Origin of the sequence: Pedobacter miscanthi (assembly GCF_003315595.1) — a bacterium.
In the GTDB taxonomy this organism is placed as follows: Bacteria; Bacteroidota; Bacteroidia; order Sphingobacteriales; family Sphingobacteriaceae; genus Pedobacter; species Pedobacter miscanthi.
Genome location: NZ_QNQU01000013.1, coordinates 115,343 through 173,013, shown reverse-complemented (window position 1 = coordinate 173,013; position 57,671 = coordinate 115,343). Strand labels below are relative to the sequence as shown.

Below are 57,671 nucleotides of genomic sequence, written 5' to 3'. Positions count from 1 at the left end.
ATACTGCTGCACTTTTGGTTTCGCGGATTGTTTCTTTACCAGGAAATAGCCTGATCTGTTGCGATTTAGGCCATAAAGCTGTAGCGGCCGAAAAACCGCTCGATAAAAGAGTGGTATTTTTAAATGCACCTGAACTTATTCCAGTTAGCCAGAGTGAAGAACATCTGGTTTTAGATGCCGGAGAAAATCATTCCTATCAAATTGGTGATATTTTGTACGGATTGCCCTATCATATCTGTCCAACGGTTGCACTTTACGAAAATGCGCTTGCCGTTTCTGAAAATAATCCCAGTCAAACCTGGAGCATCGCTTCCAGAAAAAGAAAAATAACGATATAAAAACCTGCTATGTTTACGATTGATGCGCATCTGGATTTGAGTATGAATGCTTTGGAGTGGAACCGCGATCTAACCCGCCCACTTTCCGAAATCAATAATCGTGAGCAAGGATTAACGGATAAACCCGATCGTGCAAAAGCAACTGTATCGCTGCCCGAACTCCGTAAAGGTAACATTGGTTTGGTGGTGGCCACGCAGATTGCAAGGTTTGTTGCACCCGATAACCCATTGCCGGGCTGGCATTCTCCGGAGCAGGCATGGGCACAAACCCAGGGGCAGCTGGCATGGTACAAAGCCATGGAAGACCATGGTGAAATGATCCAGGTGAATGATCTCGCAAGTTTGGAAAAACACCTCGAATTATGGGCATCAGATACCCCGAATGAGAAAAAGCGGATCGGATATATTTTAAGTTTAGAAGGTGCTGATTCTATCGTACATGTTGATTACCTGCAACAGGCTTATGATAAGGGATTAAGGGCCATTGGACCAGCGCATTATGGCCCTGGAAGGTATGCTCAGGGTACTGATGCTACAGGTAAATTACACCCTGGTGCCTACGAACTGCTTGCTGAAATGGAAAGGCTCAACATTATCCTCGATGCCACGCATTTATGCGATGATAGTTTTTGGGATGCGCTCGACCATTTTAACGGTCATGTTTGGGCATCGCACAATAACTGCCGGACTTTGGTTAACCACAACAGACAGTTTAGCGACGATCAGATTAAAACATTAATTGCCCGTGGAGCTGTAATTGGTGCAGCTTTAGATGCCTGGATGATGGTGCCCAACTGGCAAAGAGGCATTTCGACCCCAAAAGCAATGAACTGTAACCTCGAAGTGATGATTGATCATATCGACCACATCTGCCAGCTGGCAGGTAACACCAGGCATGTAGGGATTGGCTCCGACCTTGATGGCGCTTTCGGCAGGGAGCAATGCCCCTACGATTTGGAAAGCATTGCCGATCTCGATAAAATCCCTAATCTTTTCGAAAAACGTGGTTATAGCAAAACCGATGTAGAAAATTTAATGCACGGCAATTGGATCAGGTTTCTGCGTAAGGCGTGGGCATAAAAACTGTTCATATCGCCGCATTGGGCAATGTAGAATTTTTAACCACAGATGTACACAGATCAACACGGATTACATCTTTGAACATTTGGACTGGTTTTTATTCCTGTTGACTTATTTTGCTCATGCCAATCATCCTAGCAGGACGGTTCGCGGATAGTCTTAATGATCTTATTTATGATAATTATTATCATGTGTTTTATTACACCCCGTCCTGCGGGCACCCCTCTGGAAGAGGGGAATAGCGTTCCCGCGGCCGTTCCGTAGGAACGAATTATGGGTAGCCAATTGTAAAATTGGCGTTTACGTTCCGTAGAAATGTTTGGTGTTGCTGCGTTAATAGTTGCTGTTATTTTGCCATATAAACCCGACACCTCTCTGGAAGGGGGGAATAGCGTTCCCGCGGCCGTTCCGTAGGAACGAATCATAGGTAGCCAATTGTAAAATTGGCGTTTACGTTCCGTTGGAACGTTTGGTATTGCTCCATTAATAGTAGCTGCTATTTTGCTATATAAACCCGATAGAGCGGAATAGCCCACAGCGTAGCGAGGACTATAAGCGATAGCGGGTACTACCGCTAAACTGCAATGCAGGTATTGCTTTTCGAAAAAATAATATATATCAAACATCTTGTAAAGCTGTGTATGAGAGGGGAATGAATAACGACCAGGAATTGCTCAACTCTTAAATTCCCGGTCGTTAGCTTTAATTTTTATTGCAATAACCTCCACTCGCTGAACTGCAGATCTACACTTCCATTGTTCGAAGTGATAAACAGTTTATAGTATTTGTAGGCGGTATTGTTGCTGATCAGTATTTTTTTAGTTTGTCTTCTTAAACCAAAAGTCTGATTACTCTGGATATCAAGTTGCGTAAAATTTACATTATCGTTTGATCCCATCAATTTCCAGCCTTTCGGATCGCGGTCTGGCGCATCGTTACCGGCAGTAATCGTATAACCTTTTACTACCTGACTAGATGCAAAAGTTTGCTGCGCCCAGAAAGTAGTAGGATAGCCACCCAAAAAGAATTTGGTATTGTAATAACTGTCGGTCAGTTTTGATGAACCTTCGGCCGCTGAAGCCCCAGCTGAATTTTCATTACTTACGCTCAGGGTTGCGGAGCTTGAAATATCTTTGAGGTAACTTACATTCGGGAAAGCTGTTCTGGCCGTGGTCAATTGTGTTGTCCAGTTATTGCCCTGCTCATCCAGTGTACCAAAAGCACTTAATGCAAGTGGTTTAAGATCGATACCTGTTGCACCGCTCCAGAAATGGACAAACTCGCCATAATTCATTGATCTTGAAAAACGGGTAATGTTTCCCTGTCCGTTATTTACCGTTTCTTTAGGGAAATATTGCGCCAGTAAACTGAAATATTTATTTAAAGCGGTAGCATTGCCCTGCTGACTATAAATCGGGAAAAACCAGTCCCTGAACCAATATGTTTGTGCTTTTGGATAATTTTCGGCTCCATTGGCCACCAGATTGTACCAGCGCTGTACATCGGCTGTGCGGTTTAGGCCAACATAAACATCATAAATGTAGATTTCCATCCATTTACTATCGTGCCAGATGCCGAATGCAGGAGAGTTTAACACATTCCGCGATGCGCCTTCTACAATGTGCCCAACCTCATGGGTAGTAATATCAAGATCGTTTCCGGTGCCCGAAAGCCATGCACTGGTGCTCGATGAGCCTACATCAATTACGTTGCGGTAATCGTGGCTGGCATCCATATAAGTGCTCGGGTGGCCGCCACTGTATTTACCTGTGTGGAAAATGGCCCATAAACGCGAATCGGGACCAAATGAACCATATTTACTTTTAGTATAGTTCCAAACCTGCGCCAGGTAGGTATTGGGCCAGGTAACCGTGTTGCTTACATCATTGTCGTGATAAACTACGATGCTGGTATCGTGGTAAAAGCGCTGTAGTACCTGCACGTGATCAAACCAGTGTTCCTGCCAGGTTAGTGGTGGTTCGGCCAGTAAATTGGTGTTGGCTAATGTAGCAGGTTTTTTCAAAAGCTGATCCTGCTGTTGATCCAGTTCTTTTTTCTTGCAGGAGAGGCTCAGAAAGATTAAGATGCCCGGGATGAGGATTAATTTGTGTTTCATAATAGGTTTTTATATTTAGGTTTGAGTTGATTCCACACTAATACCGGCCATCCTACTTTATTTGACATCTTTTTCGGCCATAACCGTTTATAAAACCTGTTTTGAATTGATTAAAACGTTTTAGTAATCCGGTTAAAAATTAATCCACCTGTATAGGCGGATCAATAATTTAAATTACTGATTTAAAATAGAAAGACTCATTTGTAATTTAAATATTACAAACGAGTAGTTGTGGGGTTGGTGAAATCAACAATACAGTATTGATAAATAGGGTATAAATACGGGTGTAAATAACCGTTTTTAGCTGAACAAATGCCTGAAAGGAAAGGTTGTTTAAGTGAGGGTAATCTCATCCTCCTTCAACTTATTATAACATGGAAAATTTAAATTTTGAGAACAATGAAAATGAATTGGATCAAAACCAGGTAAATGCTGATCAAACCAACCCGAATGATGGATCTTATGCTTCTGATGGTCCGGTAAGCGAAAGTGCTGCTGAAGGAGAGGATGAACTATCCGACCTTGACGAGCAAACTGATGGTAGTGATGCCGATCAGGATGAAACCATTGAAGATGATGAAGACGACCAGATAGCCGGCAGTGATGCTGATTATGATAACAATCCAGTAACAACTGAAGATCTTGGTGCACTGAATGATGATAATTCGGAAACAGCAGCTGATGATGAAGAAATCGGTTTCGAAAGTGAAAGTGACGACGAATCGGAAGAAAAGGATAACAATTACTAATTAAACTGTAAATACCGAATTATGAAAGCAGCTGTTTTTCACAAACCCGGCGATATCAGGGTAGATAATGTGCCGGATCCGGAAATTCTTGATCCACGGGATATCATTTTAAAAGTAACTTCTACTGCAATATGCGGTTCCGATCTGCATATTTTAAGCGGAGCTGTACCACAAAAAGAAAATATGATTTTAGGTCATGAATTTATGGGCATTGTTGAAGAAGTGGGGTCGGCAATTACCAACTTAAAAAAGGGCGACCGCGTGGTGGTACCTTTCCCGATTTCGTGTGGTACCTGCTTTTTCTGTACCCATGAGGCTTCGCCGGCCTGCGAAAATTCTAATTATGAGCATTATGGGCCGAACGGCGATTTGATGGATCAGAAAGGTGGTGCGCTTTTCGGTTATACCGATCTTTATGGCGGTTATTCAGGTGGTCAGGCAGAGTATGTTCGTGTCCCTTATGCCGATGTAAGTCCGAGGATTGTGCCCGAGCATTTAACAGATGAACAGGCACTTTTTTTAACGGATATTTTTCCGACGGGTTGGTCGGCCATTGATTGGGCCCAGCTGAAAGGCGGTGAGGTGGTGGCTATTTTTGGCTCAGGCCCCGTAGGTTTAATGGCCCAGAAAGCTGCCTGGATTAATGGTGCAAGCCGTGTAATTGCCATTGATCCGCTCGATTACCGTTTGGAGAAAGCTAAAGCTGTTAATAACGTTGATACTTTAAATCCGCATAAAGTTGATGTAGTGGAAGCCATCCGTGCAATGACGGGTGGACGTGGGGCTGATGTTTGTGTAGATGCAGTGGGTTTTGAACCCGAGCGTAGCTTTATGGATAAGGTAAAGGCAACAGTGAATTTCGAAAAGGGATCGATGAAAGTACTCGATATGTGTTTCGAAGCCGTACGCCGAATGGGAACGGTTTCTATTATGGGCGTTTACGGATCAACTTACGATAATTTTCCGATGCACCGTATGTTCGATAAAGGCATCACCATTAAACAGGGGCAGGCACCTGTTCTAAATTATATCGATAAACTGATCGGTTTGGTTAATGATGGTAAAGTAGTACTCGATGATATTATTACACACAGTTTACCGCTTGAAGAAGCCGCACACGGATACAAAATCTTTGATGAAAAAGAAGAAGATTGTGTAAAAGTGGTATTGAAACCTTAATATCAATAAGGGCAGGGCCATTGGCTGCTGCCCTTTGTTTTTGATATGCCCTTTATAACCTGGGTTGTCAAACCGGTATTCCTGCAATTACCAATATAAATATAAATATTTCGAAAATAATGTTTGTGCGAAGAAAACTGCGCAGTACCGTATATAGGATACTGAAGAGACCGGACTTGGTCTTTACCTGGTAAAGAGATTATTGATTATGCAGAAGGAAAAATCGCTATAGAAAGCGAATTCGGAAAAGGAATGTCGTTTAATGTAAGCCTGAAATTGGAGACTGGTTCTTAGGGGATTACTGTTTTTTTCTTTAAGTTTAAGCTAAACTTATTGTAAATTCAATTGGTTTTTTTGAATAAAGATCAGAATGTCAGTAAAAATAAATCGACGCACCAGGCAAAAATTTCAGCAGTTGTTGATTATTGTCCTTGCGTGGATATTAATCGGTGCCGTAATTGCCCTTTTTGAAGATTTAATACTGCATACCCACAATTCTTTAGGACCTGCGCCAGGTTACTCCTTAAAAGCTTCCATTTTGTTAAATATGTTTATTGGTTTGTTCGGCGCTTTAATTGGCGGAAGCTTTTTGGTTTTTTTTGTCAACGTAAAATATAACGATAAACCTTATGGTTATACACTTTTAATTATAGCCGGCATTTTTACCGTTATTGTATTATCTATAAATGAAATCCTCAGTCTTTTATCTTTGGGCGATTCGCACAGGTTTTTAAAAAATGGATTGGTTTGGGCCATGGTGGTTTCCATAACACAGTTGCTATTGCAGGTTAACAGTAAATTTGGACAGGGGGTTTTCTGGGATATCATCAGAGGAAAATACAATACACCTAAGGAAGAATCGCGGATTTTTATGTTCCTTGATTTAAATTCATCTACCACCATCGCCGAAAAGCTCGGCGATAAAAAATATCATGAACTGTTGAAAGATATCTTTATCGATATTACCAATCCAATCCTCGAAAACAGGGGCGAAATTTATCAATACGTGGGCGATGAGGTGGTGATTGTCTGGCGATATGGAGAGGGACTGAAAAATAATAAATGCATCAACTGTTTTTTTGATATCAAGAGCCATTTATTTTCCCTAAAAGAAAAATACAACTTAAAATATGCTTTGTTGCCTTCTTTTAAAGCCGGTATTCATTGTGGACGGGTAATTGCCGGGGAAGTTGGCATCATAAAACGGGATATCACTTATTCGGGCGATGTACTGAATACCACTTCGAGGATCCAGAATATGTGTAAAACCTTTAACCAGGAAATGATTGTTTCCAAAACCCTGGTCGAAGAACTGCAGCTGGTTGGAAATTACACCACCGAAATGTTAGGTGCCATTAAGTTAAGGGGTAAAGAAAAGGAAATGCAGCTTGTAGCCGTGAAACCCAATATCGAATTATCCATCAACTGATGGCTTATCAGATAATTTATACAATTAACCCTATTAAGCAATAGTAGTTTGGTGTTGGATCAGTTAACCGATTTAAACAATTAACCAGTTAACCCATTTTTCCATCAGCTTCTAATACGTGTGTAGTACAATCTTTAGCTTTAAACAGATCGTATCCTTCCTGCCACCAGGTGCTCATTTCTGCTTTGTTGAATACAAAAGAATGTGTGGTAAGTTCGCGGTTAATGAAGTAAAAATTGATTTTTACGTTTTTGCTGGCCGTTTGTAGCTTTGAGATAATCAGGTCGTCGTTTGCAATCTGGTTAAGCATAAAATCGCTTGTACGTGCAAAAACTTCGATTGCATTTTGCAGTGGCGGATTATTATAAACCGCTTTTTCCTGGCGCAAAACGATGGTGTCGATTTCAGTTGCACCTTTTATAATTGCTTCCTGTACAGGGATGAGGTTCCCGAAACCGCCGTCGGCGTAATCGTTGCCATTTTTCTGGTAAAGACTCATTAAAGGAGCCAAATTGCACGATGCCCACATCCAGTCGCAAAAATCTTCATAACTGTAATCATTGCTCGATTTGTACTCGATTACCTGAGTGGTTAAATTGGCCACGGTAACCACAATTTCTTTGCCGAGCGATTTAATGGTTTCGAAATCTTTTAACGTAAAATTATTCCTGATCAGGTTTCTTAAACCCGTACTGTCGCCAAGGGTTTTCTGTCTTTTAAAAAACTGCTTAATGATCCCAAAATGGTTCATGCGGAGTTTTACTTTTCCATTTTTATATCTCACAATAAACGGACAAACCGTAAAAATATCTGATTGCGAAATGGTAGTGTAGAGCTTTTTAATACGCGCCACATCGCCAATGGCCAAAAAGGGGATGAGCAAACTACCGGTTGAAGAACCTACAAAAAGATCGTAATCGGTTTGCTTGTATTTGATCAGATATTCTGCTACACCACCGGCAAAAGCCCCCTTACTGCCACCGCCCGAAATAACCAAAGTCTTCATGTTCTGCTCCTTAGAATTACAGATCAAATATAGTTTTTTAGTCGGAAGTCTTGATGATGGTACCTAATCTGAAGTCCTGAGTCTAATTAACCGTCATTTCGAGCGGAGGGCAACGCAGTCGAGAAATCTATCTCGAGGCAGATCTCTCCGTTCCGCTTTGCTTCAGTCGAGATGACGTCGTTTTTTCCATCCATACGTCACCCTGAATTTATATCAGGGTATTAATGCAGGATAGATCCTGAAATAAATCCAATAACTATCGGATCAGGGTGACGATCGCCAGGTACAATTAACCAATTTAAACAATTAAACCAGTTAACCAAATACACAATAAACCCATATTGTAATCCTACTGCTACAGCTTTTAATTAAATTACCATTAAGTTTTATTTAAATTTTTTATAAAAATATTATTGCTATTGTCGATAATTGCACGATATTTATTTAATCTTAAACGTTTTAGCCAGCTCTCAGCTAAAATTAGACTAAAAAGGCAAACTTCAGGCGTTGAAAAAAGGAAAAGATCTAAAGACGGAGTGGGAAAAATTTATCTTGGAGGGAAATAATACGTCCTTTTACGATATCTATGCCCATTACCACGATTATTTTACCTATATCGGCATTAAAAAAGGGGCAAATGCCGAAAAAACCAAAGATTGTATCAATGATCTGTTTTTATATATATATGAAAACAGGGAGAACCTAAGTCACATTACCAATCACCATAATTACCTGGTAACCTCCTTCCTCCGTAAACTTTTCCGCAGGGAACATTTTAGTGCCGAAGAAAGCCTCGATCTTTACGATTTGGAAGAAATGCCGGTTTATCCTTCCGTAGAAACCTTGCACATTAAACAGCACACCAGCAACCAGGTTACCCTTACTTTAAAAAATTATATAGATAAATTATCCGAAAGTCAGTCCCGGTTGATCTATCAGAAGTTTTATCTCGGCCTTTCTTACGATGATATTGCCGCTAGTAACAATATTACGGTTAAAACTGCCTATAATACCATTTATAATGCGGTAGAAAAGCTCAAAAAGATGATTGGTGAAGGCGATTTAGGTACTTTATCGATCGCAATTTCACTGCTTTCGCTATTAATTTTATTTTTTTTAAAAATCTATGGGTAAAATTTAAATTTCCTGCTCTATTCTCCAAAGTTTAATCAATTTAAATGGGAGATCAAGAAAATCTGCAGCTGATACAACAGGAAAGTTTTCTGAATTATTGTTTCAAAAGGAACGATCAGGATGTCAAAGACTGGGAAGAATGGCTGGCACAAAATCCAGACCGCAGGCAGGAAGTTGATCAGCTGAGGCAAATGTTATTGCTAATGGGCGACGGATCGAGAACCCGCACCATCAGTGCTGATTTTGCCGATCTCCAAAACCGCATTAACCATTCTGCCAGGGGCTTAAAGGTAATCAGGTCTTCTGCCTGGTTAAAATGGAGCATTGCTGCTTCAATTTTGGTCTTGTTCAGCGTAGGTATCCTTTTTTATATTGCTCAAAATGCCAAAACCGCTAATCCAAAACTGGCCGATGTTGCTCCGGGTGGAAACAAAGCCACCTTGATTTTGGCAAACGGTAAAAAAATAGACCTTAGTGGGGCTGGTAACGGAGCCATTGCCAATGAAACAGGCATCAAGGTAATTAAAACTGCAGAAGGAAAAATCATTTACGATTTATCGAATACAACAGCCGCTGCAAACGGACAATACAATACCATCGAAACTCCAATGGGTGGTCAGTATCAGGTAAACCTTGCCGATGGAACCAAAGTATGGCTAAATGCCGCTTCATCTTTGCGCTATCCGACCCACTTTAGCGGAAATGAACGTAAGGTAGAATTAACCGGCGAAGGTTACTTCGAAGTTGCCCATCAAAAAAATATGCCGTTTAAAGTGGCCAGTGCAGGACAAACGGTAGAAGTACTGGGCACACATTTCAATATTATGGCCTATCATAACGAGCCTGTTGTAAAAACCACTTTACTCCAGGGATCGGTTCGGATCAGTATAGGCAAACAGCATACTTTATTAAAACCGGGTCAGCAGGCTGCCCGAATCGGAAGTAAAATTTCCGTTTCGGATGATGTGGATATGGAAGATGTGGTGGCCTGGAAAAACGGCTACTTTAAATTTAACGAAAGCCTGGAAGGCATTATGACGAAAATTTCCAGATGGTATGGTGTAGAGGTTGTTTACGAAACTAAAACAGATCCGAACTTAACCTATTCGGGGAAAATATCACGCGGACGGAACATTTCAGCAATACTTAAAATCATCGAGTTTAACGGTGATGTCCATTTCAGGATTGATGGGCACAAAGTATATGTCACCAAATAAAACAAACAACTAATCACTCAATAAAACTAAACCAGACAAACGATGAAGAAATATTTACGACAGCAACATTAAGGTCAGCAATAGACCAGGAATACCTGTAGGTACTCCTGGCTAAGTTTGGCATTTCTCCAATAATTATCAACTACTGCTGCAGGTACCCCCAGTTTCGAAGCCAGGGCATCTGCACAAAACCAAACCAAACAAATGTATAGAATTTATCCCAAGAAAAGGGGTATGCCGCTCGGGTATGTCCGCAAATTATTGCTTATTATGCGATTAACTACCGTTATTTTAATTGCATCTTTCCTCCAGGTTTCTGCTGTAGGATTTGCACAGAAAATTACAATCAGCAAGAAAAATGTCCCGTTAAGCCAGATTATCAACGATATCCGCGAACAAAGCGGTTATGACTTTTTCTATAGCAACGAACTTTTAAAAAAAACCACGCCCGTATCCATTAACGTTAAAGATGCCTCATTAGAAGATGTGCTTCTGCTTTGTTTCAAAAACCAGCCTATTGCGTATAAAGTTGATGATAAGGCAGTAATGCTCCGCGAAAAGACAATAAATGGAGCTGATAAGATTACTTTCACCTACATTTCTACCGGCGTTCAGGTTACGGTAACCAACGAAGAAGGTAAAGCATTACCCGGCGCTACCGTAACCATAAAAGAAACCAATAAAAAAATGGTTACCGGTGTAGGTGGAACAGTTTTTATCGCCAATGTGGATGAAAAAGCTACGCTGGTAGTGACCTATTTAGGTTTTAAAACGCAGGAAATTAAACTTAAAAAAGGGCAAACTACCCTTGTTGTTAAAATGGAAATTGGCGACAACAAGTTTGATGATGTTGTGGTAACCGGGATTTTTAATAAACCCAAAGAAAGTTATACTGGCGCGGTGCGTACCATCACAGCAGTTGAGCTGCAACAATTTCAGGGCAGAAACCTGTTTACCACATTGGGCAATATCGATCCGTCATTTTATGTGGTGCCCAATAATGCTTCAGGTGCCGATCCGAATAAAATACCCGATATCCAGATGAGGGGAGCCCGGAGCCTGCCGAATATCGATAAACTCCAGGACCAGACTTCGGCTGCTTTGAATACGCCACTTATTATCCTCGATGGGTTTGAAACTACCTTACAGCGCATGCTCGATCTGGATAACACCGAAATCCAATCGGTAACCCTGCTAAAAGATGGTTCGGCAACGGCACTTTATGGTTCGCGTGGAGCCAATGGGGTAGTGGTAATTAAAACTAAAGAACCCATTGCCGGAAAATTAAGGCTAAGCTACAGGGCAGGGGTAAATTTAAGTATCCCCGATCTGAGCAGTTATAACCTGCTAAATGCTGCCGATAAACTGGAACTTGAGAGGCTTTCGGGTTATTTCCAGAGTGCTACACAAGATCCCGCAACCAATATCGAATTACAGAAATACTACAACCAGGTGCTTGGTCAGGTGGCCAAGGGTGTAAATACCGATTGGTTATCGGTGCCCTTGCGTACACAGGTAGATCAGATCCATAACTTAAAAGTAGAAGGAGGCGATCAGACTTTCCGTTACGATCTGGCCCTGCAGTACAACAATACCAACGGCGCGATGAAAGGATCAGGCCGGCAGACTTTTAACGGTACCATTAACCTGATGTACAAATACCGTACGCTTACTTTTCGTAATAACCTGGTAGTTGGACAAACCAAAGCCAGCCAGTCGCCTTATGGTTCTTTTGCTGATTACGCCAAATTAAATCCCTACTGGGAGCCTTATGATGCATCAGGGAATGTGGTGAAATTTTTTACGCCGTATTACAGGCCTTTTATAACCCAAACTTCAAAATATAGTGGTCCATATCCAAATCCTTTATACGATGCCACTTTAAATACTTACGATATTGGCCATACCACCAATATTACGGATAATTTCCAGTTGGAATGGACACCGGTAAACGGCCTGTTTTTACGTGCTGGAGTAGGAGTTACCAGCAATCAAAACCACGAAGATAATTTTAAACCTGCCGAACATTCGTCGTTTGCCAATTATGGAGAAGCCGATATTTTCAGGAAAGGAAGTTATGCTTATTCTTCCGGTCAGGATTTTAGTTATACCGGTAATGTATCGGCAAGTTATTCGAAGTTATTCAACAATATCCACCGAATATATGCCGGGGTGAATATCGATATGACCGAGAATAATGCTAAAAATTACACCTTTACGGCAGAAGGTTTTCCTGACGAATCTATCGACTTTTTGGGTATGGCACTACAATACCAGCAGGGTGGCGCGCCAACCGGGTTCGAATCAACCAGAAGGAGGATCGGAGCGGTGGCCAACTTTAACTATGCCCTTAAAGACCGTTACCTGGTTGATTTGGCTTACCGTGTAGATGGTGCTTCGCAATTTGGTGTAAACCGCCGTTTTGCGCCATTCTGGTCGGCAGGTTTAGGCTGGAATATGCAATACGAATCTTTTATCAAAGATAATTTAAGGTTTATCGATAGGTTAAAACTTAGGGGCTCTTATGGTTCAACCGGATCAACACAGTTTGATGCCTACCAGGCATTGGGTACTTATAGTTATTATACAAATGATAGGTACAAAACCTGGCTGGGTGCGCACCAGAATACTTTGGGCAATCCCGATCTGGCCTGGCAGCAAACCAATAAATATAATGTAGGTTTCGAAACCGCCATGTTTAACAGCAGGTTTACTTTAGAGGCCGATGTGTTTTTAGAAAAAACCTCCAACCTGCTTTCTTCGCTTGAGCTACCTTACGCCAATGGTTTTACCAGCTATAACGAAAATATTGGCGCACTGCAAACCAAAGGTATCGAGTTAATGGCCAGTGTTTGGCTCATCCGCAATAACCAGCGCAGGTTCTCCTGGTCGGTAACCGGAAATCTGGTACATAATGTAGACCGCATTGTTAAACTATCAGAGGCCATGAAAGCCGCTAACGAAAAGCTGGCACTTCAGGGCGGTGCAAGCCCTACCCGTATCATCAGGGAAGGCGATTCGCAGAATACCATTTATGTGGTACGCTCATTAGGGATCGATCCGAGTACTGGTAAAGAACTTTTTCTGAATAAAGATGGGGAGGTAACCTATACCTGGAACGCGAAAGACCGTGTGGCAGTAGGTTTAAGTCAGCCAAAGTTCAGGGGAAATTTTAGCACCCTGTTCCGTTACAGCAGCTTTACTTTAAATGCATCGTTCAGTTTCCTTTTTGGCGGACAGTTATATAACCAAACGTTAATTGATAAGGTAGAAAATGCAAATAAAATTCTCAATGTTGATGCCCGTGTGTATTACGACCGCTGGAAACAGCCGGGAGATGTGGCGCTTTACCGTGGCATAAACGAATCAACACCGGTATATGCTTCTTCGAGGTTTGTACAAAATGAAAGCACATTTACCTGTCAGAATATTAATCTGGCCTACGAAGTAAATAATAAAAGGCTGTTAAAACGTTTGGGCATGCAAACTTTAACCCTTGCAGGCAACACCGGCGAACTCTTTTACATCTCTACGGTAAAACAGGAGCGAGGTACCGATTATCCTTTTACCCATCAGTTTTCGCTTTCATTATTTGCGGCATTTTAAAAAACAGGATTATGAAAAAAATACTTACAACCGTTATTATACTCTGTAGCCTGTTTGGAACCGGCTGCAAAAAATGGCTTGATGTGAAACCTCAGGGCGAAACCACCCAGGATGAGTTGTTTAAAACACAAAAAGGCTTCCGCGATGCCTTAACCGGTGCCTACATCCGCATGAAAAGCGGTAACATTTATGGTGGAGCCCTAACCTGGGGCAATATCGAATTTATGGCCATTAACTGGGAAAACCCCTCGCCGAGTAATACGGCATTAACCAAACTCATCAATGGCGATTATACCGATGCAACCGTGAGGGGCTGGCTGGATAATACTTATGCCGATCTGTTTAAGGTAGTTGCTGATGTAAACAGCATACTAAGTGTTATAGATGATAAAAAATCGGTTTTTACTGAAGGGAACTATTCCATCGTAAAAGGTGAAGCCTTAAGCCTGCGCGCTTTCTGCCATTTCGATGCCATGCGCACGTATGGTCCGCTGCCTTCTGCTCCCGGTACTGCAAGGATTCTTCCTTATGTAACCACGGTAAGCAAAGATATCCACGAACCGCTGCTTTACCAGGATTTTATGAAATCTGTACTCAACGATCTCGACCAGGCCGAAGCTTTGTTAAAAGATGTAGATCCCATTCGTAAATATTCAATCGCACAGTTAAACCCCGGACAAAACGATCAGCCGGTGTTGAGCGATAATTACCTGCTGTACCGCCAGGTGAGGATGAACTATTATTCGGTATTGGCTTTAAAGGCAAGGGTATACCTTTGGCTAAGCACATCCGATGCCTCATACAAAGTAAATGCGGCCAAATACGCGCAAATGGTAATCGATGCGGCCGATCCAAGCGGTGCGCCATTATTCAGGCTGGGCGAAGAACGCGACCGTGCGAATGAAGATTACACGATGTCGTCTGAACACATCAGTGCTTTAAGCGTATACAACCTGGCCACCACGGCAACCGGGCTTTTTGGCGAAACCGGAAGTTTAATGCGTTACGATTTTAACATTACCGATGGTTTTTACTACCTCAACAACCTTTTTCCGGTGAGCGAAAGAACATCAGATATCAGGTGGAAACAAATGTGGACTTACAAAACCACCGCAGGGGCCACCAACTACGTGATGTATAAAAAGTATATCCAGAAAGCAGGTTTATTCCCTGTTTTGCAGATTCCGTTATTGCGTTTGAGCGAAATGTACCTGATTTTAACCGAATGTGCCGACACTAAAGCAGGCGCGGAGGCATCCTACAGTTTTCTTTGCAGTAAAAAAGGGATTCCATTTACATCTTTTAATTCAACCGATTGGCTTACCGACCGTAGAAATAAGCTGATCAGGGAATATGTGCGCGAGTTTTACGCCGAAGGACAGAGTTTCTTCACTTACAAGCGTTTCAACTTAACCACATTGCCAGCCAGCTGGACTTATACCTATTATAACGCCAAGCCAACCAAATACCTGGTACCTAAGCCAGACCGTGAAATTAACTATAACAATAACTAAACAAGGCGATGAAAAGATTAATATATTTTTTAGCGATGGTACTTGTTGCGGTAACTGTCATAAGCTGCAGTAAAACCCAGGGACTGCTATACAGTGATATTGCGCGTGTACAACTTAACGATACCACTACGGTGAGCAGTACTTTTGTGTACAAGGCACCAACCATTACCCGGGATACGGTTTATATCCAGGTAAATACTATTGGCGAAATGTCCAATGTAGATCGTGCGGTAAAATTTGTTCAGGTAAGTAATAAGGCAGATTTATTCCCCGCAGTTTCCGGTCAGCATTTTGTGCCTTTTGATGATCCTTCACTCAAAAACCTGATGGTAATCAAAGCCAATACCGTTAAGGCGAAAATACCGGTGGTACTGCTGCGTGATGCAAGCCTGAAAACCAATACCTACCGTTTGCGCTTTCAACTGGCAGCCAATGATCAGTTTGCTTTGGGTGAGGTACAGAGCCGTGGTACATCAATCCTGTTTTCCGATCGTTTGGAGCGCTTTTATTCGTGGAGGTTTGATAATGGTACAGCGCCTGCTTTCTACACGCTTGGAAAATACAGTACCCGTAAGCACCAGTTTATGATTGATGTTTTACACGAGCAGATTGACGAAGCCTGGTACCAAACAGCAGTAACAATTGGTGCATTGCAAAACTATAACAATGTTTTAAAAACAGCTTTAGCCAACTTCAATAACGATCCTGTAAATATTGCCAGTGGTAAGACGCCCTTACGCGAAACCGACGAATTGGGCAGTTTGCCCATTACTTTCCCTTAATAATTAGGCCTGATTTAAACTAAATACAATGAAAAAATTAAATGTATTACTCATGGGGATAATGGTATTATTTACGTGTTCCTGTGTAAAAGAAAGCGAAAACGCATACATTCCCGATTTACCGTCTGCAACAGTAACCGGCTACGAAAAGGCATATACCGTTTACACCCATCAGGATCAGTTGAATATTACCCCTGCGGTATCAGATGAGCGTAGTTACAATTATTACTGGACGGTGTTTTCCAATAATTATACCGTAGGCTCGGGTATTATCCCGAAGGGCGATACGATATCCAGATCAAAAGACCTGCATTACGAAGTTTTGCTTAACCCTGGAGCTTATACGCTTGTTCTTAACTTAAAAAACCGTATTACAGGTGTAACACAAATGATTACCAGTGCGCTTTCGGTATCAACCTTAACCATGACGGGCTGGTATATTTTAAAAGATGACGGCAACAAAACCGATTTCGATTTTATTTACCCAACCGGGCGGATTGATAACTGGATGGCTAATTTTAATGATGGTAAAGGATTAACGGGGAAAAGTGTAAAAGCGGTGTTTTCAGGCTCCTTTAAAAATAATTTAAAATCTACCGATCTCTACAGCGTGATGATTGCCATAACCGATCAGGATGCCGCCATATTCAGGCTCGACAACGGAAAAAAGGTAATGGGCTTTGATGATATGTTTTTTACCCGTCCTGATGTAAAAAAGCCACAGAATGTGCTGCAGCCAATGGCTGATAACAATGTGTTCCTGATTAATGATAATAAGCTGTTTACCCTTACTAAAGGAACTTTATTTGCAAGTCCTCCGCCTTCTACCTATAAAATTACACCTGTAGCAGCTATAGCGGCGAGGGGAATCTTTTTTGATGATAATTCGAAATCGATGGTTTTCTCTGATAACGGAACTTATGCTTTGCCTGGCGCAAATGGTGCACTGGTTAAAAACATGAATGCCGATATGATTTGGGCTGGTGGTTATGCAGGTTTACGGAGTGCGGCACTTACGCTTTTTAAAAAGCCAACCGGAGAAGGACTTTTAATCAGGATGAATGCCAGTTATGGTCCCCTGGCGGGTTCGGGCGATATGATTCTGGGTACTAAAACCGTTCCGGCCACACACGGATTAATGTCGGCCGATGCCATCGGAGGAAATTACGATTCGGATTATATTTATTACGCTAAGGGTAATAATATTTACATGACGGATTTTACTTCCATATCCGAAAACCTGCAGGTTACCCTTCCACAGGGCGAGGTGGTTACCTGTATCCAGCACATCAAATATCCACAGCCTGCTGCCGGTGTGGCCACTACAGTCGATTTTCTGGCCATTGCTTCATACCAGAATGGAAAGTATAAAGTATGGTTGCATAAAATTAGCTCAACCGGGACCATTCAGCAGTTAAGTAAACCCGATTTTGAAGGGCAGGGCAAAGTAAGCTGCCTAAATTACGTAGAAAAGGGCTTAGGAAGCCGGGTATTTTAACATCAAACAATAAACACCAACAATATGAAACTTAAATTAAGTACATTCCTGTTAACGTTTGCATTAACAGGAAGTGTTTTCGCACAGCAAAGCGATCCGGATGTAGAATCGCCGGCCATTAAAAAGCAAAAAGAAGAATTAGAAGCAACGCTTGCTTCGGTGAACCAGAAACTGGCATTGAGCGAAAAAACATACCGCGATGCCCAAACCAAAAAAGTAAAGTACGATACCCTTGGCCTTGGTGCCTGGCGTGCCGAAATGGCCAGGTTTAAAGAGGAAAAAAACGGACTTACCCTGGCCTTTATCAAACAGCACCCTGATTATTTTACCAGTTTACTGGCGTTAAAAGATGTAATTGGTGCACTGCCTAAAGATGTTCAGTCGCTCGAAAAAACATTCGCTAAACTCGATAAAAACATTCAGCAAACGGCTACTGGTGTTAAAACCAAAGCTGTACTGGATAAATTCGACGCCGTAAGCATTGGCCGTATTGCGCCTGGATTTTCTGCACCCGATACCGCTGGCAAAAGCATTAACCTGTCTGATTTTAGAGGAAAATATGTACTGCTCGATTTCTGGGCAAGCTGGTGCGGACCATGCCGCGAAGAAAACCCGATTGTGGTAAAAGCCTATAATACTTACAAAGACCGTAATTTCGAAATCCTTTCCGTTTCACTCGATCAGCCTGGCAAACAGGAGGCCTGGTTAAAGGCTATCCATGATGATCAGCTGAACTGGAAACATGTTTCAGATTTAAAATTCTGGAAAAACGATGTGGCACAATTATATTCCGTAATGTCGATTCCCCAAAATTTTCTGATCGATCCCAATGGGAAAATCATTGCCGCAAACCTTAGGGGGGCAGAACTGGCCAAAAAACTCGCCACACTTTTACCACAAACCAACCAGGGAAAATAAAACCAAATCTTATATCCGGTCGGCCAAAAACCGACCAACAACAAACGATAAATGTTTAAATCTATTTTATGTACACTGGCAATAGGAAGTTTTGCCATGTTCTCTTACGGACAAAAAAAGCCACGTGTTACTACACCAGCAACCATTGCTGTTCCGGTTAAAAAGGCCGATAGTGTGCCGGGAGCAGTTAAACCATATAAAGAAATCATTACTGCTAAGGCTAAAACGGCGCTGGGTATGATCAATGTGCACCAGATCGGCCTAAAGTATTATTTCGAAATCCCCGACACCCTTTTGGGCAGGGAAATGCTGGTGGTAAACCGGATTTCTAAGGCAGCTTCCAATCCACGTCCGCAGATGATGGGCTATGCCGGTGATGAGATTGCCGAAAATGTAATCAGTTTTGAAAGAATTGCAAACGACCGCATTTTATTGCGCCTCAACTCTTATAATGAGCACTCGGCCGATACCACTGCCAATGGTTTATATAAATCGGTACGTAATTCGAATATTCAGCCCATTGTAGCTTCATTTCCGGTAAAAGCCTATGGTGGCGATTCTACCAAACTGAAAAGCAGCGTAATTGATATTACCGATTTTATCAATACCGAAAATGAGATCTTTTTCTTTAGCGCCGCTGTAAAAGGCCTGTTGGGTATCGGCGGTATCCAAACCGATAGGTCTTATATCAACTCCATAAGTGCCTATCCTAAAAATGTAGAAATCCGCACCGTGCGTACCTATAGCCGCGGCCCGATTGGCGGCCAGCCCACTACATCAACCATTCCGTATACTTATGAGCTGAACAGTTCGATTGTGCTTTTACCAAAAGTACCGATGAAAACCCGTTTTGCTGATGCTCGCGTTGGTTTCTTTGCGCAGGGTTATACCGATTTTGATAAAGATCCGCAAGGGGTAAAACAATCGGCGGTAATTGTGCGCTGGCGTTTAGAACCTAAAGATGCCGATATCGAAAAGTATAAACGCGGCGAACTGGTTGAACCCAAAAAGCCAATTGTTTATTATATAGATCCGGCTACCCCGGCCAAATGGGTACCTTATTTAATTGCAGGGGTAAACGACTGGCAAAAAGCCTTTGAACAAGCCGGTTTTAAAAATGCCATTAAAGCTTTGCCTGCACCAACCAACGATCCGAACTGGAGCATTGATGATGCCACCCACAACGTTATTGTTTACAAACCATCAGCTGTTGCCAATGCAAGTGGTCCGAATGTGCACGATCCACGCAGTGGCGAGATCATCGAAAGCCATATTAATTGGTACCATAACATTATGCAGCTGGTACACAACTGGTACATGATACAGGCTGGCCCACTTGATGCCCGTGCGCAAAAACCAAAGTTCGATGACGAACTGATGGGGCAGCTTATCCGTTTTGTATCTTCACACGAAGTTGGCCATACGCTTGGCCTGTTGCATAACTTTGGGTCAAGCTCAACTGTACCAGTGGCTAAGCTAAGAGATAAAGCCTGGGTAGAGGCCCATGGTCATACACCATCCATTATGGATTACGCCCGCTTTAATTATGTGGCACAGCCCGAAGATCATATTTCAGAAAAAGGTATTTTCCCACGTATAGGCGACTATGATAAATGGGCAATAGAATTTGGTTACCGCTGGCGGCCCGAATTTAAAACAGCAGAAGAAGAAACACCATATCTGAATAAACTGATTATTGATAGCTTGAAAACCAATAAACGTTTGTTTTTCGGGGCAGAGAACCTGTTTACTGATCCACGTTCGCAGAGTGAAGATATGGGTGATAATGCAATGCTTGCGGGTACTTACGGGATTAAAAACCTTAAAAGGGTAGTGCCAAATATTATGGCCTGGACGCGTGAGCCAAACGAAGGGTATGAAAAAACCGGCGAAATATATAAAGAGGTAATTAAGCAGTATACACAATACCTTGGCCACGTGATCCGTAATTTTGCGGGTACCTATACTACTTTTAAAAGTGTAGAGCAGCCCGGCGGATTGTTGGCGCCCGTTTCTTATGCCACCCAGAAACAAGCCATGAAGTTTATGAACAACGAGTTTTTTGTAACGCCAAAATGGTTGCTCAATAAACAGATTTCTGATGTAACGGGTGCAAATCCGGTTTATACCATTGGAAATTTGCAATACGCAGTATTGATGCGCATGATGGGTTCTGATATCATCGTAAAAATGATTAACAGGGAAGCTACTGATCCGGTTAAAAACTATACCGCCATGGAATACCTTAATGACCTGAAAAAAGGGGTATGGAGCGAAATTTATAGCCATAAAGCAATCGATATTTACCGCCGTAACCTGCAGCAAACTTATATGAGCAATGCCATAAAAATGTTTGTATCAACCAATGAAATCGTAATGACCGGGCAATTAGGGGGAATTAACATCTACATAAACCCAGATGTAACCAAATCCGATGGCGGAAGCATTATGCGTGCGCATTTGATTGAATTAAGGGGGGATATTAAAAAGGCTATTCCTTTTGCCACCGGTTTAACCAAACTGCATTTAGAAGAAATGGTGCGTAAAATCAATGTGGGTTTGATCCCGAAAACGCTTAATACGCCTACGCCTTAAGGTTTTATAAAGAAGTCAAGTTTTTAAAACTTGGCTTCTTTTTGATTTAGCCCCTAGACTGCCAATGTAAACCTATCATATGAGCGTAGTCGAAGGATCTTTTTAATGCATTTATCCAAAGAAGTCAAGTTTGTATACTGTTTGTATTCAACATAATCTAAAAACTTGACTTCTTTATTTTAAGCTAAATTACAACCGCTTCAACGCGTCCTCATTACCCAGTTTCGTATCCGATTTCTGGATTTTCGATTTACCGAATTTATAGGTAAAACCCATAAAAACACGTTTACTATCATTGCTAACCCGTTCGGTCGAATTGAAAGTGCCATAATTACGTTCGATAAGGTAATCGTTTCGCTTAAAAATGAGTTCATTCCCGCCCAAACGGAGCTGCCCTTTACCTTCCCAAAGGTTAAGCAAAAACGAAGCATCGATATTTTTATAACCACTGTTTTTAGAAAGGTCCTGTACATAATTTGTCCAATAATAGGCGTCAATCTGCAATTTCAGGTTCTTCGAGATTTTAAAAACCTGCGAACTTTTAAAATCAGAGTGAAAAGCAGCCAGTTTATAATGGGTTCCCAGAACTGGTCCTTTAGCCATGTTATAACCAATAGGAGTACCGCTGTTGAGGGTTTCCCACCAATCGTTGATTTTGATCGGGTAAAAAAGATAAAGTGAAACATCAGATGCCCGGTCGAGATTTTGGCGCGTAAAATAGGTAATCTTCGTTGCAAGATCCTGCTTGTAAGAGAATAGTCCGATTGTACCTTTAGTGTGGGTGTAACTTAACGACAGATTAAGCTTGTGGATATTCGTACTCAAAGTATAGGTGTAATCAAACTGTGGCGTAAGCGAAGGGTTACCCTGCTCAATGGTATATTGGTTAATCAGCACCGTATAGGGTACCAGTTCGTAATAAGGCGCACGGTTAATGGTGGGCTTATAAGAAATGGAAATGTTATTATCCTGGTTAAAATTATGCTGATAAAGAAACGTGGGGAAGAAGTTACTGTAGTTTTGTTTAAAATTTCCCACAAAATTGGCTTTGGTATTTTCAACCCTTAAACCAAGCTGTACCTTATCTTTCTTCCAGTTTTTACCCAGTATTCCGTATACCGAAGCGATTGATTCTTTCAGATTACTTTCATTAGAAAATATCGGATTGGATAGGAATGCTCCGTTGCGATTATCCTGATAATTTACGCTTGTATTGGAGTTGGTGTACTGAAATTTAGCACCGGTTTCAAGCTTCCATTGTTTTTTAAACTCATGCGTATAATCAGCCTGACCAATGTAAACATCAATAGCGGCCTTGTTTCTGTTCTGGTAATGGGTTGGGATGCTGATGATATTGCCCGATCCGTCATAAAGCACCGAAGGGAAATCCTGGAAGAGGTTGCGTTTCCATGGGGTAAAAGTAGCCAATACCACGAGATCATTTTTGCCCGAATCGGCCAGAAGATGGTAATTAAAGTTGTAGGTATAAGAACTAGCACGTTGGTTAAACGTGGCATCAGTGTATGATACCGAATCAGTACGGATGTTTTTCCGGCCAAACTCATTTGTTGTAGCCCATGGTCCTTTAAAATAAAAGATACCACCGTTTGCAAAAAGCCCGATGCTCTGGTTTTTATCCAGTTGCAGCTCGGCGCTGGCCTGAAAGTTATAGAGGTTGTTATGCGATAGGCGCGACCAGTTGTTGGTTAAATAATATAAGGGATCGCTGGGATCCTGAAACCTTTCCGAATTTATACTGAAAATGTTGGTTCCTTTGTTAATACCGCCACTCGCATAAAAGGTTAGGTTTTTGCGTTTGTAAGTGGCCGAAGTATTCAGGTTTCCTGTGGCATATTTTCCGGTTGATCCATCAGCGCGGACATCACCCGTAAAACCTTCAATCTGGCTTTTTTTGGTAATGATGTTGATTACGGCACCAAAAGCAGCATCATATTTTGCCGAAGGTTGCGTAATCAGTTCGATTTTTAAGATATTCTCTGCAGGCATGGTTTGCAGGATATTTTCCAATGCTGCATCCGGTACGGGTTTGCCGTCGATTAAAATCATGGTTCGTTTTCCCTGTAAACTCACCGTATTATCGGCTGAGATCCGCACAAAAGGTGCCGATTTTAATACCTGAAGCGAATTGCCTACCGCCATGGCGCTGTTATCTACATTAAAAACCAGCCTGTCGCTTTTGGCTTCTACCAGTGGCCTGCTGGCTGTAATTTTAACTTCCTTTAAATTCTCGCCTGATGACTGCATCGCAATTGGGGCAATGTTTACCGGGGTGTTACCGCCAACCGTAAAAGGTTTAGTAGTATACGGACTGTATCCAATGGGCGAAACCCTGATTTTGTAAGTGCCCGGCTTAACCGATGGAAAGGTAAATTTGCCATCAAGATCGGTTAACGAGTTGATCACGAAAGATGAATCTGTCGCTACTAACAAGGTTACCGTGGTATATTCCAATGGTTTGGCATGTTCGTCGAACAACCGGCCACTTACCTGGTCTTTTGCAACAGAATCGACAACACTGGGGTTAATGTTCTGCTTTACCGGTGCCGCGGTTTTAGAAACCGTTGGAAAAATAGAATAGTTTTTATCATCTACCTTGTACCACGATAAATTAATCGGTAAAATGAGTGCATCTAAAATCTGTTTTAAAGGTTTACCCGCATAATTATTAGCTTGATAAATAACCTGCTTTTGTTTAAGCTGACTTTCTTCGTATAAAAAATTGACTTTAAACTGTGCACTCAACTTGCTGAGTACCTGTGTTAAGGCCTGTGTTTCTTCTTGTTTTGCTTGCTGGCCAAATGTAAATTGGTTAAAAAACAGGACGCATATTAAGGCAATAAGGCTAACTTTTAAGTTCTTTTTCATGATCGTTGCCTTATTTAGATGTAACAATAAGTTCGTGCGTAGCCTCTTTCGGGGTAATGTTGATGTTCAGTGTAACTCCAATGGCTTTAAACAGTACATCCCGATCCTTCGCACTTAAAGCACCCGATAATCTTTTCTCCAAAATTTTCGGATCATCAACTACCGCTTTATAACCATAAACATCTTCGAAATAATCGAATATTTTAGCTACCGGAACATTGCGGAAATATAGTTTTCCATCTTTCCATGAAGCATATTCTGCAACATTGATCGGTTTTTTAACCAGTTTTCCGTTTGCATATTCGGCGATATCGCCCGGAGTCAAAACAAGTGGTTTTGTTTCACCGGAGTTTAAATCCAGACTGATTTTGCCTTCTAAAAGGGCCACTTCGGTACGGCCTCTACGGTCGTTTACGTTAAAAGAGGTTCCTAAAACTTCTACATTAACTGCACCCGTATGCACAATAAAATGTTCGTGTTTTTGTATCGCTCCTGTTTTATGGAGGTGGTTTACCTTTAAAAAGGCTTCTCCCGAGATCCAAACCTCACGGATTTCGTTTTTATCCCAGTTTTTATCATATTTAATATGCGAGTTGGCGTTAAGGGTTACAATCGATCCATCAGGTAAAGTGATATTCTTCAATTGTCCGTAAGGTGTTTCGATATTTACTTTTTGGTTAACCGAATATAAAATGCCGATACAGAACAGGATACCCACCACAACCGCTGCGGCGGCATAACGGTACCATATCGGCAAGGTTCTGCCTGTTTTTTTGACTGAAACGGTTTTGGCGGCAATGTTTTGCCAAAGTTGTTTTTGCTCAGTTGCATCGAGTTGATCAGTTTCGAACCGCATCGATAATACGATTTCCCTTGCACCTGCAATTATCGGGCTTAGGGTGGGGTAAGTATTCTGGACGTTTTGCCAAAATAGGTCTGCGGTTTCATCCGGCTGAAGCACCCAAAGGATAAAGCCTTCATCGTTAATCAGATCTGCTAAAGTATAAGCTTTGTAATCGCTTAGCTGTTTCTTCATTGTTCTTTCTTTTGATCCTATTAGCAGTAGCAGCTCTTTTTTTCCCCATTAAAATGAATAAAAAATCTAAATTTTATTTATTTATCTGATTATCAGTTTAATAATTTTAAATGAAGCATGAGGTAAAGCAATAATAAATCATCTTTAGAAAGGTTATTTCGCAGGTAATCTAACGAACGGGCCATAATTTTATAGCCCGCCTTTACCGTAATTCCCATCACTTCGGCAATTTCTTCATAACTTAATTGCTCATAAAATTTAAGGAAAATGGCTTCCCTTTGTCTTGCCGTAAGTTTAGCCAGGGCGCTTTGAAGCTTTTCGCTTACCTGCAGCCGCCTTTCATGATCAATCAGGGTTTCCTCAACATTTAAAACCACCTGGAACTGATAATTTTCTGTTTCCTCATAAGTTTCATTTTTGCTTAGCTTAAAAGCTTTTTTAAAAATGGCATGTCTGAAAGATTTGTAGAGGTAATTTTTTACGTGCTCAGGATTTCCGACCGAATTTTTTCTCGTCCACAGCCCTACAAAAAGATCCTGGATACACTCTTTAATCAGGTCTTTATCTTTGCTAAACTTTGATCCATAATTGTACAAACTTGCTGAATAGGTTTTGTACAGGTATTCGAAAGCAGCAGCATCACCATCTTTAAAACTATTCCAATGCTGAGCTTCGTTGTTTGTGTTATGATTTTGGTGGAGTTGCAAAATATAGGTCTGGATAGGGTTAAGATGTAAGATTCCAACAATTATAATTCCATTTCATTAATTGCTGATGGCCAAACATAAGTAAATTCTTTTAAACGTATATTGTAGTTTGACAATCTACTCACTAGTCTTAGCGTCTCGCTAAGAGCTTCCTAGTTTTTTGCCACTGATTCACAGAAAAACACAGATTAAACTTGGATAAAGACAATATATAAGTTTATTCTGTGCAAATCCGTGTTTCCGTGGCAAATAGATCCTTCCTAATTTTTTGTCAATGATTCACAGAAAAACAAGGATTAACTGGGATGAAAACAATACATAAGACTATTCTGTGCAAATCCTTGTTTCCGTGGCAAAATAGACCCTTCTTAATTTTTTGCCACAGATTCACAGAAAAACACGGATCAAACACGGATAAAAACAATATATAAGTTTATCCTGTGCAAATTCGTTATTCCGTGGCCGAATAACCTTAGAGAATGAATTCTTTTAAATCAGCGCTTTCCGTGTCATCTGCGGGTATAAACAAAATGATCACGACATCAAATTGCACAATAGATCATTATCCGGTGTTCCAGCAGCATCAGCCAGGTAAATAAAATAATACACACTTCTTTAGCCTCAATATTTTTCCCTATCTTTTCCTCCACTAACCAAAATCCTTCTTTAATTGATAAAACGATTTACCATTCCCGGAACATGAAAACTATTTACAAAGCAATTTTTGCCATAGGCGCTTTATCTATTCTTTCCCAGTTTGCCATTGCCGCTGATATTGAAATCAAAATCAACAAACGTTACCTTAACCTGCCCGTTTCGCAAAAGCAGGCCAGGGCCAATATGAAATTTGAAATTGCAGGTAAACAGGAGCGGGTTTTTAAAATCCGGCTGGCGAAAGACGAAGCAGAGTACTGGGTTTTCTGTGATGTAACCGCACTAAAAGGGAAAACGGTAAAAATTAGTTATGACGGGGATCCCGCCGGATTGCAGAAAATTTATCAGAATGATGAAATTGAAGGCCAACTGTTTATTTACAAGGAGAAAAATCGTCCTCAGTTTCATTTTACCACAAAAAGAGGTTGGATAAACGATCCGAACGGACTTATTTTTTATGAAGGCGAATATCACCTGTTCTATCAGCATAATCCATACGAAAGAGAATGGGAAAATATGTCGTGGGGCCATGCCGTAAGTAAAGATATGATCCACTGGGAAGAGTTGCCAACCGCTTTAAGCCCTGATCAAACAGGAACCATGTTTTCGGGTTCAACCGTAATTGACTATAACAATACCGCCGGGTTTAATAAAGGAAATACACCTGCTATGGTAGCCACCTACACTGCTTTTACTGATGAAAAACAGGTGCAGTGTGTGGCTTATAGTTTAGATAAGGGTCGCACCTGGACAAAATACGATAAAAACCCAATCATTGATTCGAAAGCGAAATGGAACAGTGTAGATACAAGAGATCCAAGGGTTTTCTGGTACAAACCCGGGAAACATTGGGTAATGGTGCTGAATGAGCGCGACGGGCATTCGATTTATAATTCGGCCAATTTAAAAGACTGGACTTTCCAAAGCCATACCACAGGTTTTTGGGAATGCCCCGATCTGTTCGAGCTGCCCATCGATGGCGATAGAAACAAAACCAAATGGGTAATGTACGGCGCTTCCAACACCTATATGACGGGCACTTTCGATGGTAAAAAGTTTATACCCGAATCTGGCAAACATTATTATGTAACCGGAAGCATTTATGCGGCACAAACTTTTACCAACATCCCCGAAAGTGATGGCAGAAGGATCCAGATTGGATGGGGCAGAATCGGCCACCCTGATATGCCTTTTAATGGGATGATGCTTTTGCCAACCGAACTGAAACTTAAAACCACAAAAGATGGCTTACGTTTGGTAAGCGAACCGGTAAAAGAGGCCTCACAGCTTTTCGAAAGTACTGGTGAGTGGAATAATTTAAACGCAAAGGATGCCAACGAAAAACTTAAAACCTTTAACAATACAGACAGGATCCGCATCAAAACAAAACTGAAACTCTCACATGCCACCAGTGCCGGCCTCAGTCTTTACGGGCAGAAAATACTGGATTACGATATGAATTTCAATTTGGTAAATGGTGTTTTTTATTCACCTGAAGATATGACAAGTATGGAAATTTCTGCTGATATCTATATCGACAGAACTTCGATAGAAGTTTTTATTGATGGCGGCGCCTACTCTTATTCGATGGAACGCAAATTAGATGCAAAAAACACCGATGGCTTTCAGTTTTGGGGAAATAATATCGAAATTAAAGATTTAAAGGTGTATTCTGTTAAGTCAATTTGGCAATAAAAGACCCATAGTGGCCTAATCATTACAAAACTATGATCCTGTTAATCCTGAAATCCTTTAATCCTATTCTGAATTAGTAACATTATGAAAAAGACATTTTTATCAATTATCAGTTTCCTTATTTTATTAGTTTCAGGTCCGCTTTCAGCGCAGCAAAAATATCCGGAATTAGGTATTGTTAGCGGTTTAGCACAAGATAGTATTGCTTATGCTGCGGGTTTTAAATTGATTGGCGAATCGGTACCCAAAATACTTTCACCAGCATTAAGCGATGCTGAATTTCAGGCTAACCTGCAAAAACTTAAAACTGCAAAATGCAAAGTGTTAAGCTGTAACCTGTTTTTTCCGGGGAGTTTGAAAATAGCGGGCCCGGATGTAAACGAAGATAAAGTTTTAAGTTATACCGAAACGGTGCTTTCGAGGGCGAAACAGGCGGGAGTAAAATATATTGTGCTCGGTAGTTCAGGGGCGCGAAGCATTCCATCTGGTTACGATATGGACAAGGCAAAAGCAGATTTTGTAATCCTATGCAAAAAACTGGGTCAGATAGCGAAAAAGAACGATGTCATCATTTTATTGGAAAACCTCGAAACCACAGAAACCAATTTTATTACCTCACTAAAATCAGCGGCAGAAATTGTAAAAAAAGTAAACGAGCCTAATTTCAGGCTTAATGTCGATGTTTTTCACATGTTACGGGAAGGCGAATCGCCTGATGAGATTATTGCTGCGGCCAAACAGGTAGGTTTTTGCGAAATTGCCGAAAAAGAGAAACGTACCCTGCCAGGGGTAGCCGGCGACGATTTCAGGCCATACTTGCGTGCGCTGAAGAAAATAAATTATAAAGGGTATATCTTCATTGAAGCCAGCACCAATAACGCGTCGGTAGAAATACCACAGGCATTCCAATACCTTACTAAGCAAATCGCGGAGGTTTATTCGGGGAAATAGAGGTTTAGGGTTTAAGGTTTAAGCCCCCCATATCCGTCATTTCGAGCGAAGCACAGCGAAGTCGAGAAATCTACATTGTCATCCTGAGCGTAGTCAAAGGATCTCCGCTACGCTTCAGTCGAGATGACGCCTTTTTTATTAAAGTCTATCAATAGTAGTAGAATCAAACATAATTGATCCCCCTTAAAACATCCTTTCATTGTATCTTTTTTATGATAAATAACTAAAATTTAAATTAATTATATAAAATCTATAGAATTAGTAGATTATTTTTTTTAGTTTTGCATCATTATATAATACTTATCCAGAAAGACCGAGGGAAAGGCCCTACGACGTCTAAGCAACCTATACACTTGTAAAAGGTGCTAATTCCTTTCTGCCAACTGGTAGAGAAGATAAGTTGGTTATGCATCCGCATGCTAATTGATTTTGAGGTTGCTCAAAGTTTTTCTGGTAAAAAACTCCTAAAAATCAGATAAATGAAGAAAACTTTTACCCTTATTACCGCTATCCAACTGCTCTCACTTGCGTTATTGGCACAGGAAAAGCCAATAAGTGGTTTTAAAACGCAGAATATTCCGAAGCAGCATGATATTGAACAGAAATTTGATGCAGGGCTTGATAAGGCAAATATCGGGGCAACCATAAAAGAGCTTTCTGCCAATCCCCACCACCTGGGCTCAAAAGGCAGTAAAACAGTAGCCGAATCTGTTTTAAACAAGTTTAAAAGCTACGGTTGGAATGCAAAGATCGAAACCTATTATGTTTTATTCCCAACACCTAAAACCCGCTCGGTACAATTATTGGGAAATGATCAATACAATGCCGTACTGGAAGAGCAGGCTGTTAAAGAAGATCTGGCAACTGCACAGCAGGGGCAATTACCGCCTTATAATGCATGGGGTGCTGATGGTGATGTAAGTGCGGGGCTTATTTTTGTAAATTATGGATTGCCTGCCGATTATGATAAACTGGAGCGCCTCGGTGTGAGTGTAAAGGGCAAAATTGTGATTGCCAAATATGGCCGGTCATGGAGGGGCATCAAACCTAAAATTGCTTACGAACATGGGGCTGTGGGTTGTATCATTTACTCTGATCCTAAAGATGATGGCTTTGTAAAGGGCGATGTATATCCACAGGGTGCCTATAAACCCGAATTTGCGGTTCAACGCGGATCGGTAATGGACATGGTGATTTATCCGGGCGATCCGTTAACACCGAACACGGGTTCTACAAAAGATGCCAAACGAATCGAAAGGGCAGGTGCCAAAACCATACTTAAAATTCCGGTACAGCCGATCAGTTACCACGATGCACTTCCTTTATTAGCTGCACTTAAAGGTCAGGTGGTGCCTGCCGATTGGAGCGGCGGATTGCCTGTTACCTACCATATTGGCGATGGAAGTACCCAGGTACGCTTAAACCTCGCTTTTAACTGGGATATTGTTCCCGCTTATAATGTGGTGGCCAGACTGGAAGGCAGCCAGTTTAAAAACCAGTGGATTATCCGCGGCAACCACCACGATGCCTGGGTAAACGGTGCGGCAGATCCGGTAAGTGGATTGGCATCGCTGTTAGAAGAAGCTAAATCTATCGGTTTACTGGCCAAAGCGGGAATAAAACCAAAACGGACACTTATTTATATTGCCTGGGATGGGGAGGAACAATCACTTTTAGGTTCAACGGAGTGGGTAGAAGACCATGCTGCCGAATTAAACAGTAAAGCAGTGGCCTATATCAATTCGGATGGCAACGGACGCGGATTTTTGGAAGCTGGGGGCTCGCATGCACTCGAAAATCTCGTTTCCGAAATTTCAAAAGAAGTAAAAGATCCACAGGTTAATGCTAATATTTTCGAACGCTGGAAAGCAAATAAAGCCATTTCTACAACATCACTCAGCGATCGTAAAAAAGTAATTGATAACCAAACTATCGATCTTGGAGCCTTGGGTACCGGTTCAGATTATTCGGCATTTTTACAGCACCTTGGCATTCCTACTTTAAATCTTGGTTTTGGTGGTGAGGATGAAGGTGGAGAGTACCATACCAATTTCGATACCTATGATAACTTTGTCAAGTTTAAAGATCCCGGTTTTGAATATGGTTTAACCTTATCTCAAACCGCAGGAAGGGCAGTATTGCGCCTCGCCAATGCAGATGTACTCCCATTCAACTTTTCGAACCTTCAGGCTAAAATAGCTACTTATGTTACCGAAGTAAGCACATTGGCCAAACAACTCAGAGAAGGTGCCCAGAGTCAGAATAAACTGATTACGAATGGCGCTTATCAACTGGCAAATGATCCCAAAGAGAATTTAAAAAATCCACCAACACAGGTAGAATTGCCGGAATTCGATTTTTCTGCACTGAATTTAGCCGTTGATAGCTTAAAAACAGCCTCGTTAAAACTAAACCAGGCGGTAACAGCAGCCCTCGCCTCAAATACCAATGCCGATAAACTGAACATCCTGCTTTTTCAGGCCGAAAAACAGTTGCTCCAGGAAAATGGTTTACCCGGCCGGCCCTGGTACAAGCACAGCATTTACGCCCCCGGACTTTACACCGGCTATGGCGTAAAAACACTTCCCGGTGTGCGCGAAGCCATTGAACAGTACCATGCAAAAGAAGTGCAGGAGCAGATCGCCGCATTAACATCCTCCATTTTAAAATTCTCACAATTCCTCAAGCAAACCAATCAACTTTAAATATCACCCTACAAACATGAAACTATTTTTTACCTATTTAATAGTCTGCTTTGCCCTGCTCGGCAGTTTGCAGACCTTTGCCCAGAACACCCTTCGCGGTAAAATTACCGATAGTAAAGATAAACAGCCACTGGCAGGTGCCACCATTAAATTAAAAGGCACCAAAATTGGTACGAGTACCAATAATAAAGGGGAATTTAACCTAACTTTTTCGGAAAAGGCAGATAGTATCATCATTCATTTTCAGGGTTATACAGAACAGGTGGTAGCCATCAATAACCGTTCAGAAATTAATGTAGCGCTAAAAGAAGATATCCACCTGCTATCTGATGTGGTGGTTACCGGTGTGGCAGAAGGAACCAGTCGTAAAAAACTAACCTTTGCCTTAACTAAGGTAAATAACGAACAGATTAATACCGTTCCGGCAACCGATGCCTCTCAAACGCTAAGGGGAAAAGTTGCAGGGATTCAGATCAGTCAGTCTTCAGGTAATTCCGGTGCTACCGTATACTTGCGTGGCGCTAAATCGGTATCGGGCAATATTGCGCCACTATTAGTAATCGATGGTTTTGTAACGGCATTAAACTTATCGGATTTAAATCCGCAGGATATCGAATCCATCGAGGTGGTTAAAGGTGCGGCAGCATCAGCCCTTTATGGTACGAGGGGAGAAGGCGGGATTATCCAGGTGCTTACCAAAAAAGGAAAGGGCAATGGAAAAGTGAATATCATCGTCGACAATGAATTTGGCCTGAGTAATGTACAAAATACCCCTCCAACTTCACAGTTCCATCATTTCAAGGTAAATCCTGATGGTTCATTTGTACTTAATGGTAATGCCCGCACCATCGATGTACAGGCTAATGGTTATTCGCTCAATCTCCATCCTTACCAGAATGTGTATGATAATGTGGCCAACATGCTTAACAACAATCCATATTTTACCAATTTTGTTTCTGCATCAACGGCCGGCGATAAATATACCCTGTATGCCTCTTTTCAGAACCAGTACAAAGGTGGCGTAGCTGAGCCCGTTGGCGCTGATAAAAGGCAAACAGCCTTATTCAATTTTGGTTATAAACCAGATAAAAAGCTTGAGGTTAACCTTAGTTTGCAGTATTTTAACAATCAAACACCATCTTCTTCAATTTCATCAAGTGGTAGTGGATCGTTATTATATGCCACATCGCTTTACGAGCCTTTTATCAACCTGCAGGAACGTGATGCCTCAGGGAAATACGCCTTCAAACCTTATGGTTTCGATATCCAGAATTTTAATGTGAACAATCCTTTTTACCAGTTGAGTTACCGCGAGTACAACAATAACAGCGATAACCTGCTGGCAGGATTAAAGGTAAAATACCAGTTTACTGATAAACTGAATGCCGAAGTGTATACATCCTTACAGAACGAGAATTACAATGAAACAGATTATTATCCGATAGGTTTTCAGACGATCTCTGCCGACATTACCCGAAACAATGGTTATTATGGCGAAAGTACCACAAAAACCACGTCTAAAAACGGACAGGCACAGCTGAACTATAATAATAAGTTTAACGATTTCGATTTTGGTGCAACTTTAAAAGCGGTGTACGAAGAAAACAGGATTACTTCATTATCTGCTTCGGGTTATAACCTGAGTGCACCCGTAAAAAGTCTGGCTGCGGCATCGGCCGATAGCAGAGGCATTGGATCTTCATGGCAACAAACGGTTAACTATGGCTACTTTCTAAATTTAAAAGCCGCATGGAAAGAAAAGATTTTTGTAGATGTACTGGGCAGGCTGGATAACAGCTCGAGATTTGGTGCCGATGTGGGCACAGCCTTTTTTCCAAGGGTATCAACTGCTTATCGTTTAACGGAAGATTTAAAACTGGGCATCATTAACGAATTGAAACTGAGGGTAGCTTATGGTAAAGCAGGTAGCTTACCTCCATTTGGTGCCAAAGATAGTCAGGTTTCTTTATCCAGTTCGGGTGGCGTAAGTTATAACCAGCGCGAAAATACCGACCTGAAAAGAGCCATTACTTCCGAGCTCGAATTTGGTTTTGATGCGCAGCTGTTTAAACGCATTAATGTGCAGGCCAATTACGCTTTTTCAAAAAGTATTAATGATTTTATCCTTGTTCCGGCTTTTCCTCCAACTACCGGATCGGCAAGGATTTACGGCAATCTGGGCGCTGTTAAATCGAATTCGCTCGAGCTCGAGATCAATGGCAACGTGATCACCAAAAATGCCTTTACCTGGAACACCGGGATCACTTTTAGCAGGATCAGAAGTAAAATTACCTCTTTGGGGGATGTACCCGAATTTACTGATGGTGATTTCAGAAAAGCACCCGGCGTAAGTCCTTTTGCCTTTTATGGTTACAGCGTACTTACCGGTCTCGATCAACTCGAAACTAATGCACAGGGTCTGGTAACCAATGCCGCCGGAGGGATTTACAAACTGAGCGATTTTACAGTAAACCAACTGGGTTTTGTGGTATTAAAAAACCAATTGGGTACCGCCGCCGAAACTCCTTTACTATACCAGAATGCAGCTACAGGTAACTCGAAAGTGATTGGCGATGCACAACCTGATTTTATTGTCGGTTTTTCAAATACCTTTAATATCGGTCCATTGTCTGTTTATGCCGTTTTAGACTGGAAACAAGGTGGACAGAAGTATAACGAAACCCAGCAGTACCTCACTTATCAGTACCGTTCGCCATTTTCCGATCAGGCTGCACAGGCAGGTTTGCCCCTTGCTTTTACCACCGCTGTTTTTAATGCACAGCAAACTACTGATTATTGGTTGCAGAAAAGCAGTTACGTTTCGTTAAGAGAAGTTTCTTTAAGCTATAAGCTGCCGCTAAAGGCTTTAGGGATAAACCGGGTGTTAAACAATGCCCGCCTGGCACTTGTTGGCCGTAATCTGTATACCTGGACATCCTTTACGGGGGTAACACCAGAAGGTAATCAGGATTTTTACGATTACCCAACCTACCGCATTTACAGCGCAAAACTTACACTAAACTTTTAACAAACAGAAAATGAAAAATCTATTATACTTATCATTGATTGCTTTAAGCCTTAGTGCCTGCAAGAATACCGATTTTGATAATCCAACTACTTTAACCAATCAGGAAGCTGTTGATCAGATCAAAGATCTTGGACTGAAACTCACTACCAGTAGCGTGCAAACCGTTTTTAGTACTTCAACCAGTGCATCCGGAACGCATTTTAGCCTTTTGGCCGATCAAACCACCAATACCAATGGGAATTCGTCGTGGTGGGATTTTGCCAACGAGCCACGTTTAAGGCTCAATAACAATACTTCTTACCGCGGTGCAGTAACCTGGAATACCTTTTACAACAGCTTTTACCAGGCCAATTTAGATGCCACCCTGGCGCTTGATATCATTGAAAAACAAGGGAAAAAGATCTACGACACACAGGGTAACGACCGCACGCAGGATTGCCTTGTGGCTGCCTATTATGCTAAAGGAATAGCACAGGGCTATTTAGGCGTTATTTTCGACCGTGGTATTATTGTAGATGATGTAAATTTAAGTACCAAAGATTTCCCTGATTCGTACAAAGCCTTAATTGCCAATGGAATTAAACTGATCGACAAATCTATTGCACTTGCCGAAGCAAACAGCCAGTTTAAATTCGATTTCCTTAGCGGAAAGTCCTTCAGTAAAAGTGATTTTATCAAACTGGCCAACTCGATGGCTGCCAGGATTTTATCTTCCGAAGCCCGTGATAAAGCAGAAGCCGAAAAAATAGGCGATGCGCAGTGGAGTAAGGTATTGGCTTATGCCGAAAAAGGTTTTACCAGCGACTTTATAATCACTACGGTAACAGGTGGCTATTACAATCAGCTATTAACCAACCTGGTGCAGCGTAATTCGGATGGTTCGGGTTGGTTGCCGCCGGATGTAAAAATTGCCTATCTGGCCGATAAAACCGGGAATACACCCAAATTTTACCCTTTAACGGGCATATTGCCGAATATCAGCAGCAACGATAAACGTTTCGACAGCTATTTTGGTTATACCACAAGTTTTGGGATATTTATCGAATCCCGCGGACGTGGTCTTTTTACCAACTGGTATAGAAAGAGATGGTATAATAGCGCCAATACCCTAAATTCTCCGGGCGCAGTTAATCCTTATTTCCTGGCGGAAGAAATCCGTTTGTTAAAAGCCGAATCTAAATTCTGGCTGAAAGATTATGCCGGCGCAGCATCTTTGCTGAACGATCCGGCTGCGGCCAGAAAAGCAATAGGTACCCTTCCGGATGTAGCCGCAAATCAAACTGATTTAAGAAAACAGCTGCATTACGAGTATGCCATCGAAATTGATGGCGCAGGAGGCGCATTTCTGCCCTTTACCTTTATGCGCCGGAACAATTTACTCGTTGGCGGTACACCAACTGAATATCCCTTGCCTCAGCTGCAACTCGATCTGGTAAAACAGCCGGTTTATACTTTTGGTGGCAATGCTTATTTCGGCGAAAAAGGCAAATATGGAGAAGTGGCTACAGCGGCTGATGAAGGCTGGAAAGCAGCAGAAAAATAAACTTAACAGTTAAACAATTAACCACCATAGCTAATAACCAATATTCAGATTGCAATAATCAAACGGGAGTTATCAGTTTAACCTTACAGTTACCCAATTTATACAATTAACCTCCAAATAATAACCAATATTCAAATTGCAATAATCAAAAGAGAGTTATCAGTTTAGCAATAAAAACAATCTGGCAATTTAATCTAACAATTACCCAATTTATACAATTAACCAGTTAACCGATTTAAACAATTAACCATAAAAAAGATCATGAAAAGTAAATTATTCACAATGGCTGCGGTTTTGCTCAGCCTTGGCGCATTTGCGCAACAACCAAAATTCGAAAACCCAAATGCAGATAGCAGAGGCTACCTGGTAAAAGTTGGCGATAAAGCGCCTGATGATTTTGAACTCGTACTCAATGATGGGAAGAAAACCACTTTAAAAGAGTTGAAAGGTAAAATCGTTATCCTGCAGTTTACCGCTGCCTGGTGTAAGGTTTGCCGCGAAGAAATGCCTTATCTGGAAAAAGATATCTGGCAGGCTTACAAAGACAAAGATGTGGTACTGATTGGTGTAGACCGTGATGAACCATTGGACGTGGTGCAGAAATTCCATAAAGACATGAACATCACTTATCCGCTGGCGCTTGATCCCGGTGCTAAAATCTTTCAGAAATTTGCTGATAAAAAAGCCGGCGTTACCCGTAATGTAGTGATTGATCGTGATGGTTATATCAGGTTTTTAACCCGTTTGTACGATAAAGAAGAATTTAGCCTGCTGGTTAAAAACGTTAAAGAATTAAGCCAGAAAACAAGCAGGTAATTGCTTAATTAAATCATTGTTTAAGAGCAGGTCCGATAGTTATATTGGGCCTGTTTTTATTAACGGGCAGATACAATGCGCTGTTATGCAAACGTTTGTGCAGTGAAAAAGGTTTGTGGTGTAGAATTAAGGTTTGAGGTGTAAGGTTTAGGGTATAAGGTAATAAATTGCGAGGTTTTCTATGTTGGTTTGAATTGTTTTAAATTTGACCGACAACAATTCTTCCTCAACATGACCTATATAGAAAAATTGCAGGCGTTACGCGAGTTAATGACCGCTCAAGGTATAGATGCTTACATCATAACTGCTGCCGATCCGCATATCAGCGAATACCTGCCTGCGCATTATAAAGCCATCCCTTTTGCCTGTGGTTTTACAGGTTCGGCCGGTACTTTGGTGATTACCCATGATTTTGCCGGCCTCTGGACAGACTCCAGGTACTTTACGCAGGCCGAAACGCAATTGAAGGGTACGGGATATGAATTGGTAAAACTAAAAGTGCCACATACGCCCGAATATATCAGTTGGTTGAATGAGGTGTTACCAAAAGGCGCCAAAGTTGGCTTTAACTTCCAGTTGATCACAGTGGCATTGGCGATGGAATTGAAAAATAGCCTTCAACAGAACGGAATATCCGTAACAGATTTAGATTTAATCAGCAGCATCTGGATAGATAGGGTAGGGCTACCCGCAGAGAAAGCCTTTTTAATTGATGAGGCTGCAGCAGGATTAAACATTTCAGCAAAAATAGTACAGGTAAGAGCTGCTTTAAAGCAAAATGGAGCCGAATATCATTTTATTTCATCTCTTGATGATATTGCCTGGCTGTTTAACCTTCGGGGTAAAGATGTAGATTATAATCCTGTGGCATTAAGTTTCGCTTTGATTACACCTAACGAAGCAAAACTTTTCATCGATGAGCAAAAGCTGTCAGGAAATGATATGGAGCAACTAAATCAGCAAGGCGTAAGTTTGTTGCCATACCTGGAAATAAGCAATGCATTAACATTACTTCCGAATGATGCCGCAGTTTTTATTGATCCTAAACGAACCTGTTTTGGCCTTTACCAGCTTTTACCTAAAACCAATGAAATTATTTTCGGGATTAACCCGAGTACGCATCTTAAAAGTGAGAAGAACGAAACTGAAATCAGTCATATCCGCAAAGCAATGCTGCATGATGGTGTTGCGCTAACGAAATTCTTTAAGTGGTTGGAAGACTATTTAGGGAAAGAAAAGATCAGCGAATGGTCTGCAGCAGAGAAACTGGCTGCACTTAGGGCCGAACAGGCTTCTTTTGTTGGGCTGAGTTTTAACACCATTGCCGGATATAACGCTAATGGTGCACTGCCACATTATACCGTTACGCCGGAGAGCGATCAGGAAATTATTGGTGATGGTTTGTTCCTGGTTGATTCCGGAGGGCTGTACCGGTATGGTACAACCGATATTACCAGGGTAATGCCTGTTGGAAATTATAGCCAGCAACAAGCTGATGATTATACCTTGGTATTAAAAGGCCTAATTGAGGGTTCTAAACTGATTTTTCCGGCAGGTACAAAAGGTTATCAGATTGATTCCATCTGTAGAAAACCACTTTGGGATTATACCATAAATTTTGGTCATGGTACTGGTCATGGTATTGGTTTCTTCCTGAATGTACACGAAGGGCCTCAAACCATTAGTCCGGCTAACATAGATATTGCCTTTAAGCCAGGGATGGTAAATTCTATCGAACCAGGTATTTATCGTCCGGGAAGTCACGGTGTACGCCTTGAAAACCTGGTTTTATGCATTCCACACAGTAGTACCGAATTTGGCGATTTTCTCACCTTCGAAACCCTGACCTTATGTTTTATCGATACTACAATCGTAAACAAATCGCTTCTGGAAACATATCAGGTAAGCTGGTTAAATCAGTACAATCAGATGGTTTTTGATCAGCTACAACCATTATTATCTGTAGAGGAGGCCGAATGGCTGGAAGAGAAGTGTAAGGCTGTTTAATCTAGAAAGGCAGTCGCTACAGAAAGAATGTCATCTCTGCTGGAACGCTGTGGAATGGATCCTTCAACTCCGCTCAGGATTGACAATTCCAGCTGGAAAACGTCATCTCCGATAGCTATCTCGGGATGGATCTCTCTACTTCGTTGCAATCGATCGAGATGAAAACACTTATTTTTTTTGAGCCTTGTAACAAAGTTTTTGGTTTTTGAAATATTATTATATTCTGATAATCAGTTTTATATATTATTTTATACTGAAGTATTATTAATATAGATTCTGTTTAATTTTGATTATGAGTCTTTTAATGTAGAATATTCATAGTATTTAAGCTTTTCTATATCAATAAAAACTTAATTTAAAGTATCTATCTTTTTAATAATTAAAATAATATTCAGAATAATCTCAAAACGGTTTTGAAATCGACGACTTTTGTCAGATTTCGGCCTTATTTTTCGCATAACAGAAATTTATTTTCACTTTTATCATCTAACTTATAATTTGCAGATACCACCCATATTTTAGCCATTGAGTAAAATCTTACACGGATAACAATGGCTTTTGGGATATTTGCTTAACACTTATTATTATGTTTAAAAAAGAAGTTTACCTCCAACGACGTTCCGCCTTACAATCGAAAATAAATTCAGGAATATTACTCTTTTTGGGTAACGAAGATAGTCCGATGAATTATAAAGATAATACCTATCACTTCAGGCAGGACAGTACGTTTTTGTATTATTTCGGAATCAGCGAACCATCAGTGGCAGCCATTATCGATTTAGATGAAAATGAAACGATCCTTTTTGGTAACGAGATGGGCATTGACGATATCGTTTGGATGGGCAGGCAGAAAACCCTGGCAGAAAAAAGTGCTGATGCTGGTTTAGCCAAAGTATTGCCTTTAGATCAGCTTGATGTTTATCTGAAAAAATACCAGGAGAAAAAACGCTCCGTACACTTTTTACCACCATATCGTCCGGAGAATAAAATTAAGCTCGCCAGCTGGTTTAACATTCCGATTGATCAGCTTAAAGAACAGTCATCGCTTTCTTTTATAAAAGCTGTTGTTTCACAACGTTCAATTAAATCAGCTGAAGAAATAGTAGAGCTTGATCGCGCTGCATCAGTTTCGGCAGATATCCATTTAATGGTAATGCAAACGGCAAAACCTGGGATGTACGAACGCGAACTTGCAGCCAAAATCCAGGGCGAAGCTTTAGCTGCCGGAGGCAATCTGGCCTACCCGGTGATACTAACGGTTAGGGGCGAAATCCTCCATAACCATTACCATGGAAACCTGCTCAGTGAAGGCCAGTTAGTATTAAACGATTCTGGAGTAGAAACAGCCTTGGGGTATGCCGGCGACCTTACCCGTACTTTTCCGGTAGCTAAGAAATTCAGTGCCGAACAAAAAGATGTTTACGATATTGTGCTCAATGCCTATACCCATGCTAAAAACCTGTTGGCGCCCGGTGTAAGGTATTTGGATGTCCATCTGGCTTCCTGTAAAATGCTTGCTCAGGGCTTAAAGGACATCGGTTTGATGAAAGGAAACGTCGACGATGCCGTACAGGCCGGAGCACATGCCATGTTTTTCCAGTGTGGAACAGGCCACATGATGGGCCTCGATGTACACGATATGGAAGATTTGGGCGAACAATATGTGGGTTATACGGATGATTTATTGAAAAATACTACGCAGTTTGGTCTAAAATCACTGCGACTAGGCAAAGCGCTCGAAGCAGGGTACGTATTAACCGTTGAGCCTGGTGTTTACATCATTCCTGAATTAATCGACCGTTGGAAAGCGGCAAATCAATTTACCGAATTCATCAATTATGATAAACTGGAACAGTTCAGAAACTTTAGCGGCATCAGGGTGGAAGACGATTTTCTGGTTACCGAAAATGGCAGCAGGATGTTGGGCAAACACCTTGCATTAACTACCGACGAAATCGAATCGATCAGAAGCGGTGCTTATTAAAATAAATTATTCTTGCTGTCAGGTTACAAGAAGTCGTTATTGCGATGAGGCTTTTTCAGCCGAAAGCCTGTCCCGGTTTCGGGAAAGCAATCTTACAGCGATCGCTGTTTCACCTATCCTTTATTCGTGGGAGTATGGTATAACCACCTGACAGATTAAAAAGGTATTTTTGCAAAAGAATACCTTTTTTTGTAATCGAATGTCTCATAACTGTTATTTTAGCATGTTATTCAAGATGTAAAACTCAGGTGAGCTAAGGTGTCTAAGGTGGTCCATAAATTAACCTGCCAATTTTCATTTGATTGTTTATTGCATGTTATTCAAGATGTAAAACTCAGGTGAGCTAAGGTGTCTAAGGTGGTTAATAAAATAACCTGCCCATTTTCATATGATTGTTTATTGCGTGTTATTCAAGATGTAAAACTCAGGTGAGTTAAGGTGTCTCAGGTGGTCAATAAATTAACCTGCCCATTTTCATTTGATTGATTATTGCATGTTATTCAAGATGTAAAATTCAGGTGAGCTAAGGTGTCTAAGGTGGTCCATAAATTAACCTGAGCTGTTTAAGTTGATATTTCATTTAATTGATTTTTGCATGTTATTCAAGATGTAAAAATCAGGTGAGTTAAGGTGTCTAAGGTGGTCAATAAAATAAATCTTTACTGTTTAAATTCGACCACCTTAGTCACCTGAGAACATCTAAGCTGGTTGGTAATCCCATGATCAAGCCTCTTATCTTTGATACCATTAGGTATTTCTGCCTGATTGTTTCCTTTCATTACCTACCTGTTTTTTAAGTGGCTTATTTACGGCTGATATTGGTTAAAATCCAACGATCTCCGCTTGCCCTTATCTGCTACTTTTGAAAAAGTAATTTAAAAATGATCAGCTGAAATAATACGCTGATCAGTTAAACTAATGGTTTTATTAAAACTTCTATTAACCATATTATTAAAATTATAAGAATACATGAGTATTAAATGGACCGGGGTTTTCCCTGCTGTAACCACGAAATTTACAGCGAATGATGAATTGGATTTTGAGGCCTTCGATTTAAACATCGAAGCACAATTAGAAGCAGGTGCAGAAGGCATTATTTTGGGGGGATCGCTTGGCGAAGCAAGCGTACTTAGCGATGAAGAAAAATTCGGCTTGCTCTCACACACTTTAAGCCTGGTTAACGGACGCGTTCCTGTTTTACTGAACATTGCAGAGGCAACTACCAAAAAGGCGATAGAAGCGGCTAAAAAAGCAGAATCGCTTGGCGCAAACGGACTCATGTTATTGCCCCCTATGCGTTATAATGCTGCACCCGATGAAACGCTCGCCTTTTTTGGAGCCATTTGCAGAAAGTACACAGCTGCCGATTATGATTTACAACAATCCTGTCGACTACAAAATCGAGGTTACGCTTGATATGTTTGAAGTTTTAACAAAATATGAGAATATCCAGGCCATAAAAGAATCAACAAGGGACGTTTCAAATGTTACCCGTTTGATCAACCGTTTTGGCGATCGTTTTAAAATCTTTACCGGTGTAGATCCCCTGGCAATGGAAAGTATCGTAATGGGGGCAGATGGCTGGGTTGCTGGCTTGGTTGATGCTTTTCCCAAAGAAACTGTAGCGATTTTCAGGCTGATCAAACAAAACCGTATTGCCGAAGCCCTTACCATTTACCGCTGGTTTTTACCTGTTTTGGAACTCGACATACACCCGAAACTGGTACAGTACATCAAACTGGCTGAAGTAGCTACGGGACTGGGAACCGAAGCCGTTCGTGCACCACGTTTACCGGTGAGTGGGGCTGAAAGGGAAAAAGTATTAAAAATTATCAATGATGCATTGGCTGCCCGTCCGCAATTGCCGGCAGGGAGCTGGGGCAAGTAGTTTAAACAGCAAAATATGGATGGAAGAAATATTGCTGCCTGTAGCTACGTAGAAACTGAAGGAAAAAGTCTGAAAGCAATTAATCCGGCAACAGGTTTAACACTTGAAGGTGAGTTTTTTAAAGCAAACGAAAGTGATATTGAGGATGCTTTACATGCTGCAAATCAAGCTTTTTATGAATATAGAAATCTGAATAAAGATCAAAAAGCAGCTTTTTTAAATGCCATTGCCGACGAAATTACCACTATAGGCGAAGTGTTGGTTAACAGGGCCTCGGCAGAAAGTGCTTTGCCCTTAGGGCGTTTACAGGGTGAGTTGGGCCGCACTACCGGACAGTTAAGATTGTTTGCCAATCTGGTTGCAGAAGGCTCTTGGGTGGACGCGATAATTGATACTGCTTTACCTGAAAGACAACCCTTACCAAAGCCCGATATCAGGCGGATGCTGGTCCCCATTGGCCCGGTAGTGGTGTTTGGTGCTAGTAATTTTCCTCTGGCCTTTTCTGTTGCTGGTGGCGATACCGCTTCGGCGCTTGCTGCAGGCTGCCCTGTAATTGTAAAGGCACATCCGGCACATTATGGTACGAGCGCTTTAGTTGCCGCTGCGATCATAAAAGCCATTGAAAAAACAGGTGTGCCAAAAGGTATTTTTTCGATGTTATATGATGATGCTTATGCTGTGGGTGCTGCCTTGGTTCAGCATCCACTAACAAAAGCAGTAGCTTTTACGGGTTCTTTTAAAGGGGGGATGGCATTGATCAATCTTGCACAGCAACGGAAACAGCCTATCCCTGTTTTTGCTGAGATGGGCAGCATCAATCCTATTGTTTTTCTGCCTCAAGCTTTAGCAAACCAGGCAGAAGAACTGGCTAAAAAATACGCTGCATCGGTTACTTTAGGTGCGGGTCAGTTTTGTACCAACCCCGGTTTACTGCTGGCAGTTAAATCTCCGGCGTTAGAAAATTTTAAAAATTATTTACAAGAAGCCATCGCTGTTGTTCCACCTGCAACTATGCTTACTGGTGGGATTGCCGATAATTTCGCAAAGCTTTCTGCTCAGATAATTGATGAAGCAGGAGTTGAAGTTATCGCAGTTTCAAAGCTGATCAATAACGATCTAAAAAATCAATCTCAGGCAAAAATCGCTCAGGTAAGCGCCAATGATTTCATCGCAAATCCAAAACTCCGCGAAGAAATTTTCGGACCTTATTCCCTTTTGGTTGTGGCGGATGATATGGAAGAACTCGAAAAAACCATTGACGTATTGGAAGGACAACTCACCGTAACCTTAATGGCCGAAAAACAGGAGCTTCAGCATTATCAGGGCCTGATAAATAAACTCAGCGATAAAACCGGGAGGATTATTTTAAATGGTGTACCAACTGGTGTAGAAGTTTGTGCAGCCATGCAGCACGGCGGCCCTTTTCCGGCAAGCAGCGATAGCCGTTTCACTTCTGTAGGATCTACAGCCATCAACCGTTTTGTACGGCCATTAGCCTATCAGGATTGGGAGCAGGAATTATTGCCAGATGAGCTGAAAGACGGAAATCCCCTTGGTATCTATAGAACAGTAAATCAAAAAACAACAAAGTCCCATGAGTAAAAGCTTTTTTTGTGTAGATGCACATACCTGCGGAAATCCGGTTAGGCTGGTGGCCGGTGGTGGCCCGCAACTGATTGGTGCCAATATGAGCGAAAAACGCCAGCATTTTCTTAAGGAATACGATTGGATCAGAACTGGTTTAATGTTCGAACCTCGTGGCCATGATATGATGTCGGGCAGTATTCTCTATCCACCACACGATCCTGCCAACGATGTAGCTGTACTTTTTATCGAAACCAGCGGTTGTTTACCCATGTGCGGTCATGGCACCATTGGCACCATTACCATTGCAATAGAAGAAGGACTGATTCAGCCAAAAGTACCTGGTAAAATCAGGATGGAAGCGCCAGCCGGATTGGTATTGATCGAGTATAAACAGGAAGGAAAAAAGGTTAAATCGGTTAAACTTAAAAATGTGGCTTCTTACCTGGCTGCTGAAAATCTTCAGGTCGAATGCCCGGATTTGGGTTTGCTTACCTTCGATGTGGCTTATGGGGGCAATTTTTATGCAATAGTGGATCCGCAGGAGAATTTTCCCGGGCTCGAAAATTATTCAGCTTCGCAGTTGATTACCTGGAGCCAGACCATCCGCAAGCGCATTAATGAAAAATATACTTTCATCCATCCTTTAGATCCGACCATAAACGGCTGTAGTCATGTTTTGTGGACAGGTAAAACCATCGATCCTGCATCTACTGCCCGAAATGCTGTTTTTTATGGGGATAAAGCCATTGATCGCTCACCCTGCGGTACCGGAACATCTGCCCGTATGGCGCAGTGGCATGCCAAAGGTAAATTAAAAAAGGGGGAAGATTTTATTCACGAAAGTTTTATTGGTAGCAAGTTTACCGGCAGGGTAGAAGAAGAAGTAGAGTTGAACGGAATTAAAGCCATTATTCCAAGTGTAGAGGGCTGGGCAAAAGTATTTGGTTATAATACCATAAAAATCGATGCAGAAGATGATCCTTATGCGCACGGGTTTCAGGTGATTTAATCAGTTTTTAAAGTAATTTAAATTAAAAGAATGTCGAAGGTATTAATTATTGGTGGTGGGATTGTGGGTTTAACTTCTGCCTATTACCTGCAGAAAAAAGGTTATGAAGTTACTGTTTTAGACAAGGGCGATATTACCGATAACTGCTCTTTTGGTAACGCAGGGATGATTGTGCCGAGCCATTTTGTACCTCTGGCCGCGCCAGGAATGATTAAACAGGGCATCAGGTGGATGTTCAATAGCAAAAGCCCGTTTTATGTTCGACCTTCATTAAATGCAGGTCTTGTTAACTGGGGGTTAAAGTTTATGAAACACGCCACTGCAAAACATGTTAACCAGTCTGCTGTACCTCTGCGCGATCTTTCCCTGCTCAGCAAAAAGTTATACCAGGATTTAGCGAAAGAGCCCGAATTTGAATTCGAGCTCAGCCCTAAGGGTATTCTGGCTTTTTATAAAACAGAAAAAGCAGGCGAAGAAGAAGCCCATTTAGCCGCCAAAGCCATCGAATTAGGTCTTGATATGGCTGTATTATCGGCAGCACAATGCCAGGCCTTACAGCCTGATTTAAAACTGGATGTGCTGGGTGCCGTACATTATCGTTGTGACGCACACCTCTATCCAGCCAAACTGATGAATGCCCTGCTCAAATATTTAACTGATAACGGTGTAAAAATTGAACGCCGAAAAGAAGTAGATAAAATTGAGGTGACTGGTAACCGGATAATGAAAGTTTTTAGCGGTACCGAAGCCTGGGAGGCCGATCAATATGTAGTTGCCACTGGTTCATGGTCGCCGGCCGTAGCAAAAATGGCTGGTGTTAAAATTTCCTTAATGCCCGGCAAAGGTTATTCTTTTATGGAACCCGAACCGCAAAACCGGTTAACCATACCTGCATTATTATGCGAGGCCAGGGTAGCCATAACGCCTATGAACGGGCAGATCAGGTATGGTGGAACGATGGAGCTGGATAAGATCAATAACAGGATCAATATGCAGCGGGTTAAAGGTATTGTAGAATCGGTGCCGGCCTATTTTCCGGATTTAAAACCTGCACTTCCTGCCGAAAAAGAAATCTGGTATGGTTTCCGTCCATCCTCTCCCGATGGTTTACCCTATATCGGCAGAAGCGAAAAGAGAGAAAATCTGGTTATAGCCACAGGGCATGGGATGATGGGACTGAGTTTAGGCCCCGCAACCGGATTGCTTGTGAGTCAGATCATTGATGAGGCAGTTACTGAGTTGGAATTGAAACCTTTTGCTGTGTCGCGATAAAAAGAAGTCAAGTTTGTATAAATTGTTGTATTCAACAGGGAACTAAAAACTTGACTTCTTTGGTGTTCAATTTAAGAAGGTCAAATTGTAGAGCTCTTGACCGGTTTTTCTTTAAATATTACCAGATAATGGTAGTATTTTAACCTTATTTACGTTTTATTATGCGTTTTGAGTTAATATCGTTAAATTCAACTTGTAGTCGATAAGCTGAAATTAACCAAACCATGAAAGTATTACCATTTACCCTGCTTGTGCCCGACGATAAAAGTGTAATATCCGAGCACATCGAACTGCCTTATTTTTATCAGTACCTGCACAGGCACGATGAATGGCAGATTACTTATGTAGAAAGCGGTGAAGGAACATTAATTGCCGGTAACGACATGCATGCTTTCCGTTCAGGCGATATTTTTGTAATTGGTGCAAAACTTCCGCATTTATTTAAAAGTAATCCAGAGTATTTTTCGGCCGATAGCAATAAAACCATTAAAGCCTGTTCGGTTTACTTTAATCCCAATGGTATTCTGGCTTCTTTGTTTAATCTCCCGGAGATGAAAATGGTGAATGCTTTTCTGGCTAAAAACAAACATGGTTTTAAAGTTCCCTATGGTTTTGCCAAAAATTTAATTCCCAAAATTTTTAATGTTCACCAGGCATCCGGGGTTGATGTTGTATTTAACTTTCTGAAATTGGTTAATGGCCTGCAGGATCTGAACGAAAACGTAGAGTCGCTCTGTTCTGATCTCTATTCTTCTAATTTCAGCGAAAATGAAGGCATGCGTTTAAGTAAAATCATCAATTTTATCACCGAAAACTACAATAACCAGATCTCTTTAGAAGATGTGGCCAATACCGCTTTTATGACTCCGCAAGCCTTTTGCCGTTATTTTAAAAAACACACAGGCCATACTTTTATTTCTTTTTTAAACGAAGTTAGGATTAACGATGCCTGTAAAAGCCTCATTGCCGGAGAAAAGGCCGATTGCATTTCAGGCGTGGCATATAAAGCCGGTTTTAATAGTATTACCAATTTTAACAGGGTGTTTAAAAGTATTATCGGTCAGTCTCCAAGGGCCTACATCGATACGTACAATAGTGTGAGCCGGGTGAATTAGTTCATTGGTCATTGGTCGTTGGTTCATTGGTTAGTTGGTCATTTGTTCGTTGTTGATTGAAAACAGGTTAAGTGTGATAATACTATTGTTAAATTGTATGATTGTTAAATTGTTGACTGCCAACTGAAAACTGGTTCATTCATTCCTAATTGCTAACTGTAAACTTCCAACTGGAAACTGATTACCGCAGCTGTTGTCATCCTGAGCGGAGTCGAAGGATTTTGCAACAAGTCGTTCATCTATCTTCTGACCATTAAGAAATTAAGAACATTGAGGCTCCAAGGATATTTATTGATTCAACTGCAAATTGGTTAACTGTTTACCCTTTCGGCCCCCGAATGTTTGGGACAGGTTACGCTCAGGGGGGTAACTGCCAACTGAAAACTGGTTCACAGGTCATCCATTCATTCATCCATTCATTTATTCATTCATTCATTGGTCATTGTTAACTGCCAACTGGGAACTGATTACCGCAGCTGTTGTCATCCTGAGCGTAATCGAAGGATCTTTTGCAACAAGTCGTTCATCTATCTTCTGACCATTAAGAAATTAAGAACATTATGGCTCCAAGGATATTTATTCATTCAACTGCCAACTGAAAACGGGTTCATAGGTCATTCATTCATTCAGTCAATCATTCATTAATTTATTGGTCATTGTTAACTGTAAACTTCCAACTGGGAACTGATTACCGCAACTGTTGTCATCCTGAGCAGAGTCGAAGGATTTTGCAACAAGTCGTTCATTTATCTTCTGACCATTAAGAAATTAAGAACATTAAGGCTCCAGGGATATTTATTGATTCAACTGCAAATTGAAAACTGGTTCATAGGCCATTCATTCATTCATTCAATCATTCATTCATTGGTCATTGCTAATTGAAAACTGGCTAAATTAAACTCGGTTTGATACTTATTTCACCCTCGTTGACACTTATTTCACCCTCGTTGATACTTATTTTACCCTCATTGATACTTATTTCACCCTCGTTGGAACTAAATAAGCTCGGTTTGGAACTTATTTCACCCTCGTTGATACTTATTTTACCCTCATTGGAACTAAATAAGCTCGGTTTGGAACTTATTTCACCCTCGTTGATACTTATTTTACCCTCATTGGAACTAAATAAGCTCGGTTTGGAACTTATTTCACCCTCGTTGATACTTATTTTACCCTCATTGGAACTAAATAAGCTCGGTTTGGAACTTATTTCACCCTCGTTGATACTTATTTTACCGTCGTTGGAACCAATTAAGTTCGGTTTGGAACTTATTTCACCCTCGTTGATACTTATTAAGCTCGGTGTCGAACTTATTAAGTATCAAACAGATCTTCTGAAGATCGAAATCACATCATTTTTGTCATAAACGATAGAAATTAGGTCTAAAACATAATTCTAGAGCATCAAATAGCCTTGATTTATCCATGTTCAGATTCAATTTTGCTAAAAAAGAGCCAATGGTGAATAAATCATTTATATTTTAACTCACCCAGGCAGTCTGATTTTAACCATATCGATAAAAGTGACGTTTTATCCTGATAATTAACCCTTAATGTTATTCACTATATATAGGTAAAAATATTATGAACTAATCCTGATCCCGGTTATACCTTAAAAATAAATCCTTACTTTGGTACACAATAATATTCCCGCTAATTATCTTTTAATATGTTGCTAAGAATTAAAAAATCAGCCCTGTTTTTGTTTGTTTTATTATCTACTGCTTTAGTGGCCAATGCTTCAAAACAGGAGTTTTACCAGATTAAGATTTATCATTTAAAAACCGATGCACAGGAGAAAACGGTGGATGATTATTTGCAAAAAGCTTATTTACCCGCCTTACACCGCTCGGGCGTTACAAAGGTTGGGGTATTTAAGCCACTAGTGAGTGATCAAACCGCTGTTCCAGAAAAATTGATCTATGTGTTTATTCCCTTAAAGTCGTTAAACGGGGTTTTAGATCTCGAGAAGAAACTCGCCGGTGATCAGCAATATATTAGCGAGGGGAAAACATATTTAGATGCGGTATATACCGATGCCCCTTACGAACGTTTGGAATCTATCATTCTAAAAGCATTTGAAGACGCCCCTAAGTTTATGCTACCCAACTTAAAATCACCAATGAAAGAGCGGGTATATGAATTGAGGAGTTACGAATCGCCTACGGAGAAATATTACCAAAATAAGTTACAGATGTTTAACAAAGGCGATGAAATAGGCTTGTTTAAACGCCTGAATTTTAATGCTGTATTTTATGCTGAAGTAATTTCAGGCAGCCGTATGCCTAACCTCATGTACCTCACCACTTTCGAAAACAAGGCAGATAGAGATGCTCACTGGAAAGCTTTCTCAGCAGATGATTACTGGAAAAAACTTTCTGCCATGCCCGAGTACCAGCACAATGTTTCTAAAAACGATACCAAATTCGTGGTTCCAACAGATTACTCCGATATCTAGGGATTGATAGGTTAATTGGTCATTAGTCATTGGTGAATTGGTGAACTGGTCATTGGTTATTAGTTAACTGGTCATTGGTAAATTGGTCATTAGTTAACTGGTCATTGGTTAACTGGTCATTGGGGAATTGGTCATTGGTCATTGGTTATTTGGTCACTGGTAAATTGGTCATTGGTGAATTGGTCATTGTTCATTCATTTGTCAGTCCCGCAAGCCGTCCTCCTGAACTTGTTTCAGGATCTAAGAAGGAGCATTTCTTTAGAGATTGTGCCGGAAACTGTTAATTGAAAACTGATTATCGGCCTTAATGCCTTTGCTATAAATCACCTCATCGCTTAATATTAAATAGAAATCATTTGCTCAATAATGTTTGAGAATTTCGTAAAATCCAATGGTTTAGCTAAAAACATACAATTATTGGCAAAAGCATCAATAGCCTGACTTCCCTGCGCACCTAAGATAACCACATATTTTACACTGTTTTTGAGCATTCTTGCCACATCCAAACCCGACATATCCATTTGTACATCTAAAAAAAGAAAATCAATTTTACCGAAAGTCCAAAAGGCTGCCATCGCATCTACTTTATCTGTAAAGCTGCCTTTAAGTTCAAGTTTATCTATTTTGGAAACAAAATTTTCGAAAAGTGGTTTGCTCATGCGGCTGTCGTCAATAATTACGCAGCTATAAGGTTGAGAAATTGGAAAGTTCATTATAGTTGTTTTGCTGCACTATGCAAAATGCCTGCCACAGCTATGCTATTAATTTATGGATCATTTTTGGCAGAATGTGTAATTAATAACCCTTTGTTTTAGGCGAAGCCCTAAAATGCAGTTAAAACATTGTTTTTTTAACTCAATAACAGTTTTTTTTTTAATCGATCAATTTATTTTCTTTCTCCCGAAATGCATATCGACTGGAATTGTTTTAATTTTTTTACACAAAATCCATTTAATATTTCTCACTAACTCTTGTTTTTGTGACAAAATGCGTGTTGCTCAACCAGAAATGTATCCAATACTGTATGATTTTAAATCATGTAAAAGGGATAATGTAAAAGGGAAGATGGAAAATGTAAAATGGATGATGGAGACTGGTTAATAACCAAAAGCGATGGATTAATATCTGGCGTAAAACCTTAATGTCCTTAATTTCTTTATGGTTAGAAAATGGATGATGTAGTAATGGATAAGTCTTAAACTAATGACCAATGACTAATTCACAAAAGACCAATGACCAGTGCCCAATAAACCAACTAACCAGGTAAAAAATCAGATAGACAAACGATTGCGCGGTATTTGGCCCTAAAAACAGACCATTTCCTTACCTCTGTTTACTAACTTTATCAAAAAGCAGCTATAACAATTGGCCGGCCTGAATAAAAATATAACCAAATCAAACCATTAATGATCCTGCATTCTCTTCAAAAAACTTTTGGAACTTTAATTATTAGAAAAGCAATTTTAGCATCTGCTTTTCTTTCGCTAAGCTTTCCCTTATTTACGTCAGCTCAGGAAACCGCACAGAAAACAAGTGCTGTCGCTCAAAAAGGCATAAAAGTGACGGGCGTTAAAAAAATCAACACTACAACAGTAGAACTGCTGCTTTCCGACAATCAACGCTTAATGCTGGATTTTTATGGAGATAATATTTTCCGTCTGTTCGAAGACCCTACAGGCGGTTTCATCCGCGATCCTGAAGCAAAACCCGAAGCCAGAATTTTGGTAGAAAATCCGCGCAGATCAGTTTCGAAATTAGAACTGAAAGATGAGAATAATCAATTATTTATTTCCACTTCAAAAATTACCGTATTAATCGATAAAAATACCTCACTGATTAAAATCATCAATCTGGCTACCCAGAAAGTAGTTGCAGAAGAATTGGCGCCTGTTCAATTTGAAAAAGGAAAGGTAACTGTTTCCTTAAAAGAAAACCCCGAAGAGTATTTTTACGGTGGGGGTGTACAAAATGGCCGTTTCTCGCATAAAGGGAAAGCCATTTCTATTGAAAACCAAAACAGCTGGACGGACGGTGGTGTAGCCTCCCCAACACCGTATTACTGGTCTACCAATGGTTATGCTGTAATGTGGTATACCTTTAGTAAAGGAAATTACAATTTTGGCGCTAAAGAGAAAGGTTTAGTGAAACTGGCACACGAAAGCGATTATCTGGATGCCTTTTTTATGGTAAATGATGGTGCTGTAGCATTATTAAACGATTTTTATCAGCTTACCGGAAATCCAGTATTGTTGCCAAAATTCGGTTTTTATGAAGGACATTTAAACGCCTATAACCGCGATTTCTGGAAAGAGGATGAAAAAGGAACATTATTCGAAGATGGTAAGCGTTACAGGGAAAGCCAGAAAGATAATGGAGGCATAAAAGAATCGCTTAACGGCGAAAAAAACAATTACCAGTTTTCTGCACGGGCGGTGATCGATCGATACAAAAAACACGATATGCCTTTGGGCTGGGTACTCCCTAACGATGGTTATGGTGCAGGTTACGGGCAAACCGAAACTTTGGATGGCAACATTCAGAATTTAAAAGAATTTGGCGATTATGCACGTAAAAATGGTGTAGAGATAGGTTTATGGACGCAATCAGATCTGCATCCAAAATCAGGTATCAGTGCATTGCTGCAACGCGATATTATTAAAGAAGCCAGGGATGCCGGTGTTCGTGTTTTAAAAACTGATGTAGCATGGGTTGGAGCAGGTTACTCTTTCGGCTTAAACGGGGTGGCTGATGTTGGCCAGATTATGCCTTATTATGGCAATAGCAGCAGGCCTTTTATTATTTCGTTGGATGGCTGGGCGGGCACGCAGCGATACGCGGGCATCTGGTCGGGCGATCAAACTGGTGGTGTTTGGGAATATATCCGTTTCCACATTCCCACTTATTTAGGTTCAGGTTTATCCGGTCAGCCTAATATTACTTCTGATATGGATGGCATTTTTGGAGGCAAAAATCTGGTGATCAATACACGCGATTTTCAGTGGAAAACCTTTACTCCAATGCAATTAAACATGGACGGATGGGGCGCAAACGAAAAATATCCACATGCTTTGGGCGAACCTGTAGCGTCTATCAACCGGAATTACCTAAAATTGAAATCAGAACTCATTCCTTACACATACAGCGTTGCAAAAGAAGCATTAACAGGCTTACCAATCATCAGGGCCATGTTCCTTGAGTATCCAAATGCTTATACAAAGGGAATTTCTACGCAATATCAATATTTGTATGGTCCGTCGTTTTTAGTGGCACCAATTTATCAGTCCACTAAATCTGATGATAAAGGAAGTGACATCCGCAATGGCATTTACCTGCCGGAAGGAAGCTGGATCGATTATTTTACAGGTGAAAAATACGCCGGCAACAGCATTCTCAACAGTTTTGATGCGCCCATCTGGAAATTACCTGTTTTTGTGAAAAATGGAGCCATTATTCCAATGGCAAATCCAAACAACAATGTTTCTGAAATCAATAAAACAAACCGGATTTACGAGCTTTATCCTTTTGGCAAAACTACTTTCACCGAATACGACGATGATGGCATTACAGAAGCCTACAAAGTGGGGAAAGGTGCTTCAACCCTGATCGAATCAACACTCGATGAGAAAAATAATGCAATTGTTACCATTAATGCCACTAAAGGCGATTTCGAAGGTTTTGTGAAAGAGAAAACAACCGAACTGGTGGTAAATGTAACTGGAAAACCTAAAAAACTAACTGCAAAAATCGGAAAGGATAAAATTCGACTCACTGAGGTAAATACGAAGGATGAATTTTTTAAACAAAGTAACGTGTATTTTTACGATGCTGCTCCGGATTTAAACCGCTTTGCCACAAAAGGAAGTGATTTTGAAAAGGTGGTGATGACTAAAAATCCTCAGGTACTGGTTAAAATACAGGCAACAGATATCACTTTAAACCCTGTTACCGTTACCATAGAAGGATTTAAATTCAACCCTGCAGATAAACAACGTATCTCAACGGGTAAATTAACAGCGCCACTCAGCGCTGGTATTTCTGATAAAAACAGGGAAGCTTATACACTTACGCCAACATGGAAAAAGGTAGATAATGCCGATTTTTACGAGATTGATTTTAATGGAATGCATTACACCACCATCCGCGATACGGCATTGTTGTTTGAGGCTTTATCACCCGAAACTTCGTACACATTTAAATTGCGTGCAGCTAATAAAGAGGGTTATTCAGACTGGACCGAAATTAATGCAGTTACCAAATCGAACCCGCTTGAATTTGCCATTCAAGGGATTGTTGCCGAAACCACAGCCGAAAATCAGGGTGGAGAAGGCATCGATAAATTATTCGATTTTGACGAAGGTAATATATGGCATACCAAATGGGGTGCAAAATCGGTGCCGTTTGATATGGTAATCGATCTTAAATCAATCAACCAGCTGGATAAATTCCATTATTTGCCACGCAGCGGAAGAGGGAATGGGATATTGCTCAAAGGAAAGGTGTTTTACGGCAACAATAAAGAAAGCTGGACTGAAGCCGGAACTTTTGAATGGGCAAATAATGGCGATGTTAAAATATTCAATTTTGCAGCTCATCCTAGTGCACGTTACATCAAAATTGCAGTTGCCGATGGGGTAGGTGGCTTTGGATCAGGACGCGAATTATATGTATTCAAAGTTCCCGGTACCGAAAGTTATTTGCCGGGTGATATCAATAACGACCGTTTGATTGACCGGAACGATTTAACTTCTTATATCAATTATACCGGTTTGCGGAAAGGTGATGCCGATTTTGAAGGTTACATCAGTAATGGCGATATCAATAAAAACAACCTGATTGATGCCTACGATGTTTCTGTGGTGGCTACCCAGCTGGATGGAGGTGTAAAAGACACTAAAATTGACAAAGTTGCCGGCAAATTGGAAATCAGCACGGCTAAACAGGCATATAATAAGGATGAAATAATTGAGATAAAGGTCAAAGGAATCAACCTTAAATCGGTAAATGCATTAAGCTTTGCCCTGCCTTACAATGCTCAGGATTATGATTTTGTGAGTGTGCAGGCTTTAAATGTAAAGCAGATGGACAACCTTACCAATGATCGTTTACACACCAACGGCGATAAGGTATTATATCCAACTTTTGTAAACGTTGGTAATAAAGAAACATTAAGCGGAACAAACGATTTATTTATCCTGAAACTAAAAGCGAAACATAAACTTCAGTTTAACCTGAAAATTAAAGATGGACTGTTAGTTGATAAAGACCTGAATACCTTTAAGTTTTAGTAAACAAATATAAAATTGTCATGCTGAGGAATAATTTATTGTATAAAAATCAATATTATTGACAGATAAGTTAACGAGTAACTCCTTAAAAAATACCGTCATTTCGAGCGGAGTGCAACGTAGTCGAGAACCCGTAGGCTCTGCGAAGCAAAATCTATCTCGAGGTAGATCTCTCCGCTTCGCTTTGCTCCGGTCGAGATGACGAGTTTTTTATTGGAGTCTGTCAATGGTAGCCTGTCGAAGGACCCGCCCTAACATTGTATCTGGCATTTCGATAGGCTCAACGTAACAAATTATTAAAGAAAATACGATTGTAATACAACGTCGTTTTTCATTTTAGAACAAATAGACGTGATGAAATTATTTAACGACATCCGTTAATGTCTGTTTTCTGATTCTGCTCAGTGTTTCCAGCCTCATGCCGATGAACGATGCAACATATTTGAGCGGTACCCGGTTAATCAGATGTGGATAGGAGACTAAAAAGCGTTTATAACGTTTTAAAGCAGTTGGTAACCTGCAGATATAAGCCCTTTCTGTTGCACCCTGAAAATAAATTTCCGTCATTTTACGGCCAACATAGTTTGCGATGGGGAAATTCTCATAAAGTAGTTTCGACATTTCGTGGGGGATGGCAATCGCAAACACAGGATCGATGGTTTCGATATATTCATCAGATGTTTCATTTTCCCACAAATTCCGGATAGTTCCTGCCAGTTCATTTTCTGCAACAATCCACGTGGTAATTTTTTTATTCCCCATTTTAAGATAACCATGTACTGCGCCTTCAAGGATAAGGTAAATGTAACGGTTCTGTTTTAAGGGCGATGCAATGTGTTTATTCTTTCCAAAACGAACAGGGAAGGTATAGGTATTAATAATGTTTTCAATTTCGGGACTAAGTGGATGGTAAGATTTAAAGACTGTTATCAGTGGCGAAAAACCACCAAATGCAACCCATTTATCTTCACCATAAATATTTTCAATATTCATTGGGGAAACTTCTGCGTATATGTAAAAATGAAAATAATAAAAAGAATAAAAAAATGGTCAGGCTGATTAACAACTTTTAGGAATGTTAATGGAGAGCTTAATAATTTATACTAAAACTGTTTTGTGGAGGGTAATTGTTTAATCGGGAAAAGCATACATCAAAAGGTTCGTAGAGGTTAAAAACATAATTGTTTTACAGTTTTGTTTAATTCAAATACAAAGTAGATAAAAAACTAATTTAAAAACGATTTTTTTTTATATCGTTTAACATTTTGAACCATAAAGATTTAAGCCTGTTTTATTTAATTAGTGTTAATTTTTTATTAAATATATTGTGTTTATTCTTTGCGCAAATAGATTTAATTTCTATCTTTGCAGCCCTGCAAGGGGGATAAATGATTCCGTAGCTCAGCTGGTAGAGCATTACACTTTTAATGTAGTGGTCCTGGGTTCGAATCCCAGCGGGATCACAGATTGATCCAGATGCGAACATGAAAATGTTCGCATTTTTTTTGCCAAAAAAAATGGGATGAGAAGTAGGATCCCGATTTTTCTTCGGGAAATCCCAGCGGGATCACAGAAAGCTTCACAGAAATGTGGAGCTTTTTTGTTTTATTCCCGGTTTAAAATAAAATTTGATTTTATCATTCTCATCATATTAATTTCGATTGCCGGCACAACAACTATTGCCTTTTTAACAGTAGGTTTCCAGGCATATAAAGCGGCAAAAGCCAATCCGGTTGAGGCTTTGAAATATGAGTAAACGAAAATAGAGACTAATCAAGTAAAAGAAAGTCGATCTAATTCTATTAACTTAAATAATAGGATTAAAGACTTTAAGATCTTTGATGCGCTCAAAATCGGCTGTATTACGTGTATAAATATTTAAAT

At 40.7% G+C, this 57,671-nt stretch carries 38 protein-coding genes, 1 tRNA gene and 1 riboswitch (2 of these 40 running past the window's edge); of the genes, 31 read left to right on the top strand and 8 right to left on the bottom strand.

Annotated features, from left to right (window positions below; all coding sequences use genetic code 11):
- Both DRW42_RS16160 and DRW42_RS16155 read left to right on the top strand, forming a co-directional pair.
- Nucleotides 1-338 carry the final stretch of a D-TA family PLP-dependent enzyme gene (locus DRW42_RS16160; protein ID WP_113949867.1) on the top strand. 778 nt of this gene lie to the left of the window's left edge, so 338 of the gene's 1,116 nt are visible here — the last part of the coding sequence; its start codon lies off the left edge, out of view; it ends in the stop codon at nucleotides 336-338.
- A gap of 9 nt (nucleotides 339-347) precedes the next feature.
- Nucleotides 348-1,418, top strand: a complete 1,071-nt coding sequence (locus DRW42_RS16155) for a dipeptidase (protein ID WP_113949866.1) — start codon at nucleotides 348-350, stop codon at nucleotides 1,416-1,418.
- A gap of 709 nt (nucleotides 1,419-2,127) precedes the next feature.
- On the opposite strand, the gene DRW42_RS16145 is transcribed toward DRW42_RS16155, so the two are convergent.
- Entirely contained in the window at nucleotides 2,128-3,534 is a 1,407-nt protein-coding gene (locus tag DRW42_RS16145) for a discoidin/SUN/FTP domain-containing protein (protein ID WP_208643578.1), read from the bottom strand.
- Nucleotides 3,535-3,908: 374 nt separating this feature from the next.
- On the opposite strand from DRW42_RS16145, the gene DRW42_RS16140 reads away from it, so the two are divergent.
- From DRW42_RS16140 to DRW42_RS16130, 3 genes are all read left to right on the top strand, one after another.
- Complete coding sequence (locus tag DRW42_RS16140; protein WP_113949864.1) at nucleotides 3,909-4,283, top strand: hypothetical protein; 375 nt, start codon at nucleotides 3,909-3,911, stop codon at nucleotides 4,281-4,283.
- A 21-nt stretch (nucleotides 4,284-4,304) separates the two neighbouring features.
- On the top strand, nucleotides 4,305-5,462 hold the full coding sequence (locus DRW42_RS16135; protein ID WP_113949863.1) for a zinc-dependent alcohol dehydrogenase: 1,158 nt from the start codon (nucleotides 4,305-4,307) through the stop codon (nucleotides 5,460-5,462).
- Nucleotides 5,463-5,832: 370 nt separating this feature from the next.
- Nucleotides 5,833-6,891 (top strand): adenylate/guanylate cyclase domain-containing protein, encoded by a 1,059-nt coding sequence (locus tag DRW42_RS16130; protein ID WP_208643577.1) that lies wholly within the window; start codon nucleotides 5,833-5,835, stop codon nucleotides 6,889-6,891.
- An 88-nt stretch (nucleotides 6,892-6,979) separates the two neighbouring features.
- On the opposite strand, the gene DRW42_RS16125 is transcribed toward DRW42_RS16130, so the two are convergent.
- A complete protein-coding gene (locus tag DRW42_RS16125; protein WP_113949862.1) occupies nucleotides 6,980-7,897 on the bottom strand; it encodes a patatin-like phospholipase family protein in 918 nt (305 codons plus the stop codon).
- A gap of 507 nt (nucleotides 7,898-8,404) precedes the next feature.
- Here DRW42_RS16125 and DRW42_RS16120 point away from each other — a divergent pair.
- The 8 genes from DRW42_RS16120 to DRW42_RS16085 all read left to right on the top strand — a co-directional run bounded on the left by DRW42_RS16120 (nucleotide 8,405) and on the right by DRW42_RS16085 (nucleotide 21,161).
- Nucleotides 8,405-9,031 carry an RNA polymerase sigma factor gene (locus tag DRW42_RS16120; RefSeq protein WP_113949861.1) on the top strand — a complete coding sequence of 209 codons (627 nt, stop codon included), beginning with the start codon at nucleotides 8,405-8,407 and terminating at the stop codon, nucleotides 9,029-9,031.
- 44 nt (nucleotides 9,032-9,075) lie between these two features.
- Nucleotides 9,076-10,248 carry a FecR family protein gene (locus tag DRW42_RS16115; RefSeq protein ID WP_113949860.1) on the top strand — a complete coding sequence of 391 codons (1,173 nt, stop codon included), beginning with the start codon at nucleotides 9,076-9,078 and terminating at the stop codon, nucleotides 10,246-10,248.
- A 204-nt stretch (nucleotides 10,249-10,452) separates the two neighbouring features.
- Complete coding sequence (locus DRW42_RS16110; protein WP_113949859.1) at nucleotides 10,453-13,854, top strand: SusC/RagA family TonB-linked outer membrane protein; 3,402 nt, start codon at nucleotides 10,453-10,455, stop codon at nucleotides 13,852-13,854.
- Nucleotides 13,855-13,865: 11 nt separating this feature from the next.
- Nucleotides 13,866-15,368 carry a RagB/SusD family nutrient uptake outer membrane protein gene (locus DRW42_RS16105; protein ID WP_113949858.1) on the top strand — a complete coding sequence of 501 codons (1,503 nt, stop codon included), beginning with the start codon at nucleotides 13,866-13,868 and terminating at the stop codon, nucleotides 15,366-15,368.
- Between the two features lie 8 nt (nucleotides 15,369-15,376).
- Nucleotides 15,377-16,150 carry a DUF4843 domain-containing protein gene (locus tag DRW42_RS16100; RefSeq protein ID WP_113949857.1) on the top strand — a complete coding sequence of 258 codons (774 nt, stop codon included), beginning with the start codon at nucleotides 15,377-15,379 and terminating at the stop codon, nucleotides 16,148-16,150.
- Between the two features lie 28 nt (nucleotides 16,151-16,178).
- Complete coding sequence (locus DRW42_RS16095) at nucleotides 16,179-17,648, top strand: PKD-like family lipoprotein (protein ID WP_113949856.1); 1,470 nt, start codon at nucleotides 16,179-16,181, stop codon at nucleotides 17,646-17,648.
- 24 nt (nucleotides 17,649-17,672) lie between these two features.
- Nucleotides 17,673-18,566 (top strand): peroxiredoxin family protein, encoded by an 894-nt coding sequence (locus DRW42_RS16090; RefSeq protein WP_113949855.1) that lies wholly within the window; start codon nucleotides 17,673-17,675, stop codon nucleotides 18,564-18,566.
- Between the two features lie 51 nt (nucleotides 18,567-18,617).
- A complete protein-coding gene (locus tag DRW42_RS16085) occupies nucleotides 18,618-21,161 on the top strand; it encodes a zinc-dependent metalloprotease (protein ID WP_113949854.1) in 2,544 nt (847 codons plus the stop codon).
- Between the two features lie 189 nt (nucleotides 21,162-21,350).
- Here DRW42_RS16085 and DRW42_RS16080 read toward each other — a convergent pair whose 3' ends face one another.
- The 3 genes from DRW42_RS16080 to DRW42_RS16070 form a co-directional block, all read right to left on the bottom strand.
- Nucleotides 21,351-24,047, bottom strand: coding sequence for an outer membrane beta-barrel family protein (locus tag DRW42_RS16080; RefSeq protein ID WP_113949853.1), 2,697 nt, complete (start codon nucleotides 24,045-24,047; stop codon nucleotides 21,351-21,353).
- A 10-nt stretch (nucleotides 24,048-24,057) separates the two neighbouring features.
- Entirely contained in the window at nucleotides 24,058-25,083 is a 1,026-nt protein-coding gene (locus DRW42_RS16075; protein WP_113949852.1) for a FecR family protein, read from the bottom strand.
- A 92-nt stretch (nucleotides 25,084-25,175) separates the two neighbouring features.
- Entirely contained in the window at nucleotides 25,176-25,790 is a 615-nt protein-coding gene (locus tag DRW42_RS16070) for an RNA polymerase sigma factor (RefSeq protein ID WP_158544358.1), read from the bottom strand.
- 699 nt (nucleotides 25,791-26,489) lie between these two features.
- Here DRW42_RS16070 and DRW42_RS16065 point away from each other — a divergent pair.
- The 15 genes from DRW42_RS16065 to DRW42_RS15995 all read left to right on the top strand — a co-directional run bounded on the left by DRW42_RS16065 (nucleotide 26,490) and on the right by DRW42_RS15995 (nucleotide 50,502).
- The gene (locus DRW42_RS16065) at nucleotides 26,490-28,139 is read left to right on the top strand and encodes a glycoside hydrolase family 32 protein (RefSeq protein ID WP_113949850.1); all 1,650 of its coding nucleotides are present in this window, start codon (nucleotides 26,490-26,492) and stop codon (nucleotides 28,137-28,139) included.
- Between the two features lie 84 nt (nucleotides 28,140-28,223).
- Nucleotides 28,224-29,090: a sugar phosphate isomerase/epimerase family protein gene (locus tag DRW42_RS16060; protein WP_113949849.1), complete on the top strand. Its 867-nt coding sequence runs from the start codon at nucleotides 28,224-28,226 to the stop codon at nucleotides 29,088-29,090.
- 297 nt (nucleotides 29,091-29,387) lie between these two features.
- Nucleotides 29,388-29,492: riboswitch (SAM riboswitch) on the top strand.
- 77 nt (nucleotides 29,493-29,569) lie between these two features.
- The gene (locus DRW42_RS16055) at nucleotides 29,570-31,795 is read left to right on the top strand and encodes a transferrin receptor-like dimerization domain-containing protein (RefSeq protein ID WP_113949848.1); all 2,226 of its coding nucleotides are present in this window, start codon (nucleotides 29,570-29,572) and stop codon (nucleotides 31,793-31,795) included.
- A gap of 16 nt (nucleotides 31,796-31,811) precedes the next feature.
- Nucleotides 31,812-34,823, top strand: a complete 3,012-nt coding sequence (locus tag DRW42_RS16050) for a SusC/RagA family TonB-linked outer membrane protein (protein WP_113949847.1) — start codon at nucleotides 31,812-31,814, stop codon at nucleotides 34,821-34,823.
- A 10-nt stretch (nucleotides 34,824-34,833) separates the two neighbouring features.
- Nucleotides 34,834-36,366 carry a RagB/SusD family nutrient uptake outer membrane protein gene (locus DRW42_RS16045; protein ID WP_113949846.1) on the top strand — a complete coding sequence of 511 codons (1,533 nt, stop codon included), beginning with the start codon at nucleotides 34,834-34,836 and terminating at the stop codon, nucleotides 36,364-36,366.
- Nucleotides 36,367-36,627: 261 nt separating this feature from the next.
- A complete protein-coding gene (locus DRW42_RS16040) occupies nucleotides 36,628-37,182 on the top strand; it encodes a TlpA disulfide reductase family protein (RefSeq protein WP_244215300.1) in 555 nt (184 codons plus the stop codon).
- 231 nt (nucleotides 37,183-37,413) lie between these two features.
- The gene (locus DRW42_RS16035) at nucleotides 37,414-39,189 is read left to right on the top strand and encodes an aminopeptidase P family protein (protein WP_113949845.1); all 1,776 of its coding nucleotides are present in this window, start codon (nucleotides 37,414-37,416) and stop codon (nucleotides 39,187-39,189) included.
- A gap of 586 nt (nucleotides 39,190-39,775) precedes the next feature.
- A complete protein-coding gene (locus tag DRW42_RS16030) occupies nucleotides 39,776-41,173 on the top strand; it encodes an aminopeptidase P family protein (RefSeq protein WP_113949844.1) in 1,398 nt (465 codons plus the stop codon).
- A gap of 969 nt (nucleotides 41,174-42,142) precedes the next feature.
- Nucleotides 42,143-42,589: a dihydrodipicolinate synthase family protein gene (locus DRW42_RS29320; protein ID WP_244215299.1), complete on the top strand. Its 447-nt coding sequence runs from the start codon at nucleotides 42,143-42,145 to the stop codon at nucleotides 42,587-42,589.
- Entirely contained in the window at nucleotides 42,543-43,061 is a 519-nt protein-coding gene (locus DRW42_RS29315; RefSeq protein ID WP_244215298.1) for a dihydrodipicolinate synthase family protein, read from the top strand. The genes DRW42_RS29320 and DRW42_RS29315 overlap by 47 nt, the downstream gene beginning before the upstream one ends.
- Before the next feature lie 15 nt (nucleotides 43,062-43,076).
- A complete protein-coding gene (locus DRW42_RS16020) occupies nucleotides 43,077-44,663 on the top strand; it encodes an aldehyde dehydrogenase (NADP(+)) (protein WP_113949843.1) in 1,587 nt (528 codons plus the stop codon).
- Complete coding sequence (locus DRW42_RS16015) at nucleotides 44,656-45,657, top strand: 4-hydroxyproline epimerase (protein WP_113949842.1); 1,002 nt, start codon at nucleotides 44,656-44,658, stop codon at nucleotides 45,655-45,657. Before DRW42_RS16020 ends, DRW42_RS16015 begins: the two co-directional genes overlap by 8 nt.
- Nucleotides 45,658-45,687: 30 nt before the next feature.
- Nucleotides 45,688-46,929 carry an NAD(P)/FAD-dependent oxidoreductase gene (locus tag DRW42_RS16010; protein WP_113949841.1) on the top strand — a complete coding sequence of 414 codons (1,242 nt, stop codon included), beginning with the start codon at nucleotides 45,688-45,690 and terminating at the stop codon, nucleotides 46,927-46,929.
- Nucleotides 46,930-47,153: 224 nt separating this feature from the next.
- Nucleotides 47,154-48,044, top strand: a complete 891-nt coding sequence (locus DRW42_RS16005) for an AraC family transcriptional regulator (RefSeq protein ID WP_113949840.1) — start codon at nucleotides 47,154-47,156, stop codon at nucleotides 48,042-48,044.
- Nucleotides 48,045-49,746: 1,702 nt separating this feature from the next.
- Nucleotides 49,747-50,502 carry an NIPSNAP family protein gene (locus DRW42_RS15995; protein ID WP_244215297.1) on the top strand — a complete coding sequence of 252 codons (756 nt, stop codon included), beginning with the start codon at nucleotides 49,747-49,749 and terminating at the stop codon, nucleotides 50,500-50,502.
- Nucleotides 50,503-50,843: 341 nt separating this feature from the next.
- Here DRW42_RS15995 and DRW42_RS15990 read toward each other — a convergent pair whose 3' ends face one another.
- Nucleotides 50,844-51,215, bottom strand: a complete 372-nt coding sequence (locus DRW42_RS15990; RefSeq protein WP_113949838.1) for a response regulator — start codon at nucleotides 51,213-51,215, stop codon at nucleotides 50,844-50,846.
- Nucleotides 51,216-51,908: 693 nt separating this feature from the next.
- Between DRW42_RS15990 and DRW42_RS15980 the strand changes: the two genes are divergently transcribed.
- On the top strand, nucleotides 51,909-55,787 hold the full coding sequence (locus DRW42_RS15980; RefSeq protein ID WP_113949836.1) for a TIM-barrel domain-containing protein: 3,879 nt from the start codon (nucleotides 51,909-51,911) through the stop codon (nucleotides 55,785-55,787).
- Between the two features lie 360 nt (nucleotides 55,788-56,147).
- On the opposite strand, the gene DRW42_RS15975 is transcribed toward DRW42_RS15980, so the two are convergent.
- On the bottom strand, nucleotides 56,148-56,780 hold the full coding sequence (locus tag DRW42_RS15975; protein WP_113949835.1) for a Crp/Fnr family transcriptional regulator: 633 nt from the start codon (nucleotides 56,778-56,780) through the stop codon (nucleotides 56,148-56,150).
- A gap of 397 nt (nucleotides 56,781-57,177) precedes the next feature.
- Between DRW42_RS15975 and DRW42_RS15970 the strand changes: the two genes are divergently transcribed.
- Together DRW42_RS15970 and DRW42_RS15965 are read left to right on the top strand one after the other, a co-directional pair.
- A tRNA-Lys gene (locus tag DRW42_RS15970) sits at nucleotides 57,178-57,250 on the top strand.
- A 59-nt stretch (nucleotides 57,251-57,309) separates the two neighbouring features.
- Entirely contained in the window at nucleotides 57,310-57,543 is a 234-nt protein-coding gene (locus tag DRW42_RS15965) for a hypothetical protein (RefSeq protein WP_113949834.1), read from the top strand.
- A gap of 51 nt (nucleotides 57,544-57,594) precedes the next feature.
- Here DRW42_RS15965 and DRW42_RS15960 read toward each other — a convergent pair whose 3' ends face one another.
- Nucleotides 57,595-57,671: the 3' portion of a type II toxin-antitoxin system VapC family toxin gene (locus DRW42_RS15960; RefSeq protein WP_158544357.1), read on the bottom strand. The gene runs 292 nt beyond the window's last position; the window shows 77 of its 369 coding nt (coding positions 293-369); the start codon falls outside the window, past its right edge; it ends in the stop codon at nucleotides 57,595-57,597.

Excerpts from the sequence above, each read along its gene's own strand:
- DRW42_RS16100 (WP_113949857.1), top strand. The coding sequence starts at position 15,377 with ATGAAAAGATTAATATATTTTTTAGCGATGGTACTTGTTGCGGTAACT.
- DRW42_RS16155 (WP_113949866.1), top strand. The coding sequence starts at position 348 with ATGTTTACGATTGATGCGCATCTGGATTTGAGTATGAATGCTTTGGAG.
- DRW42_RS16065 (WP_113949850.1), top strand. The coding sequence starts at position 26,490 with ATGAAAACTATTTACAAAGCAATTTTTGCCATAGGCGCTTTATCTATT.
- DRW42_RS16090 (WP_113949855.1), top strand. The coding sequence starts at position 17,673 with ATGAAACTTAAATTAAGTACATTCCTGTTAACGTTTGCATTAACAGGA.
- DRW42_RS16115 (WP_113949860.1), top strand. The coding sequence starts at position 9,076 with ATGGGAGATCAAGAAAATCTGCAGCTGATACAACAGGAAAGTTTTCTG.
- DRW42_RS16060 (WP_113949849.1), top strand. The coding sequence starts at position 28,224 with ATGAAAAAGACATTTTTATCAATTATCAGTTTCCTTATTTTATTAGTT.
- DRW42_RS16055 (WP_113949848.1), top strand. The coding sequence starts at position 29,570 with ATGAAGAAAACTTTTACCCTTATTACCGCTATCCAACTGCTCTCACTT.
- DRW42_RS15965 (WP_113949834.1), top strand. The coding sequence starts at position 57,310 with ATGAGAAGTAGGATCCCGATTTTTCTTCGGGAAATCCCAGCGGGATCA.
- DRW42_RS16010 (WP_113949841.1), top strand. The coding sequence starts at position 45,688 with ATGTCGAAGGTATTAATTATTGGTGGTGGGATTGTGGGTTTAACTTCT.
- DRW42_RS16145 (WP_208643578.1), bottom strand. The coding sequence starts at position 3,534 with ATGAAACACAAATTAATCCTCATCCCGGGCATCTTAATCTTTCTGAGC.
- DRW42_RS15975 (WP_113949835.1), bottom strand. The coding sequence starts at position 56,780 with ATGAATATTGAAAATATTTATGGTGAAGATAAATGGGTTGCATTTGGT.
- DRW42_RS16125 (WP_113949862.1), bottom strand. The coding sequence starts at position 7,897 with ATGAAGACTTTGGTTATTTCGGGCGGTGGCAGTAAGGGGGCTTTTGCC.
- DRW42_RS16110 (WP_113949859.1), top strand. The coding sequence starts at position 10,453 with ATGTATAGAATTTATCCCAAGAAAAGGGGTATGCCGCTCGGGTATGTC.
- DRW42_RS16045 (WP_113949846.1), top strand. The coding sequence starts at position 34,834 with ATGAAAAATCTATTATACTTATCATTGATTGCTTTAAGCCTTAGTGCC.
- DRW42_RS16085 (WP_113949854.1), top strand. The coding sequence starts at position 18,618 with ATGTTTAAATCTATTTTATGTACACTGGCAATAGGAAGTTTTGCCATG.
- DRW42_RS16030 (WP_113949844.1), top strand. The coding sequence starts at position 39,776 with ATGTTTAAAAAAGAAGTTTACCTCCAACGACGTTCCGCCTTACAATCG.
- DRW42_RS16105 (WP_113949858.1), top strand. The coding sequence starts at position 13,866 with ATGAAAAAAATACTTACAACCGTTATTATACTCTGTAGCCTGTTTGGA.
- DRW42_RS16075 (WP_113949852.1), bottom strand. The coding sequence starts at position 25,083 with ATGAAGAAACAGCTAAGCGATTACAAAGCTTATACTTTAGCAGATCTG.
- DRW42_RS16050 (WP_113949847.1), top strand. The coding sequence starts at position 31,812 with ATGAAACTATTTTTTACCTATTTAATAGTCTGCTTTGCCCTGCTCGGC.
- DRW42_RS15980 (WP_113949836.1), top strand. The coding sequence starts at position 51,909 with ATGATCCTGCATTCTCTTCAAAAAACTTTTGGAACTTTAATTATTAGA.
- DRW42_RS16035 (WP_113949845.1), top strand. The coding sequence starts at position 37,414 with ATGACCTATATAGAAAAATTGCAGGCGTTACGCGAGTTAATGACCGCT.
- DRW42_RS16080 (WP_113949853.1), bottom strand. The coding sequence starts at position 24,047 with ATGAAAAAGAACTTAAAAGTTAGCCTTATTGCCTTAATATGCGTCCTG.
- DRW42_RS16130 (WP_208643577.1), top strand. The coding sequence starts at position 5,833 with ATGTCAGTAAAAATAAATCGACGCACCAGGCAAAAATTTCAGCAGTTG.
- DRW42_RS16020 (WP_113949843.1), top strand. The coding sequence starts at position 43,077 with ATGGATGGAAGAAATATTGCTGCCTGTAGCTACGTAGAAACTGAAGGA.
- DRW42_RS16015 (WP_113949842.1), top strand. The coding sequence starts at position 44,656 with ATGAGTAAAAGCTTTTTTTGTGTAGATGCACATACCTGCGGAAATCCG.
- DRW42_RS16095 (WP_113949856.1), top strand. The coding sequence starts at position 16,179 with ATGAAAAAATTAAATGTATTACTCATGGGGATAATGGTATTATTTACG.
- DRW42_RS16140 (WP_113949864.1), top strand. The coding sequence starts at position 3,909 with ATGGAAAATTTAAATTTTGAGAACAATGAAAATGAATTGGATCAAAAC.
- DRW42_RS29320 (WP_244215299.1), top strand. The coding sequence starts at position 42,143 with ATGAGTATTAAATGGACCGGGGTTTTCCCTGCTGTAACCACGAAATTT.
- DRW42_RS15990 (WP_113949838.1), bottom strand. The coding sequence starts at position 51,215 with ATGAACTTTCCAATTTCTCAACCTTATAGCTGCGTAATTATTGACGAC.
- DRW42_RS16135 (WP_113949863.1), top strand. The coding sequence starts at position 4,305 with ATGAAAGCAGCTGTTTTTCACAAACCCGGCGATATCAGGGTAGATAAT.
- DRW42_RS16040 (WP_244215300.1), top strand. The coding sequence starts at position 36,628 with ATGAAAAGTAAATTATTCACAATGGCTGCGGTTTTGCTCAGCCTTGGC.
- DRW42_RS16005 (WP_113949840.1), top strand. The coding sequence starts at position 47,154 with ATGAAAGTATTACCATTTACCCTGCTTGTGCCCGACGATAAAAGTGTA.
- DRW42_RS29315 (WP_244215298.1), top strand. The coding sequence starts at position 42,543 with ATGATTTACAACAATCCTGTCGACTACAAAATCGAGGTTACGCTTGAT.